Source organism: Nonomuraea sp. NPDC050643 (assembly GCF_040654715.1).
Classification (GTDB): Bacteria; Actinomycetota; Actinomycetes; order Streptosporangiales; family Streptosporangiaceae; genus Nonomuraea.
Genome location: NZ_JBFAIM010000033.1, coordinates 57,672 through 115,342 on the forward strand (window position 1 = coordinate 57,672; position 57,671 = coordinate 115,342).

The following is a 57,671-nucleotide window of genomic DNA, read 5'->3' on the forward strand; positions in this document are numbered from 1 at the left end:
AGCTCAGGAAGAGCCGGGCCCCGATCTCCGGGTTGGACAGGCCGTCCCGTACGCGCAGGGCCATCTGTTTCTCCTGCGCGGTCAGCTCGTCGCTCGTCGAGGCGTCGTTCTTGCGCTTGCGGACGGTCTGGCCCGTGGCGAGAAGCTCGCGGCGGGCGCCCGCTTACGTTGCTCCACGCCCCCGCCTTTCGTCCCCTATCGCACGACTCTGCAGACACCCAAGACGCATACCGGGCCAAGTCGCGGGTTGCCCGCCAAGGGCGGAGCTGACCCTGCACGTCCGACGGGTCGTCCGCGGCCCGGAAGGGATTCCGCCCGGCTGTCACACGCCTGGCGGCTGTCCGGTCCTAGGTGGGGACAGGAGAGCCCGGGGTGGAAAGGAAGCACATGAGCGACACGTTGACGGGCAAGGTCATCCTCGTCACCGGAGCGTCGTCGGGCATCGGCGAGGCCGCCGCGCTGGCCTTCTCGGCGGAGGGGGCCCGGGTCGCGGTCGGGGCCCGGCGCGCCGACCGGCTGGAGGCCCTGGTGCGCAAGGCACCCGGCGAGATGCTGGCCCTCGAACTGGACGTGACCGACCAGGAGTCGGTGCGGGCCGGGGTCGCCAAGACCGCCGGATCTCGAAGCGGACCCCGGCGCCACCTGGCCGGGCTCTCCGGCTCCGCCGACTCGCGATGCCGTTCCCGCAAGGCCGCACCCGCAGGGCCGAAGGCGGGAACCGGGTTCGGTTCCCGCCTTCGGCGTCGTCAGCGTGCGGTGGTGAACAGGAACGCGCAGTCCTCCACGGCCTCCACGCGGTGCCGGCGTTCGGGCATGACCAGCAGGTCGCCGGGCTCCCCGTCCCACGAGTCGGGCCCGGCGACCAGCCGCACCCGCCCCCGCAGCACCTGCACCGTGACCTCGCCGGGATGCTCGTGTTCGTGCATGTGCTCGCCCTGCCGCAACGCCATCACGGTCTGCCGCAGCGAACGATCGTGTCCGCCGTGGACGGTGGTGGCGCCGCGACCGCTGCCCGCCTCACGGGCGAGCCTGAGCAGATCGCCGACGACCTCGGTCAGCGAGACCTTGGTCATGACCGCGGCGCCCGACGGTCGCGCCGGGCCTCCAGCTCCTCCGGGCTGACCACGGTCAGCATCGGCTGTCCGGGCGCGCAGAACATCGTCACCGTGAACGCCGACTCCTCGTCCGCGAGATGGTTGCCGTCCTGGTAGTGGATGACGTCCCCGCCGGGCTCCCAGAACGCCTCACCGGCCCGGACGACCCGTACGGGCTCGCCTTCGAGCTCGAAGTTGATGGCCCCCTTGATCACGTACCCGTACGCGGGCCCGGAGTGGCGGTGCGGCGGCGCGCCCGGGCTGTTCGGCGGCAACGTGACCAGGATCGTCATCGCCTCGGCCCCCTCCGGCGCGGGCGGCGCGCCCGGCACGGTGGCGACCACGTCGATCTTCGGTGGCGGCCCGCTCTTGTCCGGGTTGTCGAGATGGTGAGCGTGCGCATGATCGGTGCTCATCAGGGTTCCCTCACGAAACGGTGGCCGGCTCGATCCGGCCGTGCACCAGCTCAGACCGGCCGGCACCCCGATCTGTGACAACGCGTGTCGTGCAGCTCGGCGCTTCACGGCCAGTATTCTTTTGACTACGCTTGGTAATGAATTTGTCCGGCACCACAACGGAGAGTGACCGCATGAAGAAGGCTTTCGCGACGACCCTGCTCGCACTGGGCGCGGCGGGGATCGCCGCCCCCGCGCATGCCGACCACGACTCGAACTTCGGCGCAGGGGTGAACGCGGCGAACAACTGGAACTTCACCGCAGCGGCCGTCTGCATGCACCAGGTGGCGGTGGTCCCGGTCCTGGGAGACTGGGTGGGCGATCACGTGAACAACTGCTCCAACGGCAACGTCATCGACCACAGCAGGTAGCACAGGCGCCGGCCGGCGGGCCGACGGCGGGTCCGCGCGATCCGGCCCGTTCGCTCGGCGCAGACAGCGCGGGAGGCGACGCACTAGCCTCTGTGCCTGTGCCGCGAAGGGTGCCGATCTGGCCGGCGTCGACCCTCTTGCTCGCGGGATGCGGCGGCGAACTCCGGCCCCAGCCCCGGCCCGAGCCCCAGACGGCCTCGACGACCTCGTCTCCGGTGGCGGGATCGACGGGCCGAACCGGGCGGAGCCGTTTCGGCGGGGGACTTCGACGGCGACGGGGACGACGAGCTCGGCTTCGCCGGCGGCGGCGACCGCAGCTTCGAGGTCGTCATGGCGAACGGCAGGAAGGTGCCGGCCCCGTTCGGCCTGCCGGACCGATGAGGGAGCCCCGCCCGTTCACGCCAAGCCCCGCGCCGCCCTTGTCACGACTGCGCCGGCATATTACGGTCAAGGCCGTTATGCAACTCCCTGGGAGGTCTCCCGTGCGCGTCATCGCAGTCGCACTCCTTACCGCCTTATCCCTCACCGTTCCGGCCCAGGCCGAAACGGCAGCAGCCCCACCCACCGGGTGCGGTTTCCAGAACCTCGGCACACTCCCCCTGACCGGTGCCACCACCGCCGGCACCGCGCTGGACGCCCGCCACCCGCAGGGCCCGCGCGTCTACTCCGTCACCTCCAGCGCCTCCGGCCCGGCGATGCTCGGGATCAGGAACGCCCGCGACGGCCGCCTGATCGGCGAGCGGCCGCTTCCGCTCGCGCTCGGCTCCTGGGCCGTCACCGTCGCACCGGACCACTCGGTGTACGTGGGCAGCTACAACGCCACCGCCGGGGCGATGGGCCGCCTCTTCCGCTACACCCCGTCGACCGACCAGGTGAGCGAGCTCGGCATCCCCATCTCGACCGAGACGTTCGTCTGGACCGTCGCCGCCAGCCCCGACGGCTCGGCCGTCTACGGCGGCACCTCGCCCACGGGCAAGCTCTTCCGCTACGACACCGCGACCGGCGGGTACACCGATCTGGGCAGTCCCGTCCCGGGCGACCAGTTCGTCAGAGACCTGGCCGTGGGCGAGAACGGCACCGTGTACGCGGGCGTCGGGGCGAGCAGCATGAAGGTCGCGATCCTCTCCCCCGGCGGCGCCGTCCAGCGGGTGATCGAGCCGCCCATCGAGGGCACCGGCTACGCCTACGACGTGGACGTGGTCGGCCGCTACCTGCTGGTCCGCTTCGTCACCTCCACCGGCGCCAACCCCATGGGCGTGTACGACCTGGGCACGCGCAGGTGGATGGACGTCGTGGAGGACGTCGACAGCCTGACCGTCGGCGGCGGCAGGCACGGTGACGACCTCTACCTGTTCCAGGACGACGAGCTCGTCAAATACCACCTCAAGACCCGGAAGATCACCAAACTGGGCTTCACCGGGTACGGCGAAGGCGCCGCCCGCCCGCTCGGCTGGCTCGGCCACACCCTGGTCGGCACCAGCTCCACCGGCCGCATCTGGCACTTCGACCGCAAGACCGGACAGGGCCGGCTGCTCGACGGCACGCTGACCGGCCAGCCCGTCAGCATCCGCTCGCTCGGCACGGGCCCCGACGGCCGCGTCTATGCGGGCGGCTTCTTCACCGGCGGCCTGGCCGCCTACGACCCGGCCACGGGCGAGACCCAGAGCTGGCAGAACGTCGGCCAGAGCGAGGGCATCGTCACGCACAAGGGCAAGCTCTACCTCGGCGTCTACCCCGGCGCCCGGATCTACGAGTTCGACGGGACCGCGCCCAGGCTCCTCCTCGACCTCGGCGGCCAGGAGCAGGACCGGCCCTTCGCGATGATCTCCGCGGGCGACTGGCTGGCCTTCGGCACGGTGCCCAAGTCCGGCACCCACGGCGGCGCGCTCGGCCTGCTCGACCCCGCCACCGGGCGCACGGTGATCAGGCGGGACCTCATTCCCGGCCACAGCATCATCGGCCTGGCCTACCGCGACGGGATCGTCTACGGCGCCACCTCGGCCTTCGGCGGCACCAGCACGCCACGGGGCGAGGCCGTGGCGTTCGCGTACGACATCGCCACGGACTCGCTCCTCTGGCAGACCACTCCCGTCCCCGGCGACCTCGCGCTCGGCTCGATCGCCTTCGACGGCGCCGGGCGGCTGTGGGGGCTGACGCCGGACAGCCTGTTCGAGCTGGACCCGGCCACCGGGCGGACCGTCAGGGCCGTGCAGCACCAGACCTACCCCTGGTCCAGCGCCACGCAGGTCTGGCTGGACACCAACCTCGTCTTCCACAAGGGCTACCTGTGGGGCAAGGTACAGGGCAAGGCGTACCGGATCGACCCGGGGACGATGGCGCTCGCGCTCATCGCCCGCCCGATCTCGAACCTGCTCCTCGGCCCCGACGGTCACCTCTACCTGTCACGCTTCGAGAACTTCTACACCTATCGCGTCTGCTGACGGGCCAGCCGGAACAGGCGCGGCCCCTCGGCGAAGTAGACGTCCCCGGACCCGTGCACCGCGAGCTGGTGCACGGGTCCCTGCCGCAGCGCGGTGTGCCGCCCGGTCCGCGGGTCGAGCGAGAAGACGGACTGGCCCGCGTGCGCGCCGTACAGCAGGCGGTCCCGCCGGTTGAAGGCGAGTTGCCCGCCGGCGCTCCTGCTGTCCGACAGCGTGACGCGTCCGACCACCTTGCGGGCCGCGGTGTCGACCGTGAACACCTCGCCGCCCGCGATCCCCCACAACCGTCCCCGGTCGTCGAACGCCAGCGCGGGCACCGCGGGCTTGCCCGGGGCGGGGACGATCTCCCACAGCAGCCGGTTCTGCTTCACCGACCACGCGAACAGCGTGGCCTCCGGCTGCGTCGGCGGCGTGGCCGACTGGCCGCTGTAGATCGACGTGCCGCCGTAGAGCACGCCGTCGCGGTAGGCGAGCGAGACGATGCTCTGGTCCTTGACCACGTCGCGCTGGGCGTGCTTGAGCGTCCCGGTCCGCGGATCCCACACGGCCAGGACGCCGCCGAGCTGGCCGAGGTCCGGCATGGTGCCGGCGGCGAGGTAGCGGCCCGCCGACACCAGCGCCCGCGGCCTGATCTGCTTGTCGGCGGCCAGGTCGAACAACCGCTCCGGGTTCGCCGCCGGGCCCGGCTCGGGGCTGGGCGAGTACTCGGTGCTGTTCCACGGCAGCGCCGGGTCGTAGGCGTAGACCCTGGCCTCGGGATAGGCGCCGATGTAGAGCTTGCCGTCGTGGGCGGTCATGTCCTCGCTCTGGGAGAACGTGTGGAACTCGGTCGTGTCGCCCGTCTTCGGGTCCAGGGCGGCGAAGCCGCCGTTGAGGAAGCCGCCGGCGTACATGCGGTGGTCGGGGCCTTCCGCGAGCGCGGTCACGTCGATGGGCTCGCCCTTGACCGCCGTCTGCACGAACGACTTGGCGTGGGTCTGCGGGTTGTAGCGGAACATCAGCCCGCGCCAGAGCAGGCCGACGACGCTCTTGCCCGGGTAGTCCGGCAGGCCCAGCTCGGCCCAGCCGATGCCGCGCGTGTTGGCCACCCGGCCCGTGACGGGCACCCCGGTCGGCGTCGTGGCCTTGGTCCGGGGGTCGTAGCGGACCAGCTCACCGCCCTTGACCAGGTAGACCGCCCCTTCGTCGTCCGGGGGTGAGACGTCCAGGCCGTGCGCGGCGTCGAGGGTGTCGCTCCACCGGCCGGCGGCGATGTCCCACACGTGCAGCGGGCCGGGGCTCGCCCCGCCGAAGCGGACGTAGAGGAAGCCTGCCGCGACGTTGACGTCATAGGCCCACTTGCCCGCCGGGTCGAGGCCGTCGGGTGTGGGGAGTTGCCGGGTCGCGCCCGAGGCGGCGTCGATCTCGAAGACGGCGGCGGGGGCCTCGGTGCCCGCGTAGATCTTCCCGCCGGCGTAGGAGACGCTGCGGACGTAGGCGTGGGCGGGTGAGAGCCTGCCGTAGTCGCGTACGCCGGTCGCGGGGTCGTAGGCGAACAGGCGGCCGCCCGGGGAGGTGCCGCCGTAGACGGTGGCGCCCTCGCCCGCGGCCACGGTCCAGATGAAGTTCTCCGAGGACAGCGGCCTGCCGAGGTCCTGGACACCGCCCTGGTCCGTCCAGCGATAGAGGCGGCCGTCGTTGTACGCGCCGACGTACACGCTGCCGTCTGGGGCGGCGTCCACGGCCCAGGAGCCGCCGGCGCCGGGCAGGTCGTACCTGGCCACCTCCGCGCCGGTGGCGGGGTCGACGGCGTTGAGGCGGGCGGGGGCGCCCGAGGAGGCTCCCCACAGCACGGTCTTGCCGCCGGGGCCCGGGGCCACCGCGCCGCCGATCAGCAGCACGTCCTCCAGGGGAACTCCGAGATCTTGCAGGCGGGGCGCGGCCGCGGCCGCCGGGGCGGCGCCGAGCACGGCAAGGGCCGCAGCCATGCCGCACGCCAGCATGTGCCTAATTAAGGTCATGACCGGAACCTAAGAACTCGCCATGCAAGCCGTCAATAGGCAATTACGGCCATGGAACTAATTCATGAACGACATCTCAGCCGCCCGGCTCAGCGTCGCCCGCGGCGGAGGGTGCCGAAGATGGACCTGGTGATCTCCCGGCCGAGGGCGGACGCCGCCGACCGCGCCATGGAGCGGAACTCCTTCGACTCCAGCACGCTCTGGACCAGGTCGGGGCTCGACGGCGCCATGAGCGTCTGAGGGGCGCGCAGGCGCGTCCAGGCCACGGGGGTCGGCGCGCCCGTCTCCGACAGGACCGTGACGACGGCCTCGCCGATGCCGAGCTCGGTGAGCAGCCGCTCCAGATCGTAGGAGGACTCCGGGAAGGTCGACACGGTGGCCTTGAGCGCCTTGGCGTCCTGGGGGGTGAAGGCGCGCAGGGCGTGCTGCACACGCGCACCGAGCTGGGCCAGCACGTCGGCCGGCACGTCCTTCGGCGTCTGGGTGACGAAGAACACGCCCACGCCCTTCGACCGGATCAGCCGCACGGTCTGGGCGATCGACCGCAGGAACGCCTTGGACGCGCCGTCGAACAGCAGGTGCGCCTCGTCGAAGAAGAACACGAGCTTCGGCCTGTCGGCGTCGCCCACCTCGGGCAGCTCCTGGAAGAGGTCGGCCAGCAGCCACATCAGGAAGGTGGAGAAGAGCCGCGGCCGGTCCTGCACGGCGGGCAGCTCGAGAACGGAGATCGTCCCCTGGCCGTCCGCCGTCACCCGGAGCAGGTCGCGGACGTCGAACTCCGGCTCGCCGAAGAACGCCTCCGCCCCCTGCGCCTCGAAATTGGTCAGCGCACGGAGGATCACCCCCGCCGTCGCCACCGACAACCCGCCGATCCCGCTCAGCGCCTCCGGCGTGGCGGTGAGATACCGGATGACCGCGATCAGGTCCTTGAGGTCCAGCAGGGGCATGCCGTGCTTGTCGGCGAAATAGAAGATCAGGCCGAGCGACGACTCCTGCGTGTCGTTGAGCTCGAGGACCTTGGCGAGCAGGGTCGGCCCGAAGGCGGTCATGGTGGCGCGGATCGGGACACCGGACCCGAGACCGCCCAGGGAGAAGAACTCCACCGGGCAGGCCGCGGGCCGCCACGTCTGCCCCACTTCGGCGGCGCGCCGGGTGACGCGCTCGGAGGGCGTGCCCGGCGAGGCGAGCCCTGACAGGTCGCCCTTGACGTCGGCGAGGAAGACCGGCACGCCCTGGGCCGCGAGCTGCTCCGCCATGAGCTGCAGGGTCTTGGTCTTCCCCGTCCCGGTGGCCCCGGCCACCAGCCCGTGCCGGTTCAGCATGCTCACCGGGATCCGGATCGGCTTCGAGGGGTCGGCGGTGCCGCCTTCCCGCACCAAGGCCCCGAGTTCCAGTGCCGGTCCCTCGAAGTCGTACCCCTTCATCGGACCTCCCCCTTCGACGGGCCGGCGCGGCCCCCACCGGACGTCCGGCGATCTCCCCCGCCATGCTGTTACCCAACGTGATGCCTCTATCACCGAAACGGTGATACGGCGTGGGCCGCTACCTTGGCGTACGTGCCGGCCGATCGGTGCGGGCTATCACCGCTGAGGGCGGGTACGGCGACGTCCGGGTGCTCGCTCACCGTCGCAGGAGCCGAATTGATCCGCCCGGATGTCAACCTATGATCTCTTAATCTGATATTTGCCCGATTGTCGGAAAGGCCTTCATGACCCACCCCCTCAGTCGGCGGTCCGCCCTGCTGAGCGCCGCGGCCGTGGCCGGGCTCGCCCTGTGGGACAGACCGGCCGAGGCGGCCGGCGCCGCCGCGTTCGACGCCGCGCGTGAGCGATGGGTGAACCTGCTGGCCGGCGACACGTACGACTCCGCCCACGCCGACAGGACGCAGGCGGTCGAAGGCTCGGCCAACGCGGTGCTGCGCAAGCTGAATCCCGCCCCCGATCGCCCGAGCCTCTGGCCCGACCTGCCGCTCGACGACCCCCGGACGGGCAACTTCAACCGTGCCTACAACCGCATGCGCACGCTGGCGCTGGGCTGGGCGACACCCGGCACCGCCATGCACCGCGACGGCCAGGTCGCCGAGACCGCGGCCAGGGCTCTCGACTTCCTGTACGAGCACGCCTACCACGAGGGGCTCGACCCGCGGGGCAGCAACTGGTTCTGGTGGGAGATCGGCGTCCCCCGCTCGCTGACCGACACCTGCGCCCTCATGTACGACGGCCTGCCCAAGGACCGCCTCGATCGCTGGCTGCGCCCCTTGCGCCGCTGGTGCCCCGACCCCGAGCGCCGCGTCAGCCATCCCGGCGTCGTCGAGACCGGCGCCAACCGCGCGGGCAAGGCCATGGCGGTGGCGATGCGCGGGCTGCTCACCCACGACGCCCGTCTCATCAAGCGGGCCAGGGACGCGGTCTCCGACCTGCTGCGGCCGACCAGGGGCCCGGGCGACGGCTTCTACCGCGACGGGTCGTTCATCCAGCACGGCGTGTACCCCTACACCGGCAGCTACGGCGTGGACTACCTGGAGAGCGTGGCCAGGCTGATCGCCATGCTCGCGAGGTCACCGTGGGAGATCACGGGGATCGGCGGCGTCTACGACCTGGTGGATCGCTCGTTCGCGCCGTTCGTCTTCGACGGGCTGATGATGGACTGCGTACGCGGCCGGCAGATCTCGGTGCAGGGCCACCGTGACCACCACTCGGGGCAGAAGGCGGTCGAGGCCATCCTGACCCTGCTGGAGGTGGCACCCGAGCGCCATGCCCGGCGCTGGCGACCGCTGGTGAAGGGCTGGCTCGCCCGCAACCAGGCCATCCCCTACGACACGCTCGCACCACCGGCGAGCATCGCGAAGGCCAAGGCCCTGCTGGCCGACCCGTCGGTGCCGGTGGGCCCGCGCACGACGGGCACGTACGTCTTCGCCGACATGGACCGGGTCGTGCACCGCCGTCCCACCTGGGCCTACGCGATCGCGATGAGCTCGGAGCGCATCGGCGCGGCCGAGGCCATGAACCGGGAGAACCTGCACGGCTGGTACACCGGCGACGGCATGACCTACCTCTACACCGGCGACCTGACCCACTGGAACGACGACCTGTGGCCCACGATCGACCCGTACCGGCTGCCGGGCACGACGGTCGACACCCGCGGACGGGCCGATCTCCCGCACGGCAAGCGTCGCCTGCCGCCCACCCCGTGGGCGGGTGGCGTGGCACTCGACGGCGAGTACGGCGTGGCCGCCATGAGGCTGATCGCCGACGGCTCCTCGCTGCGGGCCAGGAAGGCGTGGTTCCTCCTCGATGACGCGGTGATCGCCCTCGGCGCCGGCATCACCGCCTCCGACGGCCGCCGCATCGAGACCATCGTGGAGAACCGCAACACCCACGACCGGCATCCACCGCTGACCCGGGGCGACGACTGGGTCCACCTGTGCGATGTGGCCGGTTACGCGCTGCTCGACGGCGCCGACGTGAAGGTGATCCGCAAGAAGCGCACCGGCCGCTGGCGGGACATCGACAAGGGCGCCACCACCGGAGGCGACAGAACCCCCGTCACCAGGCACTACACGACGCTCGTCATCGACCACGGCGTGGATCCGCGCAGGGCCCGCTACGCCTATGCGGTGCTGCCCGGCGCCTCCGTCGCGCAGACCGCCGCGTACGGCCGGCGGATCGAGATCCTCGCCAACTCCAGGGCGGTGCAGGCCGTGTCCCACGGCGACGTGCTCGCCGCCGTCTTCTGGCGCGCGGGGACCGTCGAGACCGAGCACGGGCCGCTCGCCGCCGACGGCCCGTGCACGCTGGTCATCCGCCGCGACCACAAGCGGGTACGCCTCGCCGTCTCCGACCCGTCCAGGACCGCCGACGAGGTGCGGATCACGCTGCCCTGGCCGGTGAAATCGGTCAAGGAGAACGACCGCGGCGTGCGCAGGGCCAAGAAGGCGATCAAGGTGAAGGTCGGTGGCAGCCGCGGTCACGCCCACACCGCGGTGGTACGCCTCTGAACCCCGGGGGCGCCCGAGACCGGTGATCAGGTCACGGGTGGCGGGCGAGGTAGCCGCCCATGGTCTTGAACACCTCCTCGGCCGGCAGGTCCGTGCCGTCCTGGGTGCGGACCCGTTCGATCACCAGACCGTGGCTGCGGCCGCGGCGGGCCTCGGCCCCGGCGACGATGACGACGCCGTCGCCCTCGCGGATGAAGACCCGGCCCGGAGTGCCGCCGTAGACGCCCTTGGAGATCGAGGCCCTCAGGACGCGGACGCGCTCGCCCTTGTAGTAGGTGAAGGCATTGGGGTAGGGGTCGGACTGGGCGCGTACCAGCCGTTCGATGTCCTCGGCGGGCCAGGTCCAGTCGATGTTGCCGTCCTCGATCGAACGCTTGTGGAAGAAGCTGGCCTTCGAGCGGTCCTGGGGCGTCCAGTCGGTACGGCCGGAGGCGATGAGGTCGAGGGCCTCGGCGACGATGGGCTCGATGAGGTCGACCGTCCGGTGGAACAGGTCGGTGGTGGTGTCGGCCGGGCCGACCGGGATCGCGCGCTGCACCACGATGTCCCCGGCGTCCAGTTCGGCGTTCATCATGTGGGCGGTGACGCCGACCTCCTTCTCACCGTTGATGAGCGCCCAGATGAGCGGGGAGAAGCCGGCGTAGGCCGGAAGCAGCGAGTCGTGCACGTTGAGGACGCCGTGCCGAGGGAGGGTGAAGATCTGCGGCGGTATCCACGTGCGCCAGTTGTTGGCGACGATGAGGTCAGGCTCGACTTCCTTGAGGGTGAGCAGCAGTTCGTCGTCGGGGCGGTTGCGAAGCTGCACCGGCACACCGTGGGCCTGCGCCAGCTCGGCCACCGAGTCGCTCCAAATCCTCTCGTAGGCGTGGTCGCTCTGGGGATGCGTGACCGCCAGCACCACGTCGTGCCCGGAGTTCAGTAGGGCCTGGAGCGTGCGATGCCCCCAGGTCTGATAGCCGAACATCACGACCCGCATCAGCGCTCTCCTTGTGAGGTGAGTGGATAGAGATTAGGCTCATATAGTTAGGCAAGCCTAACCTAAATCAGATGTCTATTCCACCCATGGAACCCAACCTGGACCGCTCACTCGAAAGGCCTTCCATGCCCATTGCCGAGCAGCCCGTCCACGACCTCGTCGGCATCGGATTCGGACCGTCCAACCTCGCCCTGGCCATCGCGCTGCGCGAGCGCCAGGCGCGCACCGGCGAGCAGATCGACGCGGTGTTCCTGGAGAAGCAGCTCTCGTTCGGATGGCACCGCGGCATGCTCCTTGAGGACACCACGATGCAGGTCTCCTTCCTCAAGGACCTGGTCACCATGCGCAACCCCACCAGCGAGTTCGGCTTCCTGTCCTATCTCAAGGCGCGCGGCCGGATGCTGGATTTCATCAACCACAAGACGATGTTCCCCTCCCGCACGGAATTCCACGACTACCTGGAGTGGGCCGCGGCACCCTTCGCCGACCAGGTCGAATACGGCTCGGAGGTGGTCGCCGTCACTCCCGTCACCGTCGACGGCGCGGTGGAGTACCTCGACGTGGTGGTCCGCCAGGGTGAGGGCGAGCTCAGCACGCGCCGCACCCGCAACCTGATCATCGCCGTCGGCCTGGTCCCGGTGCTGCCCGACGGGATGGTCGGCGACGAGCGCATCTGGCACAGCGAAGAGCTCCTGGACCGGCTCCCCTCGGTCACGGACCCCCGCCGGTTCGTGGTGGTCGGCGCCGGTCAGAGCGCCGCCGAGGTGACCGAGTACCTGCACGGCGGCTTCCCCGACGCCGAGGTGTGCGCGGTGTTCTCCAAGTACGGCTACACCCCGGCCGACGACAGCTCCTTCGCCAACCGCATCTTCGACCCCGTCGCGGTCGACGACTACTTCAACGCGCCCGAGGCGGTCAAGGAGCGCCTGCTCGCCTACCACGCCTCCACCAACTACTCCGTGGTCGACCTCGACCTCATCGACGAGCTGTACCGCCGGCACTACCAGGAGAAGGTGCAGGGCAGGCAGCGGCTGCGCATCCTCAACGCCTCCCGGCTCGTCGAGGTCGACCGGGGCGCCGAGAGCGTGCGCGCCACCGTCGAGTTCCTGCCCACCGGGGAGCGGACCGTCCTGGAGGCCGATGTGCTCATCTACGCCACCGGCTACCGGCCCGGCGACCCGCTGACCTTACTGGGCGCCACCGGCGAGCACTGCGAGCGGCTGCCCTCGGGCGCCCTGCGCATCGAACGCGACTACCGGATCGCCACCTCCGCCGGCCTGCGCTGCGGCATCTACGTGCAAGGAGCCACCGAGCACACCCACGGCCTGACCTCGACCCTGCTGTCCAACACCGCCGTGCGGGCCGGGGAGATCGCCGACGCGGTGGCCGAGCGGCTGAGCGACAGCGGGCGCGGCTCTTACGCGTTCTCGCACTCGCGCTGACGTCCGCCGTGGTGACGGCCGCTCTTACGGCGGCCGTCACCACGGCGTCCCCGCACCAGGCCGATCTAGGCGAGCACCCAGGCGACGTCCCTGAGCAGGGCGTGCCGCCAGCCGGCCCGGTCGTGGCCCGAGGCCGACCGTGACACCCGCACGGTCGCGCCGGCCTGCTCGGCCAGGGTCTCGACCAGCTCGCAGTGCGGCAGCATCCGCGTCTCGTGCTCCCCCACGTCGAACGCGACCCGCAGGCCGGACAGATCGGGCCGCTCCCGCAGGCGCGCGGCGATGGTGCCGCCGACCGGACCGCCCATGGGGTCGGCCAGGTCCCCGGCGCCGGGTGTCCACCAGAACGACGCCGACTGGCAGGCGATGCCGGACACCAGGCCCGGGAACTCCAGGGCCGCGTACATCGCGCTCAGCCCGCCGAGGCTCTGCCCGGCGACCACCAGCCGGTCCAGGTCGGCGGGTACGCCGCTCCCGGCCACCAGCGGCAGCAGTTCGTCCCGGATCGCCTCCCACAGCTCGGGCCTGCACCCGAGTTCGGCGTCCCTGGCCTGGGCCGGCAGGAAGACGAGCGTGACGGCGGGCATCTCGCCCTGGGCGACGGCCGAGTCGAACGCGGTCATGGCCGGGTGCAGGTACAGCCAGTCGTCCCCGTCGAGCAGCAGCACCATCGGCCCCCCACCGCCCGCCGGGTGGACCCGCACGGTGCGCCGTCCGCCGAGCCGCGCGCTGGTCCAGCGGAAACGGGAGCGCGGGAGCGGCAGGACGTCGGCGGCCCCGACGGCCGGCCAGTGCGGCTGGGCGGGGGCGTCCGGGGTCGCGGCGATGGACCGGTCGCCGCCCGCCCCGACGGGGTTGAACGGGTCGGCGTACGCCGCGTCGTCCGTGCGGAACTGGTAGGTCACCCGCAGCCGCGCGGGCATGGCCACCTCGGCGTACCAGCAGTCCGTGTCGCCCCACCGGCGTAGCGGGACCGGCTCCGACCAGCTCTCGAAGGCGATGGTCGCCGGGGACCCCCGCCACAGGAACAGGGTCGCCCAGCCGCCGTCGGCGGGTACGGACGCGGGCGTCCCCGCCGCCGCCCAGAACGCGGCGCCGCCGGGTTCGCCCGGCAGCCCGAACTTGGCGAAGGTGCTCTCCATACGCGGTCCTCCTCCATCCCATCCGGCTGAAAAGCAAGGTTAGGCTAACCTAAATCTCGCATGTTACGGTTTCCTTGCTCCTTGTCAGGGTTGCGGCGGAAGCAAGGGAATCCGGATGTTCCTCCAACGAACAATAAGTACGAGGACCTTGCGGCGGCTCGCGGCGATACCTACCGCTGCGGCCCTCGTCACGGGACGCGGCTCCGCCCCGGCGGACGAGCCGAGCGGCGTGGGACGGGCGTGAGCGCCACCGGCACACACGTCACTCCGGCCATCCTGCGCACGGCGACCGGGCGCGAGGCCACCCGATGGGTCGCGGCGCACTCGCGCGAGGTGCCCCTGCTGACGACCGCCACCGTGCTCACCACGGTGGCCGGGGCGGCGCTGCAGGTGCTGCCGCTGTTCCTGCTCGGCCAGGTGGTCGACGGGGTGGTCGAGGGCGAACCGCGCTCGATCCTGGTCACGATCGGGGCGCTGATGGTGGCCGCCGTGCTGCTCGGCTCGGCGACCACCGCGGCGTCGACGTACCTGATCGGGCGGCTGGGCGCGGACCTGCTCGCGCGGTTGCGGGAGGGCGCCGTCCAGGCGGTGCTGGGCATGCCGAGCGCGCGGATCGAGCAGGTCGGCCGGGGCGACGTGCTGTCCAGGATCGGTGACGACGTGGCCGTGGTGTCGAAGGGCATCCGGACGGCCATCCCCACGGTGTTCTCGGCGGGGGTGCTGGTCGTCATCGCCACGGCCGGCATGTTCGGCCTGGACTGGCGGCTCGGCCTGGCGGGCGCCGGCGCGCTGCCCGCGTACGGGCTGGCCCTGCGGTGGTATCTCCCCCGGTCCGCCCCGCTCTACCAGCGGCAGCGGGAGGCCCAGGCCGACCGCGCGCAGGCGTTGATCAGCGGCCTGAACGGGATCGGCACCGTCCGGGCGTACCGCCTCGAAGGCGACTTCCGCGAGAAGGTCACCAGCGAGTCGTGGCGGGTGCGCGATCTCGGCGTCGAGGTGTTCCGGTTCTTCGGCCGGTTCGTCGGCAGGGAGAACCGCGCCGAGTTCATCGGGCTGGTCCTGATCATCGCGGTGGGGTACGTCCTGCTGGAGGCCGACGCGGTCACCTTGGGCGAGGCATCGGTGGCCCCGCTGCTCTTCCACCGGCTGTTCACCCCGCTGGGCTCCATCATGTTCACCTTCGACGAGGCGCAGAAGTCGGGCGCGAGCCTGACCCGGCTGGTCGGCGTGCTGGGCGAGGCCACGGAGGAGAGGCTGGTGGGCCGGGCGGCCGTCGCGCCGGCGGACGCCGGGGCGTACCCGGTGACGGTGGAGGGGCTGACGTTCGGCTATCCCGACTCCGAGGAGCCGGTCCTGCGCGACGTCGACCTGGTGATCCCGGCGGGCGGTTCGCTCGCGCTGGTGGGGGCGACGGGCGCGGGCAAGACGACGCTGGCGGCGCTGATCGCGGGCATCGGGACCCCGCAGGCCGGGTCGGTGCGCATCGGATCGACCGATCTCGCCACCCTGGACGAGGCCGGGGCGCGGGCCCTGGTGAGCATCCTGACGCAGGAGACGCACGTGTTCTCCGGCCCGCTCGCCGACGACCTGCGGCTGGCCGCGCCGGAGGCGACCGACGCCGAGCTGATGGAGGCGTTGCGCAGGGTCGGCGCCGACACGTGGGTCACGGCGCTGCCCGATGGGCTGGACACCGTGGTCGGCGAGGGCGGTGAGCGCCTGGACGTCACCAAGGACGCCCAGATCGCCCTGGCCCGGCTGGTGCTGGGCCGTGCACCGGTGGTGGTGCTGGACGAGTCGACCGCGGAGGCGGGCAGCCAGGGCGCCGCCGAGTTGGAGCGCGCCGTGTCGGCCGCCTGCCTGGGGCGCACCACGCTGTTCGTGGCGCACCGCCTGACCCAGGCGATGGCGGCGGACCGGATCGCCGTGCTGGACGCGGGACGCGTCGTGGAGCACGGAACCCACGAGGAGCTGGTGGCTCTGGGCGGCCGGTACGCGCGGCTTTGGCGTGCGTGGCGGGAAGGCAGCTAGGTCTACAACGTGAAAGGGACGGCTGAGTCTTCGATGATGGAACCGAGCACTCGTCACATACTGCTCTCTCCCGAGCGCCTGGCCGACGTGCGCCGGCGGACCGGCGAACATGCCGACATCACCATCACCAAAGCGTGCGCCATCGGGCTGGCCTACTGGGCGACGGGCCAGAGCCCCGACAGCCTCGACCTCACCCCCGGCACCATGTTCGCCGACGTCCTCGGATGGGTCGACAACGGCGGGGGCGGGGTTCGCGGCTGGGAGGTCGGCGCGGACGGCCGGAGCATCACCGTCCCCGAGGGCGTCGTGCCGGCCGACGCGCGGCTCGCGCTGGACGACCTGGCCGAGTTCCCGGACCGGCCCATCGGCACCATCGGCCCTTCCAGCGTGACGGCACGGCTCGAAGCCCTGGCCGGATGGAACGACACCAGGGCCGACCGGGTCCGCCCGACCATCGTGGAGATGTTCCGCGAGCAGGTCCGGACCAGGCCGGACGCCGTCGCCATCGTCGACGAGAACCGGTCGCTGACCTACCGTGAGGCGGCCGGGCTGTCCAACCAGCTCGCCCACCACCTGATCGAGCGCGGGCTCACCGCCGAGCAGATCGTCGGCATCTCGCTCGACCGCTCCGCCGAGATGGTGATCGGCCTGCTCGGCGTGCTCCAGGCGGAGTGCGCGTTCGTGCCGCTCGACCCGCAGTGGCCCGCCGCGCGCCGCGCGGTCGTCATCGACGACGCCCGCGTCGTGGTGCAGCTCAACGAATCCGGCGAGCACGACGCGGGTGAGCCGGAGGCCGTGGCCGTCGACCTCGGCGACTGGCGGTTCGGCTCGTATCCCACCGAGGGCACCGAGGTCGCCGTCCCCGGACCCGCCCTGGCGTATGTGATCTTCACCTCCGGTTCGACGGGGCGGCCCAAGGGCGCGATGATCCGGCACGAGGCGATCAGCGAGCGCCTGCTGTGGCAGGTCAACGAGATCCTGGGCTTCGGTCACGGCGACGCGTCGCTGTTCAAGGCGCCGCTGTCGTTCGACATCTCCATCAACGAGATCTTCCTGCCGCTGGTGTGCGGCGGCAGGGTGGTGGTCCTGCGGCCCGGCGGCGAACGCGACCCGCACCACCTGCTGAGCGTGATCGCCGAACAGCGCGTCACCTTCACCTACCTGGTGTCGTCCATGCTGGACGTGCTGCTGGAGATCGCGGGCGACTCCGGGCGGCTGGACAGCCTGAAACACGTGTGGTGCGGCGGCGAGGTGCTGACCCCCGAGCTGTACGAGCGCTTCCGCACCCGGCTCGACATCCCCATGTACCACGGCTACGGCCCGGCCGAGACGACGATCGGCATCTCGCACGTCATCTACCGAGGCGCGGCCGAACGCCTGTCGACGTCGATCGGCAAGGCCAACCCCAACACCGAGTTGTACGTGCTGGACGAGGAGCTGCGCCCGGTCCCGGTCGGCGTCGGCGGCGAGCTGTACGCGGGCGGCTTCCTCCTGGGACGCGGGTACGTCAACGCCCCCGGCCTGACGGCGTCCCGGTTCGTGGCGAATCCGTTCGCCGCGGACGGGTCCCGGCTGTACCGGACCGGCGACCTCGCGCGGTTCGCCCCGGACGGGTCGCTGGACTTCCTCGGCCGGGCCGACAACCAGATCAAGATCCGCGGCATGCGGCTGGAGATCGAGGATGTCGAGGTCGGTCTCGCGGAGCACCCCCGCGTACGGCACACCTGCGTCATCGCGAAGAAGAACGCGGCGGGCGGCACCTACCTGGTGGGGTACGTGCTCCCGGCGGCCGGGAGCGAGGACCTGCGGGCCGAGGAGGTCAAGGCGTGGGCCGCCGAGCACATGGTCGAGTACATGGTGCCCGCGCACATCGTCGTGATGGCGGCGTTCCCGCTCACCCCGAACGGCAAGCTGGACCGCGGCGCGCTGCCGGAGCCGGTGATCGGGGCGGGCCCGTTCGTCGCGCCCGCCACCGAGAACGAGCGCCTGGTGAGCGCGGCGGTCGCGTCGGTGCTACGCCTGGACGACGTCGGGGCCGACGAGAACTTCTTCAGGCTCGGCGGAGACAGCATCCTGGCGATCTCGCTGCTGAGCGCGCTGCGCGACGCGGGCCTCTACGTCACGGCGGCGCAGATCTTCGCCACCGGCACCGTGCGGGCGCTGGCGGCGGTGGCGAGCCGTGACGACGTCTCCGCCGTGGACCGTGAGGACGTCGCGACCGGTCCCGTCGCGGGGGCGCCCATCGTGCAGTGGCTCGGCGAGCACACGGACGCGATCGACGGGTTCATGCAGTCCGTGGTGCTGAACACGCCGGCCGGCCTGACCGCCGGCGCCCTCGACGAGATGCTCACCGCCGTGGTCAGGCGGCACGACATGCTGCGCGCCAGGCTGGTGCGCGGCGCCCGCTGGGGCTTCGACATCCCGGAGGCGGACCAGGTCGTCGCGGGGTGGCAGAGCAGCGACCTGCCGCTCGAGGAGTGCGTCGAGCTCGCCATCGGCAGGCTGGACCCGGACGACGGCGTGATGCTCCGCGCCGTCTGGCGGCGCGAGGCACGGCAACTGGTCGTGGTCGCCCATCACGTGGTGATCGACGGCGTGTCGTGGCGGGTCCTGATGGACGACCTGGCCACGGCGTGGCGGCAGCTCACCTCCGGCACGCCGATCGACCTGCCTCCGGTGGGCACGTCGTTCCGGCGCTGGACGCAGTTGCTGCAGCGCGCGGCGTTCGACACCGACCGCGACCACTTCCGGCGTCCCCTGCCGGGAGCGGACCTGCCGCTGGGCAGGCGTCCCCTGTCCGCGTCCGACACCGTCGCGCGGGAGAGGGTCCGGTCCGTCTCGGTCGGCCCCGAGGTCACCGCCGCGCTGCTGGGCGAGATTCCCGCGAGGTTCCACGCGGGCGTCAACGACGTGCTGCTGACCGCGCTCGCCGTCGCCCTCGCCCGGTGGCGCCGCGACCTCGGGCAGGATCAGACGTTCGCGCACATCGAACTCGAGGGCCACGGCCGCGAAGGACGGTTCGTGGCCGGCGCCGCCGGCTTCGAGCCGGACCTGTCGCGGACCGTGGGCTGGTTCACCACGCTGTTCCCGGTGACCGTGGACCCGGGCGCCACGGCCGACTTCACCGCCCCCGCCTACCTGGCCGGCGCGCTCAAGTCGGTCAAGGAGGACCTCGCCCGGGTGCCGGGCAACGGCGTGTCCTATGGCGCCCTGCGGTATCTGACCGGCGCCGGGTTCGACACGCCCGCCCCGCAGGTGCTGTTCAACTACCTGGGCCGGTTCGACGCGGGCGCGGCCGGGGACTGGCGGCTCGCGGGCGCCACCGGGCAGTTGGGCGAGAGACGCGACCCCAGGATGCGCCTGCCACGCGTCCTGGAGTTCAACGCGATCGCCGAACCCGGCCCGACCGGCGCGTACGAGCTGGTCACCACCATCTCGTGGCCCGAGGGGATGTTCACCGGCGAGGACGTCGCGACGATCGGGGCGTACTTCCGGGGGGCCCTGGCGGGGCTGGCCGCGCTCGACCAGGGCGGCCACTCCCCCAGCGACTTCGGCGCGGTGTCCCTCGCGCAGGCCGACGTCGACGCCCTGGACGGCCCGGCGCTGCGGGACATCCTGCCGCTGACCCCGCTGCAGGAGGGCCTGTACTTCCACTCGGTCTTCGACGACGACTCGGCGGGCAGTTACGTCGAGCAGCAGGTGCTGACACTGGACGGCGACGTGGACGCCGGGCGGCTCGCCGCGGCGGCCACCCGGCTGCTCGCGCTGTACCCGAACCTGGCCGCGCGGTTCGTGGCCCTCGCCGACGGCCGCGTGGTCTCGGTGCTGGAGAGCGGGGTGGAGGCGCCGTTCACCACGCTGGAGCGCCCCGGCAGCACCGACGACGAGATCCGCGACCTCGCCGAGCGGGACCGCCGCGCCGGGTTCGACCTGGCCGCCGGCCCGCTGATGCGCTACACCCTCGTCCGCAGGGGCGCCGGCCGGAGCGTCCTGGTGCAGACCGTGCACCACATCGTCGCCGACGGCTGGTCGGTGCCCCCGATGCTGCGCGCGCTGCTGGCCGAGTATCACGCGCCGGGCACCGTGCACCCGAAGGGCGACTTCTCCGACTACGTACGCTGGCTCGCCGCACGCGACGACGACGAGAGCGACCGGGTGTGGCGCGATCAGCTCGCCGATCTGCCCGGCCCTTCGCTGGTCGCCGAGGGCCACACCCCGTCCGGCCGGTTCGCCGAGACCGCCGTCGAGCCGGACGAAGACATCGACGCGGCCGCCCGGTCGGCGGGCGTGCCGCTGAGCGTCGCCGTGCACGGCGCGTGGGCGGTGACGCTGGGCGGCATCCTGCACGGCGAGGACGTGGTGTTCGGCTCCACGGTGTCCGGGCGGGACGCGGAGGTGCCCGGCATCGAGGACATGGTGGGGCTGCTCATCAACACGATCCCCGTGCGCGCCCGATGGGACGGCGCCACCACGGCGCGCGAGCTGCTCGCCTCGGTGCGGGACCACCAGAGCGCGGTGCTGCCGCACCAGCACGTCTCCCTGACCAGGATCGGCCGCCGGGCCGGTAGCGGTCCCCTGTTCGACACCCTGGTGGTGTTCGACCTCGCGACCGAGGTGGAGAGCCTGCGGAGGCCGGGCGACGAGGTCATCATCACCGGCATCGTGAACGAGGGCGCCCCGCACTACCCGTTGACGCTCGTGGTGGAGCGCGCCCTCGACGGCCGCCCGAGGTTCAACCTGATCTACGACGGCGAACTGCTGCGGGAGACGCCCGCCCGGGCGATCCTGCGCACGTTCACCCGGGCCCTGACCGGCCTGCTCACCCGGCCGGACGAGCCGGTGCCCGGCCGCGCCCGGCCGCCCGCGCGGATCACGCCGACGACCCTGGGCGGGCTGTTCGACGCCGCCAGGGCCCGCGACCCGGCCGCCGTCGCCGTCACCCAGTGCGGTCTCGGCGGTGGCACCCGGTCGATGACCTACGGCGAACTGGCGGAGGCGAAGAACGAGCTGGCCGCGGCGCTGCGCGCGGCCGGGGCCGGACCGGGCGGGCGGGTCGCCGTCGCCGTCCCGCGCTCCCTTGAGCAGGTCGTCGCCCTCGTCGCGATCGTCACCGCGGGCGGCGCGTACGTGCCGCTGGACCCGGCGTACCCGGACGAACGGCTGGAGTACATCCTCGCCGACGCCGCCCCGCAGGTCGTGCTCGTGGACCGGGAACACCGGAACCGCTTCACCAGGCTGGCGGCCAGGGCCGGTGTGCCGGCCCGCGTGCTCGTCCAGGGGGACGACCTGCCGCTGGACACCACCGCGCCCGAGGTCGGCCCGCACGACCCGGCGTACGTGATCTACACCTCCGGGTCGACCGGCAGGCCCAAGGGCGTCGTCGTCCCGCACTCCAGCGTCGTGACGCTGCTCGCGAACACCCGGCCCGACATGGGCTTCGGGCCGGACGACGTGTGGGTCCAGTTCCACTCCTCCTCCTTCGACTTCGCGGTGTGGGAGCTGTGGGGCGCGCTGGCGCACGGCGGTGAGCTGCTGGTGCCCGAGTACGGGCTGACCCGCTCCCCGGTCGACTTCCACCGGCTGGTCCGCGAGCGCGGAGTGACCGTGCTCAACCAGACCCCGTCGGCGTTCTACCAGTTCATCGAGGCCGACCGGCACGCCGGCGAGCCGGTCACCGCGCTCCGCCGGATCATCTTCGGCGGCGAGGAGCTGGACCTCGGACGGCTGCGCGGCTGGGTCGAGCGGCACGGCACCGCCTCACCCGAGCTGGTCAACATGTACGGCATCACCGAGACCACCGTCCACGTCACCCACCGGGTGCTGACCGACGAGGACTTCGCCGGCGACGGCGACGTGAGCCCGATCGGCAGCCCGATCCCCGGCCTGGTCACCTACCTGCTCGACGACCGGCTCCGGCCGGTGCCGCCCGGCCGGGTGGGCGGCATCTACGTCGCCGGCGACCAGGTGTCGCTCGGCTACCTGGGCAGGCCGGGGCTCACCGCGGGCCGGTTCGTGGCGAACCCGTTCGCGGGTGACGGCTCCCGCATGTACCACACGGGCGACCTGGCCCGCCGCACGCTCGGCGGCGAGCTGGAGTTCGCCGGCCGGGCGGACGATCAGGTGCAGCTCAAGGGCTTCCGCGTCGAGCTCGGCGAGGTGGAGTCCGCGATCAGGGAGCTCGACGGCGTGATCGACGTGGCCGTCACCGTGTCCACCAGCGTGGCCACCAGCGGCGATCACCTGGTCGCGCACGTCGTGGGCCGGGTGCCCGGCGACTTCACCGGCCTCCTGTCGGCCAAGCTGCCCGCGTACATGGTGCCGGCCTCGGTGCTGCGGGTCGACGCCCTGCCGCTGACGGTCAACGGCAAGCTGGACCGCCAGGCCCTGAGCGAGCGCGCCGCGCGGGACGACGTCCCGGCGCTCGCGAGTGACTCCGCGCTGGCCGCGCTGGCCGGCGTTTTCGCCGAGGCGCTCCCCGGGTGCGAGGTGGACGACGACACCGACTTCTTCGGGGCCGGGGGCGACAGCATCATCGCCATCACCGTGGTCAACCGGGCCAGAGCCCTCGGCCTGCCGATCACCCCACGGGACGTGTTCCTGCACAGGACGCCGCGCGCGCTCGCCGGGCACCTGGTGACGCGCACCCCGCCGGCCGCGGGAGCCACGGGGGCCGCGCCCGCCCGCGCCGACGGGCCGCTGGCACCGACCCCGATCATCCTGCGCCAACGGGAGCTGGGCGGCTCCCTCGCCCGGTTCGCCCAGGCCAGGACGCTGGTGGCACCCGAGGGAAGCGGGTTCGCCGACGCCGGTCGCGCCGCGAACGCCGTCGTGGCCGCGCACCCGGCCCTCCGGCTGCGGCTGCGCGTCGAGCACGGGGTGTGGGCGCTGAGCACCGGACCCGCCCGCGAGGTCTCCGTGGCCCTGACGGACGAGACCGACGCGACGACCGCGGCGAACGAGGCCGCCGGCCGGCTCGACCCCGAGGCCGGGGAGATGATCGCGTTCTCGTGGCTGGCGGCGAGCCGGACCCTGGTGGTCGCCGTGCACCACCTCGCCGTCGACTCGGTGTCCTGGCTGATCCTGCTGGACGACCTGGCCGCCGCCATGCGCGGGGCGTCCCTGGCGCCGCCGACCACGTCGTACGCCGAGTACGCCGACGCGCTGACGACCCGGTCCGCCCACGTGATCGACGGCCTCGGGCACTGGGTCACCACGCTCGAGGCGCCCGCGCTGCTGCCCGCGATCGCAGGGCAGCGCGAGATCACCGTGGACGTCACGCCCGAGGTGACCGCCCACGTGACGCGTACCGCGCCGGCCGCGCTCGGCGTCGGGCTCACCGAGTTGCTGTGCGGCGCGCTGCGAGCCGCGCTGACCTCCATCCAGCCGTCGCCCACCGATCTCGCGATCGAGCTGGAGCGGCACGGCCGCGTCCCGGTGCTCGAACACCACGACTACACCCGCACGGTCGGCTGGTTCACCTCCATCGCGCCCGTGCGGCTCACGGCGCACACCGACCCGGTCGCGGCGGCGCGCGAGGTCGCCGAACGCCAGCCGGACGAGGGCGCGCACGTCGCCTACGGTCAGCTCCGATACCTCGATCCGCAGACGGCGCCGCTGCTGAGCACGCGCCCGCAGGTGCTGTTCAACTACCTCGGCCGGGGCAGCGAGTCCCAGGCCCTGCACATCACCGGCGGCGACCCCGGCAGTCCCTACGCCGTCGAGGTCAACGCGTGGATCGACGCGGCCTCCGGAAGCCTGCGGGCGGCCTTCACCCTCGCCGACGGCGTCCCCGACGAGCTGACCGGACACTGGCGGCGCGCCCTGGAGCGCGTCGCGGACGCCGCCGCGACGGCCGAGTGGACGGCGCCGGTGACCCCGCTCCAGAAGGGCCTGTTCTTCCAGGCCCAGCTCGCGGGCCCGGCCGGACACTACGTCGCCCAGAACTACTTCACCTTCGACCGGCGGCTGGACACCGGCGCCCTGGCCGAGGCGATGGCGTACGTGATCGCGCGGCACCCGGTCGTGGGCGCCGGTTTCACCACCGACGCGGCCGGCGACCCGGTCCAGGTCCTCTCGGCGGCCCGTCCGATCGAGGTCCGCACGGTCGTCCTGGCGACGGACGCGGACGCCGAGGCCCTGCGCCTCCAGGACCGCGACACGGGCTTCGACCCGGGCGCTCCACCGCTGATCCGGTTGACCGTGGTGCGCCTGCCCGGCGACCGCGACGGCCTGCTGCTGAGCTATCACCTGCTGCTGTGGGACGGCTGGTCACGCGAGATCGTGCTGCGGGACCTGTTCGACGCCTATGAGGCCGTCGTCGCGGGAGAGCCGCTGGACCCGGCGCCGGCCACGCCGAGCTTCGAGAGCTACGCCCGGGCGCTCGACGCCAGGGACCTCTCCGTGTCGGAACGCTTCTGGGCCGAGCACCTCACCGGTCTGCCCGGCCCGACACTGCTCGCCGGACCGTCACCGTCGCTTCCGGACGACCTGCCGAACGCGCTCGTGCGCACGCTGTCGGCCGAACGGTCCGCCCTGCTGCGCGAGGCGGCCAGGACCCACGGTGTCACGCTGAACTCGGTGCTGACCGGCGCGTTCGGCCTGCTGCTGGGCGCGCACACCGGCCGGAGCGACGCCGTGTTCGGCGTGACCGTCTCCGGCCGGGAGGGCGAGGGCCTGTCCGGCATCGTCGGCGTGCTGCTCAACACCGTGCCCATGTGGACGCGAGCCCAGCCGGACGACACGGTGCGGGACTACCTGAGCGCCGTCCAGGCGGCCAGGGTCGCGGCGATGGAGCACGAGCACCTGGGGCTCGGCGAGATCCAGCGGGCCAGCGGGCACGACACCCTGTTCGACAACCTGTTCGTGCTCCAGAACTTCCTGGACATGGACGCGCTCGCCACGATGAACGCCAGGCACGGCATCACCTCGGTGCAGGCCGACGACTCCACGCACTACCCGTTCACCTGGGTCGTCACGCCCGGCGACCGGCTCACGGTCAAGCTGGAGCATCGCGACGACGACGCCGAGCGCGCCGGTCGCCTCCTGGACGACTACCTGCGCGTGCTCGACGACGTGGCCCGCTCGACCGGGCCGGTGGGCGCGCTGCGGGGCCTAGGGCCGGAGCCCGAGCCGGCCGAGCGTACGGACGTCGGCACGGACACCGTGGTCGACCGGTTCGACCAGGCGGCCGAGCGCAGCCCGCGGCGGGTCGCGCTCGTCGCCCACGGCAGGACCATGACGTTCGCCCGGCTTCAGGAGCGCAGCCGCGCGGTGGCGGGGCTGCTCGCCCGGCGCGGCGTCGGCCCCGAGATGACCGTGGGCCTGGCGATCCCGCGTTCTGTCGACTCGATCGTGGCGCTGTTCGCCGTGCTGCGCGTCGGCGCCGCGTACGTGCCGCTGGAGCTGGACCACCCGGACGAGCGGATCGCCGCGATCGTCGCCGACGCCCGCCCGGACGTGATCCTCACCGTGAGCTCCGTCTCCCCCCGGCTGACCGGTGCCCTGATCGAGCTGGACCGCCCCCTGCCCGAGGCCGAGCCGTTCGCGTCGTTCACTCCGGACGACCCGGACCGCCTGCGGCACCCCGCGTACACGATCTACACCTCCGGATCGACCGGGAAGCCCAAGGGCGTGGTGACCGAGTACGCCGGGCTCACCAACATGCTGATCAACCACCAGCGCCGCATCTTCGAGCCGGTGCTGGCGGAGCACGCCCACCGGGTCTTCCGGATCGCGCACACCGTGTCGTTCGCGTTCGACATGTCGTGGGAGGAGCTCCTGTGGCTCGCCGACGGCCACGAGGTGCACATCTGCGACGAGGAGCTGCGGCGCGACGCGCCCCGGCTGGTCGAGTACTGCCTGGAGCACGGGATCGACGTCATCAACGTGACCCCCACCTACGCGCAGCAACTCGTGGCCGAGGGGCTGCTCGACGACCCCGCGCGGCGGCCGGCGCTGGTGCTGCTGGGCGGTGAGGCGGTCACCCCGACGTTGTGGCACCGGCTCGCCGAGACCGAGGGAACGGTCGGCTACAACCTGTACGGACCCACTGAATACACCATCAACACCCTCGGCGTCGGGACGTTCGAGTGCCATGATCCGGTGGTGGGCGTGGCGATCGACAACACCGGCGTGTACGTGCTGGACCCGTGGCTGCGGCCCGTGCCGGACGGAGTGCCCGGCGAGCTGTACGTGTCGGGCATCGGCATCGCGCGCGGCTACCTCGGCCAGCCGGCCCAGACCGCGGACCGGTTCGTCGCGTGCCCGTTCGACGAACCGGGCGAGCGCATGTACCGCACCGGGGACCTCGTGCTCCGGCGGCCGGACGGGAATCTGATGTACCTGGGCCGCACCGACCAGCAGGTCAAGATCCGGGGGCATCGGGTCGAGCCGGGCGAGGTCGAGGCCGCGTTCGAGGCGCACCCGGCGGTACGGTTCGCCGCCGCGGTGGCCCAGCCCGATCCGCGGGTCGACGGCGCGTACCGGCTGGCCGCGTACCTCGTCCTGGAGGGCTCCGACCTGGCGACGGTCGCCGCGGAGGTGGGCGCCGGGCTGCCGGACTACCTGTGCCCCACCCATTACGCCCAGGTCGACGCCATCCCGCTGACGGTGAACGGGAAGGCCGACGCCAAGGCGCTGCCGGAGGCCAGGCCGCTGGGCGCGCTGACCACGTCGGGCGAGCGTGACCCGGTGACCGAGACCGAGATCGCGGTGTGCGAGTTCTTCGCCGAGGCATTGGATCTGGACGACGACGAGGTGAGCGCGGTGAGCGACTTCATGTCCCTCGGGGGGCACTCCATGCTGGCGGTGCGGCTGATCGGGCTGCTACGCCGCGAGTACGGTCCCGTGATCACCGTCCGTGATCTGTTCGCCCTGCGCACCCCGGAAGCGATCGCCCGGCATCTCGATGACAACTCCTGACGACCAGAGGTCCCGCACGGGACCCGGCATCCTGCGGACCGCGCTGCGGCGCAACGCCGGCGCGATGGCCTGGGGCACCGTCCTCATGGGCATGTACCAGGCCGGCGAGACCGCCTTCCCCATCGCGCTCGGCCTGATCGTCGAGCACACGTTGCGGGACCGGAGCCTCGGCTCGCTCGCCGTGTCGATCGCCGCGCTGGCCGTGATCATCACGACGGTGTCCCTGTCGTGGCGGTTCGGGATGCGCATCCTGCAGAAGGCCAACACGACCGAGGCCCATCGCTGGCGGGTGCGGGTCGCGGCCTGCGGTCTCCAGCCGGTGGCCAGGGACGTCGACCTCAAGTCCGGCGAGGTCCTGACCATCGCCACCGAGGACGCCGACCAGACCGCCGACATCATCGAGGTGGTGCCGCTGCTGATCAGCTCGGTGGTCGCGGTGCTGGTCGCGGCGGTCGCGCTGGGCCTGGCCAACGTCCAGCTCGGCCTGCTGGTGATCGTGGGAACCACCGCGATCCTGTCGATCCTGAGCGTGATGTCCCGGCGGATCGGCGCGAGCACCCGCGAACAGCAGGCCCGGGTGGCGCGGGCGGGCGCGAAGGTCGCCGACCTGATCATCGGTCTGCGCCCGCTGCACGGCTTCGGCGGCAACCACGCGGCGTTCCTGTCCTACCGGAAGGTCAGCACGGAGGCGAAGCGCCAGGCGATCACCGTGGCCAGGGTGAACGGCGCGTACGCGGGCACCGCGCTGGCCCTCAACGCGATCCTCGCCACCGCCGTGACCCTGACGGCGGGCTGGCTGGCGTTCGACGGCCGGATCTCCATCGGGGAACTCGTCATGGCCGTGGGGCTGGCACAGTTCATCATGGAACCGCTCAGGCTGTTCTCGGAGATGCCGAAGTACGTGATGATCGCGCGCGCGTCGGCCGAGCGGATGGCGCTGGTGCTGGCCGCGCCTCCGGTGATGACCCCGGGGCCGGAGCGCCCGTCGGCGGGCGGGGACCTCGAGGTCGACGGCGTCCGATACGGGGCCCTGCGCGAGCTGAAGTTCCACGTGTCCGCCGCCGAGTTCGTGGCGATCGCCGCCTACCGGCCGGGCGCGGCGGCCGACCTCGCGTCGATCCTGGCGGTGAACGTCCCGCCCGGCTCGTATGAGGGGGTGGTGCGGGTCAGCGGGCGGGAGCTGGCGGACCTGTCGATCGAGGCGGTGCGCGAGCACCTGCTGGTGAACCCGTACGACGGGGAGATCTTCGCGGGGACCCTCCGCACGAACATCGACCCGGCGGGCGCCGGCCGGATGGTGCCCGAGGCCGTGGAGGCGTCCATGCTGACCGACGTCGTGGCCCTCCACCGCGAAGGACTCGACTACGGCGTCCGCGACCGCGGCGCGAACCTCTCCGGCGGGCAGCGCCAGCGGCTGTCCCTGGCTCGCGCCCTCGCCGCCGACCCCGACATCCTGGTCCTGCACGACCCGACGACGGCCGTCGACGCGGTCACCGAACAGCTCATCGCGCGCAACATCGCGGAGCTACGCCGCGACCGCACCACGATCGTGATCACCAGCAGCCCGGCCCTCCTGGACGCCGCCGACCGCGTCCTCGTCCTGGACGGCGGCGTCATCACCGCGGACGACACCCATCGCAACCTCCTCGCCGCCGACGAGGGCTACCGCCTGGCCGTGGCCCGGTGACCCGGACGACCAACGCCCCCGCCACGCGCGATGCCCGCCCGAACTCCGCGTACTGGACGCCGGCGCGTCTGCCGCTCCCGGATCGGCCCGCGACGTTCGCCGCCGACCTCGCGATCGAGAACATCGGCGGGCAGCCGGCGGACTACCGACGTGGCATGGCCGCCTTCCACGTCTTCGATCTGGACGTGAGCAAGCGCGTGTTCGCCGTCTGCGGCACCTCCACCCGCGTGCTCGCCCTGCACGAGCAACCGGGCGCGTGGGGTGCGAACGAGCCGTTCTACCACGTGGCCGAGTCGCCGTACGAGGAGTTCGACGACGGCTTCACCCGGTTGCGCACGTGCGAGGTCACACTCGACCGGAGCACCTCGACCGCGGCCTGGCACGTGGACGGCCACAAGATCTACCAGGCCCACGGCACCCTGATCCCCGAACGCGTCGTCGTCGGGCTCGGGATCTGGACGATGCTGCCGATCCGGGACGGTCGCAGCCGCTCGCTCGACGGGCAGGGCATCGACGTACGGTGGCGCCGGATCCGGGTGCGCGGGGCCGGTTCGTGACGCGGCCGGACGGGTGGTCCGCGGTCTGCGCCCGGCCACCGTGCGTCAGGCGGCTACTGCGGTGGTCCGTCGCAGAGGTCCCACGCGAACCTGCCGCTGGAGATCCAGAGCGAGCTGGTGATCGGCGCCCTCGACGGTATGCTGCCGTACCCCTCGAAGCAGAGCCCGCCCCAGTTCTCGTGCTGGAAGGTCGACGAGTAGTTGCAGTTGTTGAAGACCTTGAACGAGCTGATCCGGTCGTTCCAGGCGGGTCCTACGTTGGCGATGCCATAGCCTCCCGTGTCGCAGGGGCCGCCGGAGCCGTAGATCTTGGTGGAGGCCCCGCCGTAGTTGAAGTTCTCGTACCACGTCATGAGGAGCGTGTCGGCCGCGGGCGCGGCCAGCCGCTCGCCTGATGAGGCACATTTCTGGGAGAGCACCGGCGAGGCCTCGCCGGCCGCCGGCGCGGGGCCGAGCACGATCTGGCACTCGCGCTCAGGCGCCGCGCTGGACGCGTTCGACGGCGTGGCGGTCGCCACGGCCGCGATGGCCAACGCGGGCAGGAGCAACGCCGCCCGCGCCGGCAGGGATGAGGTTCGCCACCGAGCGTTCACCATGGTCGGTTCACCTTTCTTGTGGGCTTGATGGCTGGTTCGACCCCATCACCATCGCGCCCGCCTGCGTCAACGCCGCGCCAGTTCGGCTTCATCGCAGGCTCCGGGTCACGGCGGTCACCGCGACCGTCCAGGCCACGCCCACCGCCACCAGCAGCCCCGACGAGAGCGACCCGCCCGAGCAGGAGGAGACCCCGGGCGAAGTCGCGGCGGTGAAGAAGAAGCTGCCGGACGTGGTCGCCATGAACCTCCAGGAAGGCCAGGACACGCTGATCACCCTGTACGCCAAGAAGATCGGCGAATAGCGGGGCGGGCGGGCGGGATCGGCGTCACCACCGCACCACGGCGATGCCGGCGCTGAACCCGCTGGCCAGCCCGACCAGGGCGACCAGGTCGCCGCGTCGCACCCGCCCGCTGGTGACCGCCTGGGCGAGCTGGACGGGCAGCGTGGCCGCGACGAGGTTGCCGTGCTGGGCGATGGTGACGACGACCTTGTCCGGGGGGATTCCGACGTGGTCGCAGAACTTCCACAGCGCGGGCAGCGACGCCTGGTGTACGCAGATGGCCGCGAAGTCGTCCCAGGTCAGGCCGAGTTCGGTGAGCGACTTGTGGAACAGGGTGAGGTCGGTTCGCTCGATGCTGTGCGCGAGCTCGACGGCGTTGACGGTGAGCGGCCGGATGACCGGCCAGTCGGCCGCCGGGTCGGTGGTCAGGTTCGAGACCCGCACGGTCGCCGCCTCCCAGCCGGCCGAGTGGGCGGTGAACCGGTGGCCGAGCACGCCCGGCTCCGTCGCGGGCTCCAGCAGCAGGGCGGCCCCGGCATCGCCGACGGTGTAGGCGGCGGCGATCGTGAAGAACTCCTCGGTTCCGGACAGCGTCCACGGCATGAACGCGGTGGCCATCTCGCCGGAGCAGATCAGCACGCGCCGGTGACGCTCCGTGGCGATGAGCGCGTCGGCGATCTGGATGGCGTTCAGCACGCTGTTGCAGGCGTTGCGCACGTCGAACGCCGGGCAGCCGGCGCCGAGCTTCGCCGCCACGGCGTGCGCGGTGGCGGGCTCGATCATGTCGATCGTCACGCCGGCGAAGATGATCAGATCGAGGTCGTGCGCCCGCAGGCCCTGATCGGCGAGCAGCCGGCGGGCGGCGTGGACGGCCAGGTCCGAGGGTTTCTCGTGCGGCGCGGCGATGTTCCGCCGCCGGACCCCGCTGCCCGCGTGGATGACGCCCCGGGGCAGTTCCAGGGCGGGGTTGCGCTCGGCGAGCCGGTCCTCCAGCTCCGCCGTGCTCATGGTGGCCTGCGGCAGGTGGGCGGCCACGCCGGCCAGCCGGGTGTGGACGGTGGTCATGGCGTGTCTTTCGGGGAGACCGGCCGGCTGGTACGCAGGCCGAGGTGCAGGAGCACCGTGCGGGTGATGTCGGTGATCGTCCCGGTGCCGCGGATCAGCTCCATGGGCGGGATGTCCACGCCGAACTGGTGCCGCATGGACACCAGCAGGTCGGTGGCCATGAGCGAGTCCATGCCGTACTCGTCCAGCCGCCGGTCGGGGTCGATGTCGGCGGCGGGGGTGAGGAGCACGGTGGACAGCAGTGCGGTGATCTGCTCGGCGACGTAGGAGTGCACCTCCTCGCCGCTCATCGCCGCCAGCCTCGCCAGCAGGTCGCCGGTGTCGAGGTCGTGCTCGGTGCCGGGCGGGAGCACGGCCGACAGCCACGGCCTGCGCAGTCCGGGCAGCGCCTGCCGCATGCGGGCCCAGTCGCAGCGGCCCACGATCGCGACGTCGGCCTGCTCGCCGAGCATGTCGTCGACGGCGGCCAGCGCCCGGCCCGCGGTCAGGGATTCGATGCCGAGCCTGGCCAGGGCTTCGGCCTGGGTGCCGCGGGCCAGGACGCCGGTTCCGGCGAGCGCGCCCAGGCAGACCGCCAGCGCCGGCCGGCCCCGCGCCCTGCGCCGGCGGGCCAGCGCCTCCAGGAACAGGTTCGCCGACACGTAGGGTGCCTGGCCGATGTTGCCGATCGTGGTCAGGGACGAGTACAGGATGAACGCCTCCAGGGGCAGGCCGTCGGTGAGCTCGTCCAGGACCAGGGCGCCGGCGACCTTGGGGCGCAGCACGGCCCGGATCCGGTCGTCGGTGAGGTCGGCCAGCGCGGCGTCGTCGAGGTGCATGGCGGCGTGCACGACCCCGCGTACCGGGTGGCCTCCGGTGTCCAGCTCGCGCAGGATCTCGCGCATGGCGTCGCGGTCGGTGACGTCCGCGGCGTACGCGCGGGCCTGCGCCCCGAGGCCCTTCAGCTCGTCCAGCAGCGCGGGCGCCTCGGGGGTGTCCGGGCCACGGCGGCCGACGAGCGCCAGGTGGCGGACTCCCGCCCGGGCGAGATGACGGGCGGTGGCCGCGCCGAACCCGGTCAGGCCCCCCGTGATCAGATAGGTGCCGTCTGAGCTGCGAGGTGGCCGGACGGGCCACGTCCGCACCATGACCGGGTCGTCGCGCGGGTCGAGGGCGACGACGATCTTCCCGATGTGCCGGGAGTGCCGCATCAGGGCGAAGGCGTCGGCGACGCGCCCGGCGGGATGAACCGTGTGCGGCAGAGGGCGGAGGTCGTTCAGGCGGGAGAACGCCGCCACGTGCTCGGCGGTCAGGGCCGGGTTCTTCCACATCAGCGTGCCGACGTCGACGCCGAAGAACGAGATGTTGTCGCCGAAGGGCCGCAACGGCAGGTGCCCGCTCTCGTAGATGTCGCGCTTGCCCAGCTCGACGAACCGGCCGCCGTGTCCCAGGCACTCCAGCCCGCGGCTGATGGCCTCGCCCGCCAGCGAGTTGAGCACGACGTCCACGCCGCGGCCCGCGGTCAGCTCCCTGACCTGCTCGGCGAAGTGCACGCTGCGCGAGTCCAGGACGTGGTCGACGCCGAGCGCGCGCAGCAGGTCACGTTTGGCCGGGCTGCCCGCCGTGGCGATCACGCGTACGCCGGCCAGCCGGGCGTATTCCAGCGCGGCCAGCCCGACGCCGCCCGCACCCCCGTGGACCAGCACCGTCTCTCCCGCCTTGACGCGGGCGCAGTGGTGCAGCGAGTGGAAGACGGTGGAGAAGGCCATGGGCAGGGTGGCGGCCTCGGCGAACGTGAGCCCTTCGGGGACGTGACCGGCCGCCGCCGCCTCGATCAGGGCATGGCTGCCGAACCCTACGGGCCCCGGCGCCATCACCCGGTCACCGGGCTTGAGCCGGGTGACCTCCGGCCCGACGGCGAGGACGGTCCCGGCGCATTCCAGGCCCAGCTCGTGACCGCCGAAGACGGCCTCGACCGCCTCGGTCGGCAGCAGGTTCACCGCGAACATCACATCGCGGTAGTTCAGCCCGATCGCCCGTACCTCGACCAGCGCCTGTCCCGGGCCCGGCGTGGGCACCTCGGCCCGCTCCCAGGCCAGCCGGTACGACAGGCCGGGGTCGGACACGGCGAGGCGGAAGGCGCCCTGCCCCGCCGCCATCGGGGCGGTGGGCGCGGGCGTCCTGACCAGGCGCGGGACGAAACGGCCCCGGCGGGTGAGCAGGATCTCGTCCTCGTCACCGGGTGCCAGGAGTTCGGCCGCCAGCCGCGCCGCGTCGTGCCCGTCCGCGCCGGTGCGGTGCAGGCACAGCCGCCGGATCTCGAGCCGGGGCTGCTCGTTGGCCAGCGAGCGTGCGGTCCCCCAGGTGGCCGCGTCCTGCGGATGAACGGGTCCGTCCGCCGGGCCGGGCTCGGGGAGCGCCCCGCAGGGGCGGCTGACCAGCCACAGGGTGATCCGCAGGTCGGGGGGCAGCTCCTCGCAGGCCAGCGCGATCGCGCGCAGCAGGGCGGCCCGCCGGGTGATCTGCCCGACGACCACCTCCGCCCCCAACACGCCCGCCCCCGACTCCCGCGGCTCCCCCAACCCCTCCGTCTCCGCCGCAACCGCTTCCGACAACCCCACGTCGGACGGCCCCACGCTGGACGACCCCGTGCTGGTCGGGTCCGCGCTGGTCGGGTCGCCGAGGACGATCGCGAGGGTGACACCCTCAGGGGATCGGCGCATCCGGGCGGCCCACGCCGCCGGGTCGTCGCCGAGTGGTGAGACGCTCACGTGCGCGCCGTGTGTTTCCAGCGACGAGGCCAGTGCGGCGGGCAGAGGGTCTCTTTCGTCCTCGGCGATCACGATCCACGCGCCGCCGCCGCCGGTCGCGGGGTCGGGTGGCGGATCAGCAGCAGCGATCAAGGGGGCGCCGGCGAGCATGACCGAGAAGGCGTCCGTCTCGGCATCGTCCTCTGGACCCGTCTGGACGATGCCGGTGTAGCCGGTCTCGGCCAGCAGTCTCGGCCATCGCCGCCTCGACAGCAACGGCGAGTCCGGCCGTACGTCGAGGTCGGCGTAATCCCAGAACTCCGGCGTCAGGCCGAGGGTCGGCAGCAGGGTCTCCACCCGGTGCGGCTCGACGATCAGCACCTTGCCGCCGGGCGCGACCAGCGTGGCCAGCCCGCGTAGCGTGGCGGTCACGTCCCGGGTCAGGTGCAGGCAGCCGGCGGCGACCACCAGGTCGTAGCCGCCCGCGGGCTGTCCCTGCCCGGTCAGGTCGCCGTTCAGGTCGAGCGGACCGTACTCGACGAAATCCACCTCGGAGAAGCGCTGCCGCAGCCGGGCCAGCGCCGGTTCGGCGACGTCGGTGACCGTGTAGCGGGTGCGGTCGGCCGGCAGGACCGGCAGCAGTGACGCGGTGGTGCCGCCCGTCCCCGCGCCCACCTCCAGGATGCGCAGCGGCCGGTCGGCGGGCCACTGCCGGGCGATCTGCTCCACCAGCGCCCGGGCGATCCGGTTGGCGAACAAGCTGACCGGCCCGATGTCGTGGACCTGGTCCAGCAGTTCGGCGGCGCCTCCGGAGGCGAGCACGTCGGCCGCCGCCAGGTCGCCGCGCAACAGCCGGGGCAGGTGCAAACCGGCCCGCACCGCCAGCGCCGTCTGCGCCGTGAACGAAGTCCCCGCGATGAGCTCGCGCAACGACTCGACCGGATTCCCGGCGGGCGGCGCGAGTCGTAACTCCCGCTCGCCGTGGCGTTCCAACAGGCCGTGGCGTTCCAGCAGCGGGAGTGCTGCTCGCAGCATGCGCCGGTGATGCGGTTGCGCACAGACGGCGAGCAACTCGTCGAGGCTGAGGTGGCGCGCACCGCCACCGCCGCCGGCCTCGGCCGACGCGGTCGGCTCGACCGGCCCGGTCGTGGCGGTCAGGTCAGTCGTGGCGGTCGTCCTGGGCTGGGTGATCAGTTCGGTGAGGGCGGTGGTCAGTGTGCGGGCGAAGGTCTCCTCCAGTCGCGCCGCGTACGCGCCGTGACCGAGGTCCCGCCAGGCCGTCCGTACGGCGGCGAGTCGCTCGGCCGCCCCGGCCAGGAGGCGTTCGGGCTCGGCCACCGGCCACGGTCCCGCCCGCTCGCCGGTCCGGGGCGCCGCCCGCAGCTCGACGTGGTAGCGGCTGACCGGCGTGGCGTGGACGCCGGGCGTACGGCGCAGCCTGACGCCCTCCAGCTCGACCGCCACCCGGCCGTCGGCGCCGGCCACCGTGATGTCCCAGCAGACCTCCTCGACGCTGCCGGAGATCGCCCGCACGTGGAGGATGCCCTCCGGGTCCGGCCGGGTCCACAACCGGACCGCCCCGATCGCCGCGGGCATGTAGCCGGTGCCCGACCGCAGCGCCTCCACCAGCCGTACCACCCCCGCCTGCAACCCGCTGTCCAGCAGCACCGGATGGGCCTGGTAGCGCTCGTCGCGCTGCTGCGGGCACGCGTACGCCGCGAGCACCTCGTCCTCCGCCGTCCACAGCCCCGTCAGGACCTGGAACGCCGGCCCCCACACCATGCGGCCCTCCGCGGCCCGCGCGTAGTAGCCGGGCACGTCCACCGGCGTGCCGATGCGGGAGCGCAACGCCGTCACGTCGAGCGGCGGCGGGGCCTGGCGCAGCAGCGGGCGCACCCGTGCCCGGACGTGCTCGCGCGGATGCTGCCCGCGCAGCGTCGTGCTGGCCACCGTGAGCACACCCGTCTCGGTCGACAGCGACGTCTGTACGCACACCTGCTCCGCGCTCGGCCCCGGCACCGCCAGGGCACGGCTGATGACGACCTGGTCGACCTCGATCGCCTCACCGGCCTCCGGCATGGCCAGCCGGCCGGCGGCCAGCGCCATCTCCACGTAGCCGGTCGCGGGCATCACCGCCACCCCGCCCGCCCGGTGGTCGTTGACCCAGGGCACCCGTACCTGGTCGATCTCCCCGTACCAGGCGGGGGCGAGCGTCGGCAGCCGCTGGCCGAGCAGCGGATGCCGGATCACCGGATCGCCGATCGTGTGCGCCCACGTGAGCGGGTCGCCGGTCCAATGCCGCTGCCGCTGCCATGGGTAGGCCGGCAGCGTCCGCACCTCGCCGCGGCGGGGGAAGTAGCGGTCCCAGTCGATCTCGCCTCCGGCGGCGATGATCTGCGCGACCGCCCGCCGCACCGCGGCGGCCCCGGCACCGGCGCCGTCCACCGTGGCCGGCGCCACGTCGGGCCGCCGGTCGGGCTCCGGACGGCGCAGCGTGGGGACGACGGCCGTGCGTACGCGGCCCGCGCCCGAGACCCGGCGCAGGTACGACTGCAGCACCGGATGCGGGCCCACCTCCACCAGCACGTCGAACCCGTCGGCGAGGGCCCGCTCCGCCGCCGCCGCGAACCGCACCGGACGGCGCACGTTGTGCCACCAGTAGTCCGCGTCCAGTTCCTCGCCGCTCAGGACGTCGCCCGTCACCGTGGACAGCATCGGGATCCGCACCCGCGACGGCCGCAGGCCCGCCAGCGCCGCGCACAACGTCTCGCGCACCCCGTCCATGGCGGAGCTGTGGAAGGGATAGTCCACGTCCAGCTCGCGGAAGAACACCTCACGCGCGGCCAGGTCGTGGCCCTGCAAGCGCAGCGACTCCCCCGGCCCGCTCACCGTGACGTCCCTGTCGGAGTTCACGGCCGCGATCTCCAGCTCCGGATAGGAGGCCAGGACCTGCCTGACCGCCGTCTCCGGCAGCCCGACCGCGGCCATACGGCCCTGCCCGCGTGTCGCCGACTGCGCCCGGCCGCGTTCGGCGATCACCTGGGCCGCCTGGCTCAGCGACAGTGCTCCGGAGGAGTACGCGGCGGCCACCTCGCCCACGCTGTGGCCCAGCACCGCGCCCGCCCGCACGCCCGCCGCGGCGAGCATCTCCACCAGGCCGGCCTGGACGGTGAACAGCAAGGGCTGGGCGATCTCGGTCGCCGACAGCCGCCACTGCTCCGGCGGCGAGACCAGCTCCTTCAGCACCGACCAGCCCAGCCTGGGGGTGAGCTCGGCGTCCACCTCCTCGACGACCGCCTGGAAGGTCTCGTCGGCCAGCAGGTCGGCGCCCATTCCGGCCCACTGCGATCCGTTGCCGCAGAACACGAGCGCCACACGTCCCCGCTCCACCGCCTCCCCGGTCACCGCCCGGGACACGCCGGCGTGCGAAGTCACAGGAACGGGCTGGTCGTGGGCGGGCTGGTCCGGGGTGGCGTGGAGGCCCGACAGGCCGAGCGCCGCTTCGGCGGCGGATGAGGCCAGCACCACGGCGCGGTGCGGGTGCGGGGCGCGTCGCCGGCCGGCCGTGTAGGCCAGGTGGTAGAAGTCCTGTTCGTCCACGGACTCCAACTGCTCGACGGCGCGGGTGACCGCCTCGGCCAGCGCCGTCGGGCTGCGCGCCGACACCAGGAAGGGCAGCCCCCCGGCGGCTTCGGCCCGCGGACCGGGCGAGGCCGTCGCCTCGGAGCGACCGGGCGGGGCGGCGGGTGGAGGGGCGGGTGGAGCGGTGAGGGCCACGTGTACGTTCGCGCCGCCGAACCCGAAGGAGTTCACCCCCGCGACGATCCTCCCGCTCGTCTCGGGCAGCGCCCGCGGCCGGGTCACGACGCTCAGCCCGAGCCCGTCGAAGTCGATGGCCGGGTTGAGCGAGGCGGCGTGCAGCGTGGGCGGGATCGTCCGGTGCCGCAGCACCAGCAGGGCCTTGAACAGCCCCGGCATGCCGGAGGCCGGCTCCAGGTGCCCCAGGTTCGTCTTGACCGAGCCGATCGGCAGCGCGCCGGCCGCCCGGTGCATGCCCAGCGACCGCCCCAGTGCCCGGCATTCGGCCGGGTCGCCCGCCTGGGTGCCGGTGCCGTGCGCCTCCACGTACACCACTTCGTCGGGGCCGACGCCGCACTGGTCGTACACCTGCCGCAGCAGCGCCTCCTGCGCCTCGGCGTTGGGCAGCGCCAGCCCCACCGTGTGGCCGTCGTTGTTGGCGGCGGCCCCCACGATCACGCCGTGCACCCGGTCGCCGTCGGCGAGCGCGTCGGCCAGCCGCTTGAGCACGACCACGCCGCCGCCCTCGGCGCGGACGAACCCATCGGCGTCGGCGGAGAAGGCCCGGCACCGGCCCGTCGGCGACAGCATCGACGCCTGGCTGAACCCGACGAAGGACATGGGATTGAGCAGCACGTTGACCCCACCGGCCAGCGCCACCCGGCAGGAGCCGTCGGCCAGCGTCCGGCAGGCCCGCTCGACGGCCTGCAGCGAGGACGAGCACGCGGTGTCGATGGACATGCTCGGCCCGCGCAGGTCGAAGGCGTGCGACAACCGGTTGGCCACGATCGACAGCGCCGATCCCGACATCGTGTACGGGCCGACCGAGCCGGGTTCCATTCCCTGCAGCGCCCCGTACGAGGGGTCGGACACGCCGACGAAGACCCCCGTGTCGCTGCCGGCCAGCCGCGCCGGGTCGATGCCGGCATCGTCGAGGGCCTCGGCCGTCATCTCCAGCATCAGCCGTTGCTGGGGGTCCATCGCCGCGGCCTCCTTCGGCGAGATCCCGAAGTAGGCGGCGTCGAAGCCGGCGAGGTCGTCGAGGAAGCCGCCGGCGCGGGTGTAGCTCCGGTTCGGCCGCGGGATGCTTTCGTCGACGTACCGATCGGCTTCGAACCGGTCCGGCGGCACCGTGCCGACCAGGTCGTCGCCGCGCATCAGCGCGTGCCACAGCCCTTCCAGGTCCTTGATGCCGCCCGGGAGCCGGCAGCCCGTGCCCACGATCGCCACGGCCTGCCGGGGCCAGGCATGGCCTGCCCACGCCTCGGCGTCGTTGCTTTCCTGGCTCGCGTACATGTCTTCCCCCTTGTGGTCGACGCCCACGACATGAACAGGGAGCTACCGCGGCAGGCTGATGTGCCGCGAGGTACGAAGATGACCACAAGAAGCGAATCACATGGCAGGCGTCCGTCGACATATCGCGAGCGTCACTGAGGCGTACGCGGTGCCCGGCCGGGACGGCGCGCAGGCGGCCTGCTCGGCTTCACCGGCCTCGCTGCCGCACCACGGCCGGGTCCCAGGCGGATGCTCCGACCCGGCGGTGCGCCGGATCGGAGCATCTTCGGGCGTCGGTCACCGCGTTTCGATGCCGGGGTTGAAGCCTCTCCGTGCGTTCGACGGGCATATGGCGATGCTGTTGCCGGGCGGGGACGTGATGCCCAGCCAGTTGCCGTACACGTCCCGGTCCGACGACCAGGGGATGTCACACCGCAGTTTGGCCCGGAACTGTCCGGTGCCCGCCCTGCACTGGGCGTAGCTCGACAGGGAGGTGTTGTAGAAGTCGAAGCTGCAGTTCGTGGGCGCGGCCTGCGCGGGACTCGATCCCAGCAGGACGGACGCGGTGGCGGCCGTGGTGAGGAGGACGGCCAGTTGCCCGAGCTTGCGTTGACGATGGAAACCCACTGCTTCTTCCTTTCGGGCGATGTCGCGCCGAGGGATTCATTTCAGTTCATGCGATTGACGTAACCGTAAACTGACAGGCAGAGGTACGTCAACTGGCATCACTGAGAATGAGGAGTTCAGTTATCTGAGTTGATAGCGACCGGCTCCCGGCGGGCGGACTACAGCAGGCTGTAGTGCCGACCGGGTCGCCCGCCCCATCGTCCGCGGGCCGGGGTGAGACCTACCGTTCGTGGTCATGACCACACGAACGCTCCTCCACCCCACCGTGCCATGGTTCAAGACGACGACGTTCCTCGCCATCACCTTCGGCGCCATCTGGGCGGCCGGAGCCGTCGTCTGGTTCGGCGGCGGCGACGTACAAGGGGACGCCGCCGCGCCCATCCTCATGATCGCGATGTTCACGCCGACGCTGGGAGTGCTCCTCACGGCGATGGTGACGGGAGAGCTGCGCCGTCCGCGCGACCTGCTGAGGGAGACGGGCGTCCTGCCGTCGCGGCCGCTGCCGCGGGTGGCCGGCCACACCGCGCTCGGCCTGCTCCTCGCACCGCTGCTGGCAGTCGCCGCGCTGGGCGTCAGCTCGGTCGCCGGCGGCTACGCCTTCCACGAGCCCCTGCCGGTCGGGAGCCTGGCGGGCATGCTGGCCTCCCAGCTCCTGATCTTCCCGCTCGGGATGGTGCTGACGTTCGGCGAGGAGTTCGGGTGGAGCTACCTGCTGCCGAAGCTGCTCCCGCTCGGGCTCTGGCGTGGCCTGCTGATCAGCGGGGTGATCTGGGGACTGTTCCACGCCCCGTTCACGCTGCAGGGTTACCACTATCCCGGCCTGCCGGGCGGCCTCGCCGTACTCGCCTTCACGATCGCGTCGGTGCTGCTCGGCGCCCTGCTGGGCTGGCTGCGCCTGGCCGCCGGGAGCATCTGGCCGGCGGTCGTCGCGCACAGCGCGGCGAACCTGATCGCCTCCGCGATCCCCGCGGTCCTCGGCAGGCCCGTGGGCACCGTCGACGCCGCCTTCCACACCTCGCTCTCCGGCTGGCCGGGCTGGGTCGTGATGGCCGCCGTCCTCGCCGTGCTCGTCGTGACGGGACGGTTCAGGAAACTCGCGGTCCAGGGAGCCGGCGCGGACGTTCAGGCGTTATCTCGTTGAAGGCGGAGGAGCAGCGGGCCATGAGGCACAATCCCTCCATGATGGCAGGAGCGGACTTGTCACACAGCGAGCCGCAAGACGATGAGGAACGCCGTTCGACCCGGTTCGGGATCCTGGGCCCGCTGGAGGTGGTGCGCTCGGCCCGGCGGATTCCGGTCCCGGCGCCCAAGCAGCAGATCGCACTGGCCACCCTGCTGCTGCACGCCAATCGCTACGTCTCCAACGACCAGCTCATCGGCTACATGTGGCACGGCAGCGCCCCCAACGACGTACGGGCGACGCTGCACACGCACATCGCCCGCCTGCGCCACGTGCTGGGCGACGGCCGCGACGGCGAGCAACTGATCCACACCCGGCAGCACGGATACCTCATCCAGGTCGGCACGGCCGAGCTCGACCTCACCCGGTTCCGCGACCTCGTACACCGTGCCGAGCGGGCCGCACGGGCGGCCGACACCGCCGAGGCCCCGCTGCTCCTCGAGGCGCTGACCCTGTGGCGGGGACCCGCCCTGGCCGACATCCCCTCGGAGGCGCTGCAGCACGATCACCTCAGCCGGCTCGGCGAAGAACGTTTCCAGGCCCTGGAGCGCTGGCTCGAACTCGCCCTGCAGAGCGGTCAGCACGAACGGGTCGTCGCCGAGCTGACCACCGTCACCGCCGAGCACCCCCTGCGCGAACGGCTGTGGGCCCAGTTGATGCTCGCCCTCTACCGCTGCGGCCGCCAGGCCGAAGCCCTGCGGGCCTACCGCACCGTCGCCTCCTTGCTGAGAGAAGAACTGGGCATCGACCCCGGTGACGAACTACGCCAGTTACACCAGTCGATCCTGCGCGCCGACCCCGCGCTCCACCTCACCCCGCCACAGCCCGCCGCCCAGCAACCGGAACCGGTCGGCCTGCGCCCGCGCCAGTTGCCCACCGACATGGCCGCCTTCATCGGCCGCGCCGGCCAGCTCCAGGCTCTCGACCGCCTGCTGAAGCCGGCCGACAACCCCCTGGCGACCCAGCCCGTCAGGGTCGCCGCGATCACCGGCACGGCCGGCGTCGGCAAGACCGCCCTGGTCGTGCACTGGGCTCACCACGCCCACCAGCACTTCCCCGATGGGCAGCTCTACGTCGACCTGCGCGGCTTCGGGCCAGGCCAGCCCATGGACCCCGCCGCCGCGCTGGAGACACTGCTCCTCGGGCTGAACATCCCGGTCGAACGCATCCCGACCGATCTCCACGCCCGCTCGGCCCTGCTGCGCAGCGCACTCGCGGAGCGTCGCGTGCTGCTGGTCCTGGACAACGCGCGGGACACGGCCCAGGTGCGCCCCCTCCTGCCCGGCTCCGACTGCGTCGTCCTGATCACCAGCCGCGACCAGCTCCGCTCACTGTCCGTCCACGGCGACATCTCGTACGTGCCCCTCGGCGTCCTGTCCGCGCAGGAATCCACGGCCCTGCTCACCTCCATCGTCGGCACCGACCGCGCGCGGGCCGAACCGGAGGCCACCACCGAGCTCACCCGCCTGTGCGCCCACCTCCCCCTGGCGCTGCGGATCGCCGCCGCCAACCTGACCCTCGACCACTACCAGAGCATCGCCGACTACGTCGCCGAACTACGGGCGGGCAACCCGCTCACCACGCTGCGGATCGACAGCGACGGGGAGAGCGCCATCCGCGCCACCCTGGATCTCTCCTACGCCACCCTGCCGGGGACGGCGCAGGCGGTGTTCCAGTTGCTCGGTCTCGTACCCGGACCGGACTTCACCCCCGAGGCCACCGCCGCCTTGGGCGGATGCACGCTGGACGAGGCCAGACGCGAGCTCGACCGGCTGGCCGGCGCGCACCTGATCCACCGCTACGCGCCCGGCCGCTACCGGTTCCACGACCTGCTGCGCCTGTACGCCGCCGAACGCGCCCGCGAGGAGGAGAACCCCGAAGAGCTGGTGAGGGCGAGGCAGCGGCTGTACGGCTGGTATCTGCTGAGTGTCCGCGCCGCCGTCAGCCGCATCGATCCCGTCTGGTCCATGCTGCCGCCGCCCACGGACCCTCCCGAGGTGACAGCGGCCACGTTCGACGACCCCGCGGCGGCGGCGCGGTGGCTGGCCACCGAGCACGCCAACCTCGTCGCCGCGATCCACCAGGCGGTCTCGTCGGGCCCCCGGCCGGCCGTGTGGCTGCTCTTCGACGCGATGCGCGGCCATTTCTGGAAGACCAGGCGCATGAGCGACTGGCTGTCCTGCGCGGAAGCGGCCGTGGCCGTGGCAGGCGACGAGGGCGACGCCATGGCGATGGCCGCGGCTCTCCGGAGCTCGGCGGCCGCCCATTCACATCAGGACCCGTACGAGGCCATCTCCCTGTACCTTCAGGCCCTCTCGTACGCCGACGAGGCCGAATGGTGGGAGGGCAAGACCACCGTCCTGTCCAGCCTCGCCAACACCTACTGGCGTCTCGGACGGCTGGACGAGGCGGCCCGCTGCCTGGAGGAGGGCATGCGGCTCGACCAGCAGACCGGCCTGACGGCGCTGCGGGCCACCAAGCACATCAACCTCGCGGTGGTGATCACCCAGTTGGGCCGCCTGGACTCGGCGTTCGACCACCTCATCACGGCCCTGCGCCTGAAGCCGGACCACAGCGGCGCCACCTACGTCAACCTCGGCGAGGTCTGCCACCTGCTGGGGCGCTTCGAGGAGGCGCTGCGGCACCTCGCTGAAGGGGGGTCCCGCATGGAGAAGAGCGGAAACCATGCCGGTGAGCCCTATTACCTTCTCGTCCTCACCGATCTCCACTGCGACCTGGGCCGCTACGACGAGGCGCTGGACTTCGGCGGCCGGGCGCTGACGAGCAGCCGCGACATCGAGGACCGCCACGCCGAGGCGCTGGCGCTCAGCACTCTGGGCCGAGTCCACCAGGCGACCGGCCGGCGGGAGCAGGCCCGGGAACACCATCACCGGGCCGTGGAACTGGCCGGCGCCGACAACCTCTTCCCCCGGGCCATCGGCCTGATCGGGCTGGCCGGCACGGCTGACGACCATGCCGCGGCGGTGTCCTTCGCCGAGCAGGCCCTCCAGATCAGCCGTGATCGATCCTTCCGGATCCTGGAAGGTCTCGCGCTGACCTCCCTCGCCGACCTCGCCCTCGCGGCCGGGGCCCACGCCCAGGCGGTACGGCACGCGGGCCTCGCCCTGCGGAACCACCGTGACACCGGCCATCGCCTGGGAGAAGCCCGGACCCTGCGGATACTCGGCAACGCCGTACCGGGGGCCGCGTACCGGAAGCAGGCCGCAGAGCTGTTCGACGAGATCGGCAGCGCCGAAGCGTCGAACCCGCCGGCGCTCGGCCCGTACCGGCGATCGTGACGACGCCGGTGATCCGCGCGCCGTGGAAGGTGTCGCCTGGCGTACGCGTCGCACCCCGAGGGTGCGACGCGTACGCGGGTCACCAGGGCGCCGAGAAGCTGTGACGGGCGCCGACGTACTCATCCGACCCCGGCAGGACCACCACGGACCAACCCCGGCACCAGGCATCCTCGTAGACGGTGATCGGAGCATCGGTCTTGTTGGCCACCCGCACGAAGCCGGTGTCCACACGGGAGCACCCGGCCCGGGGGTCGTTGATCACGAACGCCCTCTGCGCGGCGTCACGCAGAACCAGTTGCCCCGTCGCGGCCTGCGCCGGAGCGGCGATCGCGCTCACCAGCCCGGCGGCCGCGGCCGCCACCACCAAACCTGTCCTGATCTTCGTCATCCGTCTCCTCCTTCTCGAACCGACCAGCACCGACCGTGCCATCAACAATCTGCACGAACGGCCCCTCGCCGGCCTGTCCGCCCGCTGTCGTCCGACGGCGCGGGCGGACTCCCGCGTGAGCCGCGGCGGCACGGCTCGGCGGGCCGAGACGCGGGCGGTGCCCGCAGGAGAAGCGGCAGGAGGTCAGGCGTCGTCTCCGCGCAGGACCGCCGCGAAGCGCCGGCCCGGTGCGGGGTCGACGCCGAAGCGTTCGGCGTAGCGTTCGTGAACGTCCGCCCACCCCTCGTGCGCGTCCTGCTCGGACAGGGACCGGCCGGCGAGATGCGGCTCGAGCCGGGAGAAGTAGGCCTCCCAGCCGGCGGCGGTCTGCGCCGAGAGGCCGCGGTCGTCGATGACGTGGGTGAAGACCAGGCGGCAGCCGTCCCCGTGGACGGACAGATCGAAGCTGTAGGACTGGCCGGCGTGGGTCCAGGCCAGGCGATGGGGTGGATCGACCTCGGTCACCTCGCCGGTCGCGCCGCCGGCCTCGAAGGTCTCGCCGGCCGCCGGGGTCCAGTCGGCGGCCGCGGGAAACCAGCGCTCGAGTTCGGCCGGCACGCTGACCGCGCGCCACACGCGCTCGATCGGAAAGGCCAGCGTGCGCTCGAAGCGCAGCGCCGGGCGGCCGTCGATGGTCTCCAGGGTTCCGTGGATCATGGGTTCTCCTCCAGATGGCGTTCCAGGGCGTCGAGACGGCCCGACCAGAACGCGCGATAGGGCTCCAGCCACCGGTCGACCTCGGCGAGAGGTTCCGGGCGCAGCGCGTACACCCGCTGCTTGCCCTCCGTGCGGACCACGACGAGTCCGGCCTCGCGCAGGACCTTGAGGTGCTTGGACACGCCGGGCTGGCTGAGATCAAGGCGTTCCACCAGTTCTCCGGCGGGCCGCTCGCCGTCACGCAGCAGATCGAGTATCTGCCTGCGGTGCGGCTCGGCCAGGGCTGCGTAGGCGCTCACGTGGTCATATTGCCAGATGGAAATATGAACCCGCAACCCGGGGCCGGGTCACCCTCGCCCGAACGCGCTTCCAGGCCCGCCGATCCACGCGGCGGGCCGGGCGTCGAGCGCGGCGATCAGGAGGCCGATACCGAGAAGCTGTTGGTGACGAAGTCCATGCCGCCGCTGGAGGAGGTGATCTCATAACCGAACTGCACGTCGCCGAGCGTCACGTCGCCCATCCAGCCGTTCGTCCGCAACCAGTTGAGCACCGCCTTGATGTCCACGGTGCCGGAGTTGGCGTTGCCGGTCCTGACGAACGAGAAGACCTGGTTGGCGCCGTTGCTGCCACGGTAGATGTCCCAGCCGTGGCCACCCACCGAGGCGCTGGTCTGGCGGGAGCCGAGGGGCCCGACGGCGCCGCGCTTGTTCATCCAGAGCATGATCTCGTACGCGTGGCCGGTGTCCCAGATGTCGTACGCCGTCGCGTACGAGCCGCCGCCCGGCACGGTGACGCTGAACCGGCTGGTGACGCTGCCGAGGGCGCTGATGCGCCTGCCGACGTACCTGGTGGCGTTCGGGTACGACTTCACCCCGCCGGTGTTGGGATGGTCGGCCCACACACCCCAGTTGCTGTAGGTGTTGGCCCAGATGGTCTGCGGGCCGGCGCCACTCCCCCAGATGTTGTTGTAGAGCGTGTAGCCGCCGTTGGTCCAGGTGCCCCATTGGGCGCTGGAGGACCAGGTGGCGGCGAGCGCCGCCGGGGCGAAGAAGCCCAGAACGATCGCCAGTACGGTGCTGGGCACGGCTGTTCGCACGGTTCTGCGCATGGTCAACCCTTCTGTCGGACGGTTCATGCACTGGTCGACCGGCCCTCGATACCCAGATTAGTTTGACTAGCATCCAAATTAATCAAGGCGAGTGGGACACACTTTGCGCCTGTTGACTCCTTCGGTCAAGCCGTCGTGAAAGTTTCGGAGGCGGCGCGCGGCGATCACTTGATCGCGGCCAGGTTCACGACCACCTGCTTGCCGTCGCGCTCGTACGTGAAGAGCCCCGTCGACCGGTAGTCGAGGCTCGCGCTGCCGGGCCCTCCCCGCTCGTCCGGACGCAGACCGAGGTCCCCGGCCCGCCCGGTGGTCAGGTCGTACAGGACCTGGCCGCCCTGCCGGCCCCGCTCGCCCGCCTGGGACAGCGCGAGGAAGCGATCGAGCGCGGGAATCCGGCTGAAGTTCGTGTTCGCGTCGCCCGGCACCGGGCGTTCACCGGTGCCGTCGCGGCGCGTCGCGGTCCTGTCCCACAGGCACCAGGTGACGTGGCACGTGGAGCCGCGCCGCACCTTCGCCCCGATCACCTGACCGGTCTGCAGGTTGGCCAGCGTGCCGAAGGCGACCTTGTTGAACTGCCCGGACGACGCGGCCGGGCTGCCCGCCCAGGGCCAGGTCAGCAGCGTGTGCCCGGTGGAGCCCGGCACCGTTTCGACCTTTCCGCCCGTGAGCGGCACCTGGCGGAGGCCGCCCTTGCCCCACCGTGACCAGACCGCCTTGTCCCCCACGATCTGCATGTCGATCCCGCCGAAGCGGGGCACGCCCTCGAACGAGGTGACCTTGTACCGCGCCCCTCCCGAGGCGGGCGCCGCCCAGATGTCCACGATGCGCTTGCGGTCCTGCTTGCGTACCGTCCACCAGGCCAGCCGGCCGCCCCCGGCCGAGATGAACGAGGCCGTGACGACGGTCTTGGGCGGTGGCGTGATCTGGACGAGCCGCCGCGCCGTACGCGAGGTGAGATCGTACGCCCACAGCCCGTCGAGTCTGTCCGCGTGGCCGTCCTCCAGCGTCGTGGCCAGCACGGTGTCGTCGTCCAGAAAGAGCTCCGGACGGAACGCCCGCCCGTTGGGCAGCTTTTTCGGGATGACGTGCACGGCGCCGGGCCACACCTTCTCGATGGGCGGATAGCTCTTGTCCGCCGGCCGGTAGCGCGGTCGCCCGGTGGGCTCAGGGCTCGGGTCGGTGGCGGCGGGGGGCTCGGCGGTCAGCGCGTCGACGGCGAGCGGGACACTGGCGGACAGGACGACGACGACGCCGGCCGCGTACAGCGCCACGAACCGCCGCCGGCGCACCCGATGCCCCTCCTCGATGCGCGCCCGCAGGTCACCGCGGGGACCGGGGGCGTGCCCGGCGGCCCGCGCGAACTCCGAGGCCAGGGACCTCTCCAGATCAGTGCTCACGTGGCGTACCCCATGTTCTCGGCGATGGTGGGCAGGTCATCGCGGAGCTTGTCCAGGGCGCGGGACGCCTGGCTGCGCACCGTGCCCCGGGAGACGCCCAGGGCTTCGGCGATCTCCGCGTCCGTGAGCTGCTCGTAGTAGCGCAGCACCAGGACCGCGCGCTGGCGGCGCGGTAACTCCGCCAGCGCGTCCCAGAGGGGGGAGCCCTCGTAGAGGGAGTCCACGTAGGAACCGTCGGGCGGCTCGGCGGTGATGTGCTCCCGCCTGCGTCTTCGCCAGGTGTTGATGTGCAGCCGCGTCATCGTCGTCCGGACGTAGCTCTCCGGGTCGCGTTTCAGGCGTACCCGCTCCCATGTGCCGCGCAGCCGGACGAGAGCGTCCTGGACCAGGTCGGCGGCGTCGTGCGGATTGCCGGTCAGCACGTAGCCGTACCGCAGCAACGCCTCGGCCCGATCAGCCACGAATCGTTCGAACAGCGTGTCGTCCCGCACATCTGCACCCTTCTGCCGTCCCGACTAAGACGGAGGAAGGGGGCCAAGTGTTGCACGACGAGCATCTCGTCGCCGGCGACGGTGTCCAGGTGGGGTTCCGTCCTTCTTCATGGCCGGGGAGGGTCCTGGTCGGGGCGGGGTGTCAGGCGGATGATCGGAAGTTGCCGGTCGGTCTTCTCCTGGTACTGCGCGAACCTGGGCGCCGCTTCGATGATCTTCAGCCAGGCGTCGGCGCGCTCCACCCCGTGGAGCTGCTCGGCGACCACGGCCACGGTGCGGCCGTCGACCTCGATGCGGACCCGGTCGGGGTGGGCGGCGAGGTTGTGATACCAGGACGGGTTGCCGACCGCCCCGGCCGCCGAGGCCACGATCAGCCGGCTGCCGCCCTCACCGGGGAACCAGCCCACAGGGGTGGTGCGCTCCAGCCCGCTCTTGGCCCCGACGGTGGTCAGGATCAGGGCGTTGAAGCCCATCATCGGCCCGCCCTTGCGGCGGATCCGCCACGCGGCCAGTTTGTTGACCCAGCGGAACAGCCGTCCGGCCGGCTGCCGGGCGCCGCGGGTTCCGACAGGGGTGTCGAAGCTCATGAGATCTCCAAAGGGTACGTGGGCGAGGGGTCAGACGAAGTCGCGGCCGCGGACCTTGAGCGACTTGGCGTCGCCGTCCGGGTCGTTGATGTTGAAGCTGATGACGCGCCGCGGATGAATGCGGATGATCGCCCCGTCGAGCCCCGGAGGGGCGGCGTCCGCGTACGCCGAGTCGGCGGGTTCGGCGATCGCCTCGCCGTAGCCGCGGATCTCCAGCATCCGCGGCCGCCACGGCTGGACGGAGGCCAGGTCGTCGATGACGAAGGCGGCCCGCCCGTTGGCGACGACGTTGCGGAACTTCCGGCTCTTCGCCATCCCGTGCCCGGCGATGTCGATCGTTCCGGTGCCGCCGTTGTAGCGGAACCCGACCGGGCTGACCTGGAGGGTGCCGTTCGGGTGCGAGGTCGCGAGCCGCCCGAGGACTTGACTCGACATGTACGTCAGCTCGGCGTCGGTGAACGACATGGGTATCCTCTCGACCATGCAAGGAAAGTTAATCAAGCATACTGTACGCTACATTAACTATATTCTCCGTGTACGGTAAAGGGGTGAACAACACGGGGCGGGAGACCGCGCTGGAGACGCGGGACGTCGGGGCGGACGGCGCCCACATCGACGCGGCCACCGGGCTGGTCCGGCTCAGCGGCCTGATCCAGATGGCTTATCAGCGCGTGTCGGAGCGCCATGATCTGACCCCCGTCCAGGCAAGGCTCCTGTGCGTGCTGCTCGGCGGCCCCCGGGGCATGGCGGAGCTGGCCGGCTGCTTCGGGGTGGAGAAGGCCGCGCTCACCGGGCTGATGAACCGGGCCGAACGGCGTGGCCTGGCCCTGCGGTCGTCCGTGCCCGGGGACCGGCGGGCCATCCAGGTGACGCTGACCGACGAAGGCCGCCGCGCCGCGATCGCGTTCCACACCGAGATGCGGACGGAGATGGACCGTCTCCTCACCCCGCTGGCCGACGAGGACCGCGAGCACTTCCGCCGCACGATGGCCGAGATCATCGCCGGGTGCGGCCCCAGCCACTGCTGACCCATGGGATCCGGCTCGTCCGGGTCAGGACGAGGGCACGGTGACGCTCTCCAGGGGGATCGGCGCGAACATCGGCGGCTCCTGCGCTGGAAACAAGGCCGTCGGTCCGTAGATCCAGTCGATGAAGGCGTAGTCGTAGGGGTCGCGAGCCCGGAGGAGAACGTTGCGCCGCAGCCGTGGCAGGCCGTCGAGGTGCCACAGGTCTCCCCACTCGCGGGCCGTCGACAGCACCCGCCGGCAGTGCTCGGCGCGGACCGTCTCGTAGGCCGCGAGGGCGCCGCGCCACCCGATCGAGCCGTCCGTACGCCGGTGCGCCGCGACGTGCCTGGCGAGCACCCAGCCGTCCTCGATGGCCATGATCGCGCCCTGGGCCATGTACTGCAGCGGAGGATGGGCCGCGTCACCGAGCAGGGCGATGTTCCCGGCGACCCAGGTCATGATCGGGTCGCGGTCGAACATCCGCCACCATCGCTCACGCGACATGAGCGGGATGCCGGATCGGACCTCGGTGCAGGTGTCGCCGAAGGCGTCGTCGAGCTCGTCGGGGGTCCCCCAGTCCGCTTCGCCCGCCCGGGCCTTGGGCGACTCGAAGACGGCGACCTGGTTGAGCAGCTCGCCGCCCCGCAGCGCGTACCGGACGAAGTGGCAGCGCGGGCCGATGTGGAGGGAGATCTCGCCGGGGTCGACGTCGCGGCCGGTCACCTGCTCGGGGGTGACCACGGCGCGGTAGGCGACGTAGGCCGAGCTGACCGGCTTGTCGTCGGCGAGGAGCCGGCGGGAGACCGAGTGCAGGCCATCCGCCGCGATGACGACCCGGGCCTCGCCGGTACGGCCGTCCTCCAGCAGCACACGCGCCCCCTCCGGGGTGTCGTCGTATCCGACGGCCCGCGCGCGGGTGACGAGGTCGACGCCCACGCGGCGGCAGGCCCGCAGGAACATGCCGTGCAGGTCGCTGCGGTGAATCACCATGTAGGGGAAGCCGTAGCGGCGTTCCAGGTCGGCCAGGTCCAGGCGCGTCAGCTCGCCGCCGTCGACGGCGTCGCGCATCACCATGCGTGCCGGCAGGACGCCGAGGCTCTTGGCCTCGTCGAGCAGCCCGTAGTCGTGCAGGATCCGGGTGCAGTTGGGGGCGATCTGGATGCCGGCGCCGACCTCGCCGAACTCCCGCGCCTGCTCCAGCACGCGCACCCGCAGGCCCTCTCGGGCCAGGGCGAACGCCGCGCTCAGGCCGCCGATGCCGCCCCCGACGACGAGGACGTCCGCCGGTCCGTTCATGGGGCGCTTCCCGGCTTCCGGGTGCTCACAACCACGCGGGGAGGTCCGGGGCCGTCAGGGAGTGGGGGCGGCCGGCGAGGTAGGCGGTGATCTCGGCCAGCGTGCCGCCGACCTTGACGGGGCCGCCGTCGCCGGGCAGCTCCCAGTGGTCGCCGGTGTCGGTGGCGAGAAGGGTGACCGGCGGGCCGGGGGCGGCGGCCCGCCGGGTCACGATGTCGTCGGCCAGGGCGGGCAGGAAGCCTTCGGGCAGCCGCGCGAACGACAGGCCCGCCGCGAGGTCGACGGCGTGGACGCAGACCTCGCGGGACCGCATCCAGGGGATCTCGGTGGCGGGGACGGTGCGGCCCTGGGCGGTGACCACGCCGGCCCGCCACTGGTCCTGGCTCAGATCCCGGAGAGCGCCGGCGAGACGCTCGGCGGACGCGCGGAGCCAGGCGGTCAGCTCGGCGGCGGGCTTGGCCCCGCCGGCCGCGATGTCGGCGTTGCGCCGCTCGACGGAGGGGTACATGGGGGTCTCCTCGCCGGTGGCGGCCCAGTGGACGAGGTTGCCGAGGGCGTCGGCGTTCGCCGCGACGTGGGCGACGAGGTGCTTGCGGGTCCAGCCCGGCAGGCCCGAAGGGGCGAGGTACTGTTCCTCGTCCCACCGGCCGATCGTCCGGAGGAACAACCTGGTACCCTCGTCGGCCCAGCTCAGGGCGTTGTCGGTGGTGCGGCGCATCAGAGCGATGCCTCTGCGACGACGGTGTTGCCGAGGCGGCCGACGCCCTGGATCTCGGTGACGACGCGTTCGCCGCCGCTCAGGTAGCGCTTGGGGGTGCGGGCGTGCCCGACGCCGCCGGGCGTGCCGGTGGCGATGATGTCGCCGGGGTTCAGCCGCACCACGGTCGACACGTACTCGACCAGGTCGACGGGACCGAAGAGCAGGTCGCCGGTGCTGTCGCGCTGCAGCACCTCGCCGTCGACGGACAGGGAGATGTCGAGGACGGGACGGACGCCGCCGGGTAGTTCGTCGGGCGTCACGACGTACGGCCCGACGGGGGTGGTGGAGTCCCAGATCTTGCCCTGCAGCCATTCGCGGGTGCGGAACTGCCAGTCCCGGCAGGTGATGTCGTTGAGGACGGTGAACCCGGCGATGGCGGACTCCGCCTCGGCGCCCCGGGCACGGCGGACGGGCGCGCCGATGACCACGGCGAGTTCGGCCTCCCAGTCGAACTCCTCCGTCTCGGCGGGACGGACGATGTCGTCGCCCGCCCCGATGAGGCTGTCGGTGAACTTGGCGAACAGGGTGGGGTGCTGCGGCAGGTCGCGCCCCATCTCCTGGATGTGCGTCTTGTAGTTGAGGCCGACGCAGACGATCTTGGACGGACGCGGCACGGGCGGGGCGAAGTCGGCGCCCTCGACGGGGTAGGACGTGGTGCCCGCGACGGCGGCGGCCTCACGGGCCCAGCCGTCCCGGGCGAGGAGCGTACCGAGATCGGGAAGGCCGAGGTCGACCAGCCGATCGCCGTCGAGGCGGACGGCGCGGGTGGTGCCGTCGACGCGGAGCGTGGCGAGTCTCATCGGGTGGTCCCCTCCATGGTGGTGCGGTCGAGCCGGAGCGCTTCGAAGACCGGGGCGTCGCTGAAGCGGAAGAGGTCCAGCGCTCCGGAGTCGGAGTCGGTGGCGCCGGCCTCGGAACGGGCGGAGAAGGGCTCCCACGACGGGACGGCGAACAGGTCGCCGCGGGTGACCGTCCAGGAGCGGTCCCCGACGGTGACGGTGCCGGAGCCGTCGAAGACCTGGTAGACCGAGGAGCCGGTCTCGCGTACGGGGGCGGTCTGGACGCCCCGGGCGATGCGGTGCATCTCGGCGCGGATCGTGGGCAGCACGTCGGCGCCGGTGGCGGGGTTGGTGTAGCGGACGGCGGCGTGGCCGTCCTCGACGGTGCCGCCGTGGCCCTCGGCTCCCAGGGCGAGCTGGTCGGCCAGGGCCCGGTCGGTGTGCTCCCATTTGTAGGCCAGCAGCGGGGTGCCCGCCGCCGGGTCGCCGGCCGCCACCGGGCGCAGGCCGGGATGGCCCCAGAGCCGTTCGGAGCGGGAGCGTTCCGGGGTGACGCGCTCGGCGTCGCTGATCTCCGTACGGCCGAACTCGAAGAACTGCGTCTCGGTGAGGTACTGGAACGGGATGTCCAGGCCGTCGATCCAGGCCATGGGCTCGTTCGTCGCGTTGTGGTGGGCGTGCCAGTTCCAGCCGGCCTGCGGGAGGAAGTCCCCGCGCCGCATCGGTACGGCGTCGCCGCCCACGACCGTCCACACGCCCGCGCCCTCGACGACGAACCGGAAGGCGTGCTGGCTGTGGCGGTGCTCGGGTGCGTCCTCGCCCGGCATGAGGTACTGGATCGCGGCCCACAGCGTGGGAGTGGCGAACGGCCGTCCGCCCAGTCCGGGGTTCGCCAGCGCGATGGCGCGCCGCTCCCCGCCGCGGCCGACCGGCACCAGGTCGCCCGCCCGGGCGGCGAGCCGGCGCAGGCTCTCCCAGCGCCACAGGTGCGGCAGCGCCCGCGAACGGGGATGTGCGGGCATCAGATCGCCGATCTCGGTCCACAGCGGCACCAGCAGCTCACTCTCGAAGCCGCGGTACAGATCTTCCAGCGCGGCGGTGACGGGGGGCTGGCCGGGCGCGTCGACCGCTTCGAGCCGCACCGGCGAGCCGGGGGTCGCGGAGGTCGCGGTGAGGTGAGTCGACATGTCAGAGATTGTGCGACCATTCCGTACACGTGAATGTTGAATTCTGCTGTGCAGAATTCGAGGGGTCGGGTCGCCGTGGACAAGCCGCTGAAGACGCCGCCGCCGTATCTGATCCAGAGTGTGGATCACGCGCTGCGGCTGGCGGTGATCCTGCAGTTGGAGGGCGGTCTGACGGTCTCCGAGGCGGCGGAACGCCTGGGCGTGGCCCGCTCCACCGCGCACCGGCTGCTCGCGATGCTGGTGTACCGCGATTTCGCGGTCCAGGACGACCGGCATCTCTACCGGGCCGGCCTGGTCCTGGAGCTCGCGGCGCATTCGCCGTCGGTCGTCTCCCGGCTGCGCGAGGTCTCCCTGCCCCACCTTCGGCACCTGGCGGACGCCGTCGGCGAATCCGCGAATCTGGCGGTGCGCACGGGTGACACGGTCCGGTTCATCGCCAGCGTCGAATGCCCGCAGGCGCTGCGGGTCGGCTCCCGCGAGGGCATGGTGTTCCCGGCGCACCGGACGACCGCCGGCCTGCTGCTCCTCGCCGAGCTGCCCGGCCAGGAGCTGGAGCGGCTCTACGCCGCCGACCGGTACGCCGATCGGCCGGAGGAGCGGCCGGATCCCGATCGTCTCCGGGCCGAGCTCGGGCGGGTGCGGCGCAACGGGTTCGCGCTCAACAAGAACCGTTCCGAGCGCGGGGTGACGGCCCTTGGCGTACCGGTGCGCGATCGGGCCGGTGTGGCCACGGCCGGTCTGTCGGTGTCGATGCCGAGCACCCGCTACGACCGGACCATGCTGCCGTCCCTGGTCCGCGCCCTCACGCACGCCGCCCAGGCCGTCCAGGCCGATCTCGCCGGCTCCGGCTGAACCCGGACCGGCGCTGCTCCGGCGACGGCGGCGGGCGGCGGGCGGCGGGCGGATCAGCCGAGGGGGACCTCTGCCGAGCGGGAGGGGATGGCGTCGAGCGTGTCGAGCGTGGCCTGGTCGAAGGTGATCGTTCCGGCGGCGATGTTCTCGTCGAGGTGCTCGATGCCGGCGGTGCCGGGGATGAGCAGGACGTGCGGGGCGTGGTGCAGCAGCCAGGCGAGGCCGACCTGCGCGGGCGTGCGGCCCAGGGACGCCGCCGCGGCGAGGACGGCCGCCTCGTCGGTCACCTTCGGCATCTGGGGAAAGGCGCTGCCGAGGGGGAAGAACGGCACCCAGGCGATGCCCTCGGCCCGGCACAGTTGGAGCATGGCCTCGTCGTCGCGGGTGATGAGGCTGTAGGCGTTCTGCACGCAGGCGATGCCGGCGGGGATCGCCCGGCGCAGCCCGTCGAGGGTGACGCTGCCCAGCCCGATCGCGCCGATCTTGCCCTCGTCGCGCATCGCCGTCATCACGGCGAGCTGGTCGTCGAGGTCGACCACCTGATCGCCCGTGGCCCGCAGGCCGGGCCCCGCGTCCAGGCGGCGCAGGTTCACGACCGGGATGCGCTCCAGGCCGAGGCTGACGAGGTTGGCCTCGACGTCGGCGCGGAGCTCTTCGGGCCGCTGCGCCGGCCGCAGCGGGATCGGGGCGCCGGGGTCGGGGGTGGCGCCGACCTTGCTGACCACCATGACGTCGTCCTGCGGCCGGATCGCCTCACGCAGGAGCCCGTTGACGAAGCCGTCGCCGTAGAACTGGGCGGTGTCGATGTGGTCGACGCCGGACTCGATCGCCCGGCGCAGGACCGCCAGGGCGGCGTCACGGTCGTCGTGCAGGCGTGCGAGCTGCATGGCGCCGTATCCGATACGGGACACGGTACGCCCGGCGAACTGAGCGGTGCCGCCGGGCCGAGAAGCGAAGACCGGCTCGCCGGAAAGGGTGCTGCTGGTGGAGGCCATGAGAATCCCGTCCACGTAGGATGTCGGAGATAACGGAGGATCCTCCGCTATCCGCGACCGACTATAGGGCAATACCGGAGGTTCCTCCACTTTGAGTTCTCCCGATCCGACCTCTGCCGACACCACAGCCGATCCGACCTCTGCCGACACCACAGCCGACCCGGGCTCCGCCGACACCACAGCCGACCCGGGCTCCGCCGGCACCACAGCCGACCCGGCCTCCGCCGGCACCACCGGGGAACGGCCGGCCGCGGCGCAGCGCCCGCTTCGTGCCCACGCCCAGCGCAACCGGGACAAGCTCATCGCCGCCGCCCGTGCCGCCTTCACCGCCGCCGACGACACCGTTCCGCTCGAGAACCTCGCCCGTGACGCGGGCGTCGGGATCGGCACCCTCTATCGCCATTTCCCCACACGCGAGGCCCTCGTGGAGGCGGTCTACGCCGCCGAGCTCGACGACATCGCCACGAGCGCCCCGGCCCTGCTCGAACAGCACCCGCCACAGGTCGCGCTGCGCGCCTGGATGGACCGCTACGCGGCGTTCGCCGCGATGAAACGAGGCATGGCCGACGCATTGCGCGCCGGCCAGGCCTCGGGCCGCATCCCGACCTCCACCACCAGAGACCGCCTCACCACCGCGATCACGACGATCCTCGCCAAGGGGGCCGACACGGGCGCGCTGCGCGCGGACGTCGACCCTGACGACGTCACCACGATGCTCCTCGGCATCTTTCTCGCCACGGCGGCCCGCGACACCCCCGAGCAGACCGGCCGGCTCCTCGACCTGCTCATCGACGCCCTCCAGCCCAAGCCGGGCGGGTAGCCCCGGACTACACCAAGGGCGCAGAGACCATCTGGCTGCCTGGCGGGCGCCGCCACCTTTACCCCGGTCCTCCCAGCCGATGACGTCAAACTCGATCATGTCCGAGCGGATGAGGGCGCTACTGGCGCCCAGCACCGCCTTCCCAATCAGGTGGCGTTCAGTCTGGCGAGTGCCAAGCAAGCCATCGGGCACGCCCGCAGCACCGCGGCGAGCTTCCAGGCCAGGTTGCAGCGTCCTGCAACTCGGTGCTCATGCCCCGCCCGCTACCGGCGAGTGCACATGCACCATCTCACCGGCCAGGAAGGCGCGGCGCACGCGTGCTTCGCGCCGACACAAGCGCCGACCGCTCTGCCACAACTCCTCAGTGACTGGTCGACGGCGAGGATGAGTGGAGCAGCCGAAGGAGATCAGGTCCCGGGCGGCCGCGACGATTCCGATTCCGCCGGCGGACAGCCCGAAGTGGTCGAGCCGAAAGAAGGTGATCGCGGTGGGACGAACACGCGGAGCACGCCGAAGATCCGGATCGGAACGGGGGCGATAATAACGACTGCGTCCTCGTTCAGGAAGTCGAGGAAGACGTATTGAGTACCCTCACCAACACGCCAGCACCCGCAACCGAAGCAAACAGCTCCAAGAGTGGCCTGGGCCTGGCAGGAACGGCCGTCGATCTCCTCGGTCCTGACGCGCCCTGTTGCAGGTGATCGGGATCGAAGGTCGCCATCAGCGACGACAGGCGTAGGGGAGGCCGCCATCTCGGCCTCCAAGTTGCGCCTTCCGGCAGGTCCCCGCCCCCAAGGCGAAGAGGTACGCAGGTCGCGCCGTCGATCGTGGCCTCCAGGGCGTAACCAGCGGAGAGCGTCATGAACATGTCCGGCTCCGCCGCCGCGAAGAAACCGCATTGAGGCATGGAGGGAAGAGCGCGACGGTGCAGGCGACGAATGGCACGGCCTCGCCCACAAGATCGAGCCATTCTCGCGTCGACGTGGATGCGCGGCGGAACTTACCGGACGCGTCATGATCGTGGCAGATCTTCCTACTGCAGTGACCATGATCATTGCTTAGGCGGTTGGGCCGGGCTCATGGCCGCCAGTCTGTACAGCCCTTTTGCACCGCTCACACACAGGCTGTTGACTTCCGGAAACCAAGTACATGAACGCAATGGTCCTGGCAACCTGGCCGCCGTCAAACAGACGATCTGCTGTACATCCCAAAGACGGATCAAACCGTCGGAGTACGTCACCGCGAGCTTGGAACCGTCGAAAGAGACCGCGATGCTCGCGACGGAGAGGTCATCCCTATCAAGAACGCATCTCAGATCGCCCTTGGCGTCCCATAAGCGCACTCCACC

39 protein-coding genes and 1 pseudogene (2 of these 40 cut by a window edge) are annotated in these 57,671 nt (G+C 72.1%); 15 read left to right on the forward strand and 25 right to left on the reverse strand.

Annotation, left to right across the window (positions count from 1 at the left end):
• A protein-coding gene (locus AB0I15_RS36135; RefSeq protein ID WP_358105863.1) for a helix-turn-helix transcriptional regulator crosses the window boundary here: on the reverse strand, positions 1 to 85 show its start. Its footprint begins 101 nt before the window's first position; the window shows 85 of its 186 coding nt (coding positions 1-85); the start codon lies at positions 83 to 85; its stop codon lies beyond the left edge, outside the window.
• Between the two features lie 302 nt (positions 86 to 387).
• Here AB0I15_RS36135 and AB0I15_RS36140 point away from each other — a divergent pair.
• Positions 388 to 603, forward strand: a pseudogene (locus tag AB0I15_RS36140) (SDR family NAD(P)-dependent oxidoreductase); the annotation flags it as partial.
• 143 nt (positions 604 to 746) lie between these two features.
• Here the strand turns inward: AB0I15_RS36140 and AB0I15_RS36145 are convergent.
• Positions 747 to 1,073, reverse strand: a complete 327-nt coding sequence (locus AB0I15_RS36145; RefSeq protein WP_358105718.1) for a cupin domain-containing protein — start codon at positions 1,071 to 1,073, stop codon at positions 747 to 749.
• Positions 1,070 to 1,510 (reverse strand): cupin domain-containing protein, encoded by a 441-nt coding sequence (locus AB0I15_RS36150; RefSeq protein WP_358105721.1) that lies wholly within the window; start codon positions 1,508 to 1,510, stop codon positions 1,070 to 1,072. The genes AB0I15_RS36145 and AB0I15_RS36150 overlap by 4 nt, the downstream gene beginning before the upstream one ends.
• Positions 1,511 to 1,683: 173 nt before the next feature.
• Between AB0I15_RS36150 and AB0I15_RS36155 the strand changes: the two genes are divergently transcribed.
• Positions 1,684 to 1,920, forward strand: coding sequence for a hypothetical protein (locus AB0I15_RS36155; RefSeq protein WP_358105724.1), 237 nt, complete (start codon positions 1,684 to 1,686; stop codon positions 1,918 to 1,920).
• 482 nt (positions 1,921 to 2,402) lie between these two features.
• Complete coding sequence (locus AB0I15_RS36160) at positions 2,403 to 4,361, forward strand: hypothetical protein (protein ID WP_358105727.1); 1,959 nt, start codon at positions 2,403 to 2,405, stop codon at positions 4,359 to 4,361.
• Here the strand turns inward: AB0I15_RS36160 and AB0I15_RS36165 are convergent.
• On the reverse strand, positions 4,346 to 6,328 hold the full coding sequence (locus AB0I15_RS36165; protein ID WP_358105730.1) for a hypothetical protein: 1,983 nt from the start codon (positions 6,326 to 6,328) through the stop codon (positions 4,346 to 4,348). The two genes, AB0I15_RS36160 and AB0I15_RS36165, sit on opposite strands and share 16 nt — an antisense overlap.
• A 122-nt stretch (positions 6,329 to 6,450) precedes the next feature.
• Positions 6,451 to 7,785: a helicase HerA-like domain-containing protein gene (locus AB0I15_RS36170; protein WP_358105733.1), complete on the reverse strand. Its 1,335-nt coding sequence runs from the start codon at positions 7,783 to 7,785 to the stop codon at positions 6,451 to 6,453.
• A gap of 284 nt (positions 7,786 to 8,069) precedes the next feature.
• Between AB0I15_RS36170 and AB0I15_RS36175 the strand changes: the two genes are divergently transcribed.
• The gene (locus AB0I15_RS36175; protein WP_358105736.1) at positions 8,070 to 10,358 is read left to right on the forward strand and encodes a polysaccharide lyase 8 family protein; all 2,289 of its coding nucleotides are present in this window, start codon (positions 8,070 to 8,072) and stop codon (positions 10,356 to 10,358) included.
• 31 nt (positions 10,359 to 10,389) lie between these two features.
• Here AB0I15_RS36175 and AB0I15_RS36180 read toward each other — a convergent pair whose 3' ends face one another.
• Positions 10,390 to 11,334, reverse strand: a complete 945-nt coding sequence (locus AB0I15_RS36180; RefSeq protein WP_358105740.1) for a methionyl-tRNA formyltransferase — start codon at positions 11,332 to 11,334, stop codon at positions 10,390 to 10,392.
• A 125-nt stretch (positions 11,335 to 11,459) separates the two neighbouring features.
• Between AB0I15_RS36180 and AB0I15_RS36185 the strand changes: the two genes are divergently transcribed.
• Complete coding sequence (locus tag AB0I15_RS36185) at positions 11,460 to 12,776, forward strand: lysine N(6)-hydroxylase/L-ornithine N(5)-oxygenase family protein (RefSeq protein ID WP_358105743.1); 1,317 nt, start codon at positions 11,460 to 11,462, stop codon at positions 12,774 to 12,776.
• A gap of 65 nt (positions 12,777 to 12,841) precedes the next feature.
• Here AB0I15_RS36185 and AB0I15_RS36190 read toward each other — a convergent pair whose 3' ends face one another.
• Entirely contained in the window at positions 12,842 to 13,918 is a 1,077-nt protein-coding gene (locus AB0I15_RS36190; protein ID WP_358105746.1) for an alpha/beta hydrolase-fold protein, read from the reverse strand.
• Positions 13,919 to 14,158: 240 nt separating this feature from the next.
• Here AB0I15_RS36190 and AB0I15_RS36195 point away from each other — a divergent pair, with 240 nt between their 5' ends.
• From AB0I15_RS36195 to AB0I15_RS36210, 4 genes are read left to right on the forward strand one after another with little or no spacing between them, the layout of a single operon-like run.
• Positions 14,159 to 15,946, forward strand: a complete 1,788-nt coding sequence (locus tag AB0I15_RS36195; protein WP_358105749.1) for an ABC transporter ATP-binding protein — start codon at positions 14,159 to 14,161, stop codon at positions 15,944 to 15,946.
• Between the two features lie 36 nt (positions 15,947 to 15,982).
• A complete protein-coding gene (locus AB0I15_RS36200) occupies positions 15,983 to 26,866 on the forward strand; it encodes an amino acid adenylation domain-containing protein (protein ID WP_358105752.1) in 10,884 nt (3,627 codons plus the stop codon).
• Positions 26,853 to 28,553: an ABC transporter ATP-binding protein gene (locus AB0I15_RS36205; RefSeq protein WP_358105755.1), complete on the forward strand. Its 1,701-nt coding sequence runs from the start codon at positions 26,853 to 26,855 to the stop codon at positions 28,551 to 28,553. The genes AB0I15_RS36200 and AB0I15_RS36205 overlap by 14 nt, the downstream gene beginning before the upstream one ends.
• The gene (locus AB0I15_RS36210; RefSeq protein WP_358105758.1) at positions 28,550 to 29,110 is read left to right on the forward strand and encodes a DUF6081 family protein; all 561 of its coding nucleotides are present in this window, start codon (positions 28,550 to 28,552) and stop codon (positions 29,108 to 29,110) included. The genes AB0I15_RS36205 and AB0I15_RS36210 overlap by 4 nt, the downstream gene beginning before the upstream one ends.
• A 53-nt stretch (positions 29,111 to 29,163) precedes the next feature.
• Here AB0I15_RS36210 and AB0I15_RS36215 read toward each other — a convergent pair whose 3' ends face one another.
• Complete coding sequence (locus AB0I15_RS36215; RefSeq protein ID WP_358105761.1) at positions 29,164 to 29,706, reverse strand: hypothetical protein; 543 nt, start codon at positions 29,704 to 29,706, stop codon at positions 29,164 to 29,166.
• On the opposite strand from AB0I15_RS36215, the gene AB0I15_RS36220 reads away from it, so the two are divergent.
• Positions 29,679 to 30,008, forward strand: coding sequence for a hypothetical protein (locus AB0I15_RS36220; protein ID WP_358105764.1), 330 nt, complete (start codon positions 29,679 to 29,681; stop codon positions 30,006 to 30,008). The genes AB0I15_RS36215 and AB0I15_RS36220 overlap by 28 nt on opposite strands.
• Before the next feature lie 24 nt (positions 30,009 to 30,032).
• Here the strand turns inward: AB0I15_RS36220 and AB0I15_RS36225 are convergent, their stop codons facing one another.
• The 3 genes from AB0I15_RS36225 to AB0I15_RS36235 form a co-directional block, all read right to left on the reverse strand.
• On the reverse strand, positions 30,033 to 31,052 hold the full coding sequence (locus tag AB0I15_RS36225; protein ID WP_358105767.1) for a ketoacyl-ACP synthase III: 1,020 nt from the start codon (positions 31,050 to 31,052) through the stop codon (positions 30,033 to 30,035).
• Positions 31,049 to 38,875, reverse strand: coding sequence for an SDR family NAD(P)-dependent oxidoreductase (locus tag AB0I15_RS36230; RefSeq protein ID WP_358105770.1), 7,827 nt, complete (start codon positions 38,873 to 38,875; stop codon positions 31,049 to 31,051). The genes AB0I15_RS36225 and AB0I15_RS36230 overlap by 4 nt, the downstream gene beginning before the upstream one ends.
• Positions 38,876 to 39,151: 276 nt before the next feature.
• Positions 39,152 to 39,481: a hypothetical protein gene (locus AB0I15_RS36235; protein ID WP_358105773.1), complete on the reverse strand. Its 330-nt coding sequence runs from the start codon at positions 39,479 to 39,481 to the stop codon at positions 39,152 to 39,154.
• Positions 39,482 to 39,716: 235 nt separating this feature from the next.
• Between AB0I15_RS36235 and AB0I15_RS36240 the strand changes: the two genes are divergently transcribed.
• Positions 39,717 to 40,622 carry a CPBP family intramembrane glutamic endopeptidase gene (locus tag AB0I15_RS36240; protein WP_358105776.1) on the forward strand — a complete coding sequence of 302 codons (906 nt, stop codon included), beginning with the start codon at positions 39,717 to 39,719 and terminating at the stop codon, positions 40,620 to 40,622.
• A 56-nt stretch (positions 40,623 to 40,678) separates the two neighbouring features.
• Positions 40,679 to 43,960 (forward strand): BTAD domain-containing putative transcriptional regulator, encoded by a 3,282-nt coding sequence (locus tag AB0I15_RS36245; RefSeq protein WP_358105779.1) that lies wholly within the window; start codon positions 40,679 to 40,681, stop codon positions 43,958 to 43,960.
• Positions 43,961 to 44,039: 79 nt separating this feature from the next.
• On the opposite strand, the gene AB0I15_RS36250 is transcribed toward AB0I15_RS36245, so the two are convergent.
• The 8 genes from AB0I15_RS36250 to AB0I15_RS36285 all read right to left on the reverse strand — a co-directional run bounded on the left by AB0I15_RS36250 (position 44,040) and on the right by AB0I15_RS36285 (position 49,110).
• A complete protein-coding gene (locus tag AB0I15_RS36250; RefSeq protein ID WP_358105782.1) occupies positions 44,040 to 44,348 on the reverse strand; it encodes a hypothetical protein in 309 nt (102 codons plus the stop codon).
• A gap of 183 nt (positions 44,349 to 44,531) precedes the next feature.
• Entirely contained in the window at positions 44,532 to 45,044 is a 513-nt protein-coding gene (locus AB0I15_RS36255; RefSeq protein ID WP_358105785.1) for an SRPBCC domain-containing protein, read from the reverse strand.
• Positions 45,041 to 45,343: a metalloregulator ArsR/SmtB family transcription factor gene (locus tag AB0I15_RS36260; protein WP_358105788.1), complete on the reverse strand. Its 303-nt coding sequence runs from the start codon at positions 45,341 to 45,343 to the stop codon at positions 45,041 to 45,043. The genes AB0I15_RS36255 and AB0I15_RS36260 overlap by 4 nt, the downstream gene beginning before the upstream one ends.
• Positions 45,344 to 45,459: 116 nt before the next feature.
• Positions 45,460 to 46,152, reverse strand: coding sequence for a hypothetical protein (locus AB0I15_RS36265; protein ID WP_358105791.1), 693 nt, complete (start codon positions 46,150 to 46,152; stop codon positions 45,460 to 45,462).
• 164 nt (positions 46,153 to 46,316) lie between these two features.
• The gene (locus tag AB0I15_RS36270; protein ID WP_358105794.1) at positions 46,317 to 47,549 is read right to left on the reverse strand and encodes a hypothetical protein; all 1,233 of its coding nucleotides are present in this window, start codon (positions 47,547 to 47,549) and stop codon (positions 46,317 to 46,319) included.
• Positions 47,546 to 48,040, reverse strand: a complete 495-nt coding sequence (locus tag AB0I15_RS36275) for a SigE family RNA polymerase sigma factor (RefSeq protein WP_358105797.1) — start codon at positions 48,038 to 48,040, stop codon at positions 47,546 to 47,548. Before AB0I15_RS36275 ends, AB0I15_RS36270 begins: the two co-directional genes overlap by 4 nt.
• A 107-nt stretch (positions 48,041 to 48,147) precedes the next feature.
• Entirely contained in the window at positions 48,148 to 48,627 is a 480-nt protein-coding gene (locus tag AB0I15_RS36280) for a nitroreductase/quinone reductase family protein (RefSeq protein WP_358105800.1), read from the reverse strand.
• A gap of 30 nt (positions 48,628 to 48,657) precedes the next feature.
• Positions 48,658 to 49,110, reverse strand: a complete 453-nt coding sequence (locus tag AB0I15_RS36285) for a PPOX class F420-dependent oxidoreductase (protein WP_358105803.1) — start codon at positions 49,108 to 49,110, stop codon at positions 48,658 to 48,660.
• Positions 49,111 to 49,175: 65 nt separating this feature from the next.
• Between AB0I15_RS36285 and AB0I15_RS36290 the strand changes: the two genes are divergently transcribed.
• Entirely contained in the window at positions 49,176 to 49,655 is a 480-nt protein-coding gene (locus AB0I15_RS36290) for a MarR family transcriptional regulator (RefSeq protein ID WP_358105806.1), read from the forward strand.
• 24 nt (positions 49,656 to 49,679) lie between these two features.
• Here the strand turns inward: AB0I15_RS36290 and AB0I15_RS36295 are convergent, their stop codons facing one another.
• The 4 genes from AB0I15_RS36295 to AB0I15_RS36310 are packed head-to-tail and all read right to left on the reverse strand — an operon-like array spanning position 49,680 to position 53,656.
• The gene (locus tag AB0I15_RS36295) at positions 49,680 to 50,930 is read right to left on the reverse strand and encodes an FAD-dependent oxidoreductase (RefSeq protein WP_358105809.1); all 1,251 of its coding nucleotides are present in this window, start codon (positions 50,928 to 50,930) and stop codon (positions 49,680 to 49,682) included.
• A gap of 25 nt (positions 50,931 to 50,955) precedes the next feature.
• Positions 50,956 to 51,648 carry a maleylpyruvate isomerase family mycothiol-dependent enzyme gene (locus AB0I15_RS36300; protein ID WP_358105812.1) on the reverse strand — a complete coding sequence of 231 codons (693 nt, stop codon included), beginning with the start codon at positions 51,646 to 51,648 and terminating at the stop codon, positions 50,956 to 50,958.
• Positions 51,648 to 52,490, reverse strand: coding sequence for a fumarylacetoacetate hydrolase family protein (locus AB0I15_RS36305; protein WP_358105814.1), 843 nt, complete (start codon positions 52,488 to 52,490; stop codon positions 51,648 to 51,650). Before AB0I15_RS36305 ends, AB0I15_RS36300 begins: the two co-directional genes overlap by 1 nt.
• On the reverse strand, positions 52,487 to 53,656 hold the full coding sequence (locus AB0I15_RS36310) for a cupin domain-containing protein (protein ID WP_358105817.1): 1,170 nt from the start codon (positions 53,654 to 53,656) through the stop codon (positions 52,487 to 52,489). The genes AB0I15_RS36305 and AB0I15_RS36310 overlap by 4 nt, the downstream gene beginning before the upstream one ends.
• Positions 53,657 to 53,731: 75 nt before the next feature.
• On the opposite strand from AB0I15_RS36310, the gene AB0I15_RS36315 reads away from it, so the two are divergent.
• Positions 53,732 to 54,508, forward strand: a complete 777-nt coding sequence (locus tag AB0I15_RS36315) for an IclR family transcriptional regulator (RefSeq protein ID WP_358105820.1) — start codon at positions 53,732 to 53,734, stop codon at positions 54,506 to 54,508.
• A 53-nt stretch (positions 54,509 to 54,561) separates the two neighbouring features.
• On the opposite strand, the gene AB0I15_RS36320 is transcribed toward AB0I15_RS36315, so the two are convergent.
• Positions 54,562 to 55,518 carry an aldo/keto reductase gene (locus AB0I15_RS36320; RefSeq protein ID WP_358105823.1) on the reverse strand — a complete coding sequence of 319 codons (957 nt, stop codon included), beginning with the start codon at positions 55,516 to 55,518 and terminating at the stop codon, positions 54,562 to 54,564.
• Positions 55,519 to 55,594: 76 nt separating this feature from the next.
• Here AB0I15_RS36320 and AB0I15_RS36325 point away from each other — a divergent pair, with 76 nt between their 5' ends.
• The gene (locus AB0I15_RS36325; protein ID WP_358105826.1) at positions 55,595 to 56,323 is read left to right on the forward strand and encodes a TetR/AcrR family transcriptional regulator; all 729 of its coding nucleotides are present in this window, start codon (positions 55,595 to 55,597) and stop codon (positions 56,321 to 56,323) included.
• A gap of 1,051 nt (positions 56,324 to 57,374) precedes the next feature.
• Here the strand turns inward: AB0I15_RS36325 and AB0I15_RS36330 are convergent.
• Positions 57,375 to 57,671 carry the 3' end of an NB-ARC domain-containing protein gene (locus tag AB0I15_RS36330; protein ID WP_358105829.1) on the reverse strand. The gene runs 3,243 nt beyond the window's last position, so the window shows 297 of its 3,540 coding nt (coding positions 3,244-3,540); the start codon falls outside the window, past its right edge; its stop codon occupies positions 57,375 to 57,377.

Coding starts and splice junctions, on each gene's coding strand:
- AB0I15_RS36145 (WP_358105718.1), bottom strand. CDS start 1,073: ATGACCAAGGTCTCGCTGACCGAGGTCGTCGGCGATCTGCTCAGGCTC.
- AB0I15_RS36150 (WP_358105721.1), bottom strand. CDS start 1,510: ATGAGCACCGATCATGCGCACGCTCACCATCTCGACAACCCGGACAAG.
- AB0I15_RS36155 (WP_358105724.1), top strand. CDS start 1,684: ATGAAGAAGGCTTTCGCGACGACCCTGCTCGCACTGGGCGCGGCGGGG.
- AB0I15_RS36165 (WP_358105730.1), bottom strand. CDS start 6,328: ATGGCTGCGGCCCTTGCCGTGCTCGGCGCCGCCCCGGCGGCCGCGGCC.
- AB0I15_RS36170 (WP_358105733.1), bottom strand. CDS start 7,785: ATGAAGGGGTACGACTTCGAGGGACCGGCACTGGAACTCGGGGCCTTG.
- AB0I15_RS36175 (WP_358105736.1), top strand. CDS start 8,070: ATGACCCACCCCCTCAGTCGGCGGTCCGCCCTGCTGAGCGCCGCGGCC.
- AB0I15_RS36180 (WP_358105740.1), bottom strand. CDS start 11,334: ATGCGGGTCGTGATGTTCGGCTATCAGACCTGGGGGCATCGCACGCTC.
- AB0I15_RS36185 (WP_358105743.1), top strand. CDS start 11,460: ATGCCCATTGCCGAGCAGCCCGTCCACGACCTCGTCGGCATCGGATTC.
- AB0I15_RS36190 (WP_358105746.1), bottom strand. CDS start 13,918: ATGGAGAGCACCTTCGCCAAGTTCGGGCTGCCGGGCGAACCCGGCGGC.
- AB0I15_RS36200 (WP_358105752.1), top strand. CDS start 15,983: ATGGAACCGAGCACTCGTCACATACTGCTCTCTCCCGAGCGCCTGGCC.
- AB0I15_RS36205 (WP_358105755.1), top strand. CDS start 26,853: ATGACAACTCCTGACGACCAGAGGTCCCGCACGGGACCCGGCATCCTG.
- AB0I15_RS36220 (WP_358105764.1), top strand. CDS start 29,679: ATGAGGTTCGCCACCGAGCGTTCACCATGGTCGGTTCACCTTTCTTGT.
- AB0I15_RS36215 (WP_358105761.1), bottom strand. CDS start 29,706: ATGGTGAACGCTCGGTGGCGAACCTCATCCCTGCCGGCGCGGGCGGCG.
- AB0I15_RS36225 (WP_358105767.1), bottom strand. CDS start 31,052: ATGACCACCGTCCACACCCGGCTGGCCGGCGTGGCCGCCCACCTGCCG.
- AB0I15_RS36230 (WP_358105770.1), bottom strand. CDS start 38,875: ATGTACGCGAGCCAGGAAAGCAACGACGCCGAGGCGTGGGCAGGCCAT.
- AB0I15_RS36240 (WP_358105776.1), top strand. CDS start 39,717: ATGACCACACGAACGCTCCTCCACCCCACCGTGCCATGGTTCAAGACG.
- AB0I15_RS36250 (WP_358105782.1), bottom strand. CDS start 44,348: ATGACGAAGATCAGGACAGGTTTGGTGGTGGCGGCCGCGGCCGCCGGG.
- AB0I15_RS36255 (WP_358105785.1), bottom strand. CDS start 45,044: ATGATCCACGGAACCCTGGAGACCATCGACGGCCGCCCGGCGCTGCGC.
- AB0I15_RS36265 (WP_358105791.1), bottom strand. CDS start 46,152: ATGCGCAGAACCGTGCGAACAGCCGTGCCCAGCACCGTACTGGCGATC.
- AB0I15_RS36280 (WP_358105800.1), bottom strand. CDS start 48,627: ATGAGCTTCGACACCCCTGTCGGAACCCGCGGCGCCCGGCAGCCGGCC.
- AB0I15_RS36285 (WP_358105803.1), bottom strand. CDS start 49,110: ATGGTCGAGAGGATACCCATGTCGTTCACCGACGCCGAGCTGACGTAC.
- AB0I15_RS36295 (WP_358105809.1), bottom strand. CDS start 50,930: ATGAACGGACCGGCGGACGTCCTCGTCGTCGGGGGCGGCATCGGCGGC.
- AB0I15_RS36300 (WP_358105812.1), bottom strand. CDS start 51,648: ATGCGCCGCACCACCGACAACGCCCTGAGCTGGGCCGACGAGGGTACC.
- AB0I15_RS36305 (WP_358105814.1), bottom strand. CDS start 52,490: ATGAGACTCGCCACGCTCCGCGTCGACGGCACCACCCGCGCCGTCCGC.
- AB0I15_RS36310 (WP_358105817.1), bottom strand. CDS start 53,656: ATGTCGACTCACCTCACCGCGACCTCCGCGACCCCCGGCTCGCCGGTG.